Annotated in this window: 48 protein-coding genes (1 of these 48 running past the window's edge); 31 read left to right on the top strand and 17 right to left on the bottom strand. The window is 68.5% G+C overall.

The annotated features are described in order from the left end of the window. From VD964_RS19970 to VD964_RS19925, 10 genes are all read left to right on the top strand, one after another. Positions 1–1,900: the 3' portion of a glycosyltransferase gene (locus tag VD964_RS19970; protein WP_324870257.1), read on the top strand. The gene continues 392 nt to the left of window position 1, outside the view; 1,900 of the gene's 2,292 nt are visible here — the last part of the coding sequence; its start codon lies beyond the left edge, outside the window; it ends in the stop codon at positions 1,898–1,900. Then, complete coding sequence (locus tag VD964_RS19965) at positions 1,897–2,724, top strand: class I SAM-dependent methyltransferase (RefSeq protein WP_324870256.1); 828 nt, start codon at positions 1,897–1,899, stop codon at positions 2,722–2,724. Before VD964_RS19970 ends, VD964_RS19965 begins: the two co-directional genes overlap by 4 nt. Further along, positions 2,721–4,109 carry a glycosyltransferase family 4 protein gene (locus tag VD964_RS19960; protein WP_324870255.1) on the top strand — a complete coding sequence of 463 codons (1,389 nt, stop codon included), beginning with the start codon at positions 2,721–2,723 and terminating at the stop codon, positions 4,107–4,109. Before VD964_RS19965 ends, VD964_RS19960 begins: the two co-directional genes overlap by 4 nt. Further along, complete coding sequence (locus VD964_RS19955; protein ID WP_324870254.1) at positions 4,106–6,292, top strand: hypothetical protein; 2,187 nt, start codon at positions 4,106–4,108, stop codon at positions 6,290–6,292. The genes VD964_RS19960 and VD964_RS19955 overlap by 4 nt, the downstream gene beginning before the upstream one ends. A gap of 203 nt (positions 6,293–6,495) precedes the next feature. After that, on the top strand, positions 6,496–7,809 hold the full coding sequence (locus VD964_RS19950) for a glycosyltransferase family 4 protein (protein ID WP_324870253.1): 1,314 nt from the start codon (positions 6,496–6,498) through the stop codon (positions 7,807–7,809). Between the two features lie 196 nt (positions 7,810–8,005). Continuing rightward, positions 8,006–9,193, top strand: a complete 1,188-nt coding sequence (locus tag VD964_RS19945) for a polysaccharide pyruvyl transferase family protein (RefSeq protein ID WP_324870252.1) — start codon at positions 8,006–8,008, stop codon at positions 9,191–9,193. A gap of 184 nt (positions 9,194–9,377) precedes the next feature. Next, on the top strand, positions 9,378–10,163 hold the full coding sequence (locus VD964_RS19940) for a hypothetical protein (RefSeq protein WP_324870251.1): 786 nt from the start codon (positions 9,378–9,380) through the stop codon (positions 10,161–10,163). Between the two features lie 120 nt (positions 10,164–10,283). After that, positions 10,284–13,730 carry a DEAD/DEAH box helicase gene (locus tag VD964_RS19935; protein WP_324870250.1) on the top strand — a complete coding sequence of 1,149 codons (3,447 nt, stop codon included), beginning with the start codon at positions 10,284–10,286 and terminating at the stop codon, positions 13,728–13,730. Positions 13,731–13,823: 93 nt separating this feature from the next. Beyond that, positions 13,824–14,939, top strand: coding sequence for a bifunctional DNA-binding transcriptional regulator/O6-methylguanine-DNA methyltransferase Ada (gene ada / locus VD964_RS19930; protein WP_324870249.1), 1,116 nt, complete (start codon positions 13,824–13,826; stop codon positions 14,937–14,939). Next, positions 14,936–15,634 carry a 2OG-Fe(II) oxygenase gene (locus tag VD964_RS19925; RefSeq protein ID WP_324870248.1) on the top strand — a complete coding sequence of 233 codons (699 nt, stop codon included), beginning with the start codon at positions 14,936–14,938 and terminating at the stop codon, positions 15,632–15,634. The genes ada and VD964_RS19925 overlap by 4 nt, the downstream gene beginning before the upstream one ends. A 4-nt stretch (positions 15,635–15,638) precedes the next feature. On the opposite strand, the gene VD964_RS19920 is transcribed toward VD964_RS19925, so the two are convergent. Genes VD964_RS19920 through VD964_RS19905 form a run of 4 tightly spaced genes read right to left on the bottom strand, consistent with a single transcriptional unit; the run spans position 15,639 to position 19,418 of the window. Next, positions 15,639–16,442, bottom strand: coding sequence for an ABC transporter permease (locus VD964_RS19920; protein ID WP_324870247.1), 804 nt, complete (start codon positions 16,440–16,442; stop codon positions 15,639–15,641). Beyond that, positions 16,439–17,215, bottom strand: a complete 777-nt coding sequence (locus tag VD964_RS19915) for an ABC transporter ATP-binding protein (protein ID WP_324870246.1) — start codon at positions 17,213–17,215, stop codon at positions 16,439–16,441. The genes VD964_RS19920 and VD964_RS19915 overlap by 4 nt, the downstream gene beginning before the upstream one ends. A 20-nt stretch (positions 17,216–17,235) precedes the next feature. Then, positions 17,236–18,216 carry a YVTN family beta-propeller repeat protein gene (locus tag VD964_RS19910; protein WP_324870245.1) on the bottom strand — a complete coding sequence of 327 codons (981 nt, stop codon included), beginning with the start codon at positions 18,214–18,216 and terminating at the stop codon, positions 17,236–17,238. Then, positions 18,213–19,418 (bottom strand): ABC transporter substrate-binding protein, encoded by a 1,206-nt coding sequence (locus VD964_RS19905; RefSeq protein ID WP_324870244.1) that lies wholly within the window; start codon positions 19,416–19,418, stop codon positions 18,213–18,215. The genes VD964_RS19910 and VD964_RS19905 overlap by 4 nt, the downstream gene beginning before the upstream one ends. Before the next feature lie 220 nt (positions 19,419–19,638). Between VD964_RS19905 and VD964_RS19900 the strand changes: the two genes are divergently transcribed. The 11 genes from VD964_RS19900 (at position 19,639) to VD964_RS19850 (ending at position 29,388) form a co-directional block, all read left to right on the top strand. Beyond that, positions 19,639–20,493 (top strand): substrate-binding periplasmic protein, encoded by an 855-nt coding sequence (locus tag VD964_RS19900; protein WP_324870243.1) that lies wholly within the window; start codon positions 19,639–19,641, stop codon positions 20,491–20,493. Positions 20,494–20,632: 139 nt separating this feature from the next. Further along, positions 20,633–21,487 carry a quinoprotein dehydrogenase-associated SoxYZ-like carrier gene (locus tag VD964_RS19895; protein ID WP_324870242.1) on the top strand — a complete coding sequence of 285 codons (855 nt, stop codon included), beginning with the start codon at positions 20,633–20,635 and terminating at the stop codon, positions 21,485–21,487. After that, entirely contained in the window at positions 21,484–22,446 is a 963-nt protein-coding gene (locus tag VD964_RS19890) for a quinoprotein relay system zinc metallohydrolase 1 (protein ID WP_324870241.1), read from the top strand. Before VD964_RS19895 ends, VD964_RS19890 begins: the two co-directional genes overlap by 4 nt. Positions 22,447–22,655: 209 nt before the next feature. Beyond that, on the top strand, positions 22,656–24,410 hold the full coding sequence (locus VD964_RS19885; RefSeq protein ID WP_324870240.1) for a PQQ-dependent methanol/ethanol family dehydrogenase: 1,755 nt from the start codon (positions 22,656–22,658) through the stop codon (positions 24,408–24,410). Positions 24,411–24,614: 204 nt separating this feature from the next. Then, positions 24,615–25,043 (top strand): cytochrome c-550 PedF, encoded by a 429-nt coding sequence (gene pedF, locus VD964_RS19880; protein WP_324870239.1) that lies wholly within the window; start codon positions 24,615–24,617, stop codon positions 25,041–25,043. Between the two features lie 67 nt (positions 25,044–25,110). Further along, on the top strand, positions 25,111–25,590 hold the full coding sequence (locus VD964_RS19875) for a cache domain-containing protein (protein ID WP_324870238.1): 480 nt from the start codon (positions 25,111–25,113) through the stop codon (positions 25,588–25,590). Between the two features lie 136 nt (positions 25,591–25,726). Continuing rightward, the gene (locus VD964_RS19870; protein ID WP_324870237.1) at positions 25,727–26,722 is read left to right on the top strand and encodes an ABC transporter substrate-binding protein; all 996 of its coding nucleotides are present in this window, start codon (positions 25,727–25,729) and stop codon (positions 26,720–26,722) included. Between the two features lie 3 nt (positions 26,723–26,725). Next, a complete protein-coding gene (locus VD964_RS19865) occupies positions 26,726–27,481 on the top strand; it encodes an ABC transporter permease (RefSeq protein WP_324870236.1) in 756 nt (251 codons plus the stop codon). Positions 27,482–27,515: 34 nt separating this feature from the next. Further along, positions 27,516–28,193: an ABC transporter ATP-binding protein gene (locus VD964_RS19860; protein ID WP_324870235.1), complete on the top strand. Its 678-nt coding sequence runs from the start codon at positions 27,516–27,518 to the stop codon at positions 28,191–28,193. A gap of 163 nt (positions 28,194–28,356) precedes the next feature. Further along, positions 28,357–28,764, top strand: coding sequence for a DUF2946 family protein (locus VD964_RS19855; protein WP_324870293.1), 408 nt, complete (start codon positions 28,357–28,359; stop codon positions 28,762–28,764). 105 nt (positions 28,765–28,869) lie between these two features. Then, complete coding sequence (locus VD964_RS19850; RefSeq protein ID WP_324870234.1) at positions 28,870–29,388, top strand: copper chaperone PCu(A)C; 519 nt, start codon at positions 28,870–28,872, stop codon at positions 29,386–29,388. A 67-nt stretch (positions 29,389–29,455) separates the two neighbouring features. Here the strand turns inward: VD964_RS19850 and VD964_RS19845 are convergent, their stop codons facing one another. The 4 genes from VD964_RS19845 to VD964_RS19830 are packed head-to-tail and all read right to left on the bottom strand — an operon-like array spanning position 29,456 to position 34,020. Beyond that, the gene (locus VD964_RS19845) at positions 29,456–29,824 is read right to left on the bottom strand and encodes a response regulator (protein ID WP_324870233.1); all 369 of its coding nucleotides are present in this window, start codon (positions 29,822–29,824) and stop codon (positions 29,456–29,458) included. Further along, complete coding sequence (locus VD964_RS19840; RefSeq protein WP_324870232.1) at positions 29,821–31,311, bottom strand: sensor histidine kinase; 1,491 nt, start codon at positions 31,309–31,311, stop codon at positions 29,821–29,823. Before VD964_RS19840 ends, VD964_RS19845 begins: the two co-directional genes overlap by 4 nt. After that, on the bottom strand, positions 31,311–31,784 hold the full coding sequence (locus VD964_RS19835) for a response regulator (RefSeq protein WP_324870230.1): 474 nt from the start codon (positions 31,782–31,784) through the stop codon (positions 31,311–31,313). Before VD964_RS19835 ends, VD964_RS19840 begins: the two co-directional genes overlap by 1 nt. Positions 31,785–31,788: 4 nt before the next feature. Further along, on the bottom strand, positions 31,789–34,020 hold the full coding sequence (locus tag VD964_RS19830; protein ID WP_324870229.1) for an ATP-binding protein: 2,232 nt from the start codon (positions 34,018–34,020) through the stop codon (positions 31,789–31,791). A gap of 430 nt (positions 34,021–34,450) precedes the next feature. Here VD964_RS19830 and VD964_RS19825 point away from each other — a divergent pair, with 430 nt between their 5' ends. Next, positions 34,451–35,425, top strand: coding sequence for a nitronate monooxygenase family protein (locus tag VD964_RS19825; protein WP_324870228.1), 975 nt, complete (start codon positions 34,451–34,453; stop codon positions 35,423–35,425). Between the two features lie 4 nt (positions 35,426–35,429). Here VD964_RS19825 and VD964_RS19820 read toward each other — a convergent pair whose 3' ends face one another. Together VD964_RS19820 and VD964_RS19815 are read right to left on the bottom strand one after the other, a co-directional pair. After that, complete coding sequence (locus VD964_RS19820) at positions 35,430–35,606, bottom strand: hypothetical protein (protein ID WP_324870227.1); 177 nt, start codon at positions 35,604–35,606, stop codon at positions 35,430–35,432. A 73-nt stretch (positions 35,607–35,679) separates the two neighbouring features. Next, positions 35,680–36,540, bottom strand: coding sequence for a DMT family transporter (locus tag VD964_RS19815; protein ID WP_324870226.1), 861 nt, complete (start codon positions 36,538–36,540; stop codon positions 35,680–35,682). Positions 36,541–36,684: 144 nt separating this feature from the next. Between VD964_RS19815 and VD964_RS19810 the strand changes: the two genes are divergently transcribed. Continuing rightward, entirely contained in the window at positions 36,685–38,079 is a 1,395-nt protein-coding gene (locus tag VD964_RS19810; protein ID WP_324870225.1) for a PLP-dependent aminotransferase family protein, read from the top strand. Positions 38,080–38,092: 13 nt separating this feature from the next. Here the strand turns inward: VD964_RS19810 and VD964_RS19805 are convergent, their stop codons facing one another. The 5 genes from VD964_RS19805 to VD964_RS19785 all read right to left on the bottom strand — a co-directional run bounded on the left by VD964_RS19805 (position 38,093) and on the right by VD964_RS19785 (position 45,814). Continuing rightward, on the bottom strand, positions 38,093–39,784 hold the full coding sequence (locus VD964_RS19805; RefSeq protein WP_324870224.1) for an FAD-dependent oxidoreductase: 1,692 nt from the start codon (positions 39,782–39,784) through the stop codon (positions 38,093–38,095). A 216-nt stretch (positions 39,785–40,000) separates the two neighbouring features. Then, positions 40,001–43,600 (bottom strand): molybdopterin cofactor-binding domain-containing protein, encoded by a 3,600-nt coding sequence (locus VD964_RS19800; RefSeq protein ID WP_324870223.1) that lies wholly within the window; start codon positions 43,598–43,600, stop codon positions 40,001–40,003. Then, the gene (locus VD964_RS19795; RefSeq protein WP_414637215.1) at positions 43,509–44,081 is read right to left on the bottom strand and encodes a (2Fe-2S)-binding protein; all 573 of its coding nucleotides are present in this window, start codon (positions 44,079–44,081) and stop codon (positions 43,509–43,511) included. The genes VD964_RS19800 and VD964_RS19795 overlap by 92 nt, the downstream gene beginning before the upstream one ends. A gap of 81 nt (positions 44,082–44,162) precedes the next feature. Continuing rightward, on the bottom strand, positions 44,163–44,645 hold the full coding sequence (locus tag VD964_RS19790; protein WP_324870222.1) for a MarR family winged helix-turn-helix transcriptional regulator: 483 nt from the start codon (positions 44,643–44,645) through the stop codon (positions 44,163–44,165). Positions 44,646–44,764: 119 nt separating this feature from the next. After that, a complete protein-coding gene (locus tag VD964_RS19785; protein WP_149224250.1) occupies positions 44,765–45,814 on the bottom strand; it encodes a 2,5-dihydroxypyridine 5,6-dioxygenase in 1,050 nt (349 codons plus the stop codon). A gap of 468 nt (positions 45,815–46,282) precedes the next feature. Here VD964_RS19785 and VD964_RS19780 point away from each other — a divergent pair, with 468 nt between their 5' ends. The 6 genes from VD964_RS19780 (at position 46,283) to VD964_RS19755 (ending at position 53,194) form a co-directional block, all read left to right on the top strand. Then, positions 46,283–47,431 (top strand): FAD-dependent monooxygenase, encoded by a 1,149-nt coding sequence (locus VD964_RS19780; protein WP_324870221.1) that lies wholly within the window; start codon positions 46,283–46,285, stop codon positions 47,429–47,431. Further along, positions 47,428–48,267 (top strand): alpha/beta hydrolase, encoded by an 840-nt coding sequence (locus VD964_RS19775; RefSeq protein WP_324870220.1) that lies wholly within the window; start codon positions 47,428–47,430, stop codon positions 48,265–48,267. The genes VD964_RS19780 and VD964_RS19775 overlap by 4 nt, the downstream gene beginning before the upstream one ends. Before the next feature lie 69 nt (positions 48,268–48,336). Next, positions 48,337–49,038: an Asp/Glu racemase gene (locus tag VD964_RS19770; protein WP_324870292.1), complete on the top strand. Its 702-nt coding sequence runs from the start codon at positions 48,337–48,339 to the stop codon at positions 49,036–49,038. Positions 49,039–49,050: 12 nt separating this feature from the next. Next, positions 49,051–49,683 (top strand): N-carbamoylsarcosine amidohydrolase, encoded by a 633-nt coding sequence (locus VD964_RS19765; protein ID WP_324870219.1) that lies wholly within the window; start codon positions 49,051–49,053, stop codon positions 49,681–49,683. 314 nt (positions 49,684–49,997) lie between these two features. Beyond that, the gene (locus VD964_RS19760) at positions 49,998–51,335 is read left to right on the top strand and encodes an MFS transporter (RefSeq protein ID WP_324870218.1); all 1,338 of its coding nucleotides are present in this window, start codon (positions 49,998–50,000) and stop codon (positions 51,333–51,335) included. 176 nt (positions 51,336–51,511) lie between these two features. Further along, the gene (locus tag VD964_RS19755) at positions 51,512–53,194 is read left to right on the top strand and encodes a methyl-accepting chemotaxis protein (RefSeq protein ID WP_324870217.1); all 1,683 of its coding nucleotides are present in this window, start codon (positions 51,512–51,514) and stop codon (positions 53,192–53,194) included. A gap of 15 nt (positions 53,195–53,209) precedes the next feature. Here VD964_RS19755 and VD964_RS19750 read toward each other — a convergent pair whose 3' ends face one another. After that, a complete protein-coding gene (locus VD964_RS19750) occupies positions 53,210–54,148 on the bottom strand; it encodes a LysR family transcriptional regulator (protein ID WP_324870216.1) in 939 nt (312 codons plus the stop codon). Between the two features lie 98 nt (positions 54,149–54,246). On the opposite strand from VD964_RS19750, the gene VD964_RS19745 reads away from it, so the two are divergent. Then, on the top strand, positions 54,247–55,518 hold the full coding sequence (locus VD964_RS19745; protein WP_324870215.1) for an MFS transporter: 1,272 nt from the start codon (positions 54,247–54,249) through the stop codon (positions 55,516–55,518). A gap of 86 nt (positions 55,519–55,604) precedes the next feature. Here the strand turns inward: VD964_RS19745 and VD964_RS19740 are convergent, their stop codons facing one another. Continuing rightward, positions 55,605–56,531 carry a LysR substrate-binding domain-containing protein gene (locus VD964_RS19740; RefSeq protein ID WP_324870214.1) on the bottom strand — a complete coding sequence of 309 codons (927 nt, stop codon included), beginning with the start codon at positions 56,529–56,531 and terminating at the stop codon, positions 55,605–55,607. Positions 56,532–56,626: 95 nt separating this feature from the next. Between VD964_RS19740 and VD964_RS19735 the strand changes: the two genes are divergently transcribed. Further along, entirely contained in the window at positions 56,627–57,310 is a 684-nt protein-coding gene (locus tag VD964_RS19735) for an SDR family NAD(P)-dependent oxidoreductase (RefSeq protein ID WP_324870213.1), read from the top strand. Positions 57,311–57,503: the final 193 nt, after the last annotated feature.

Below are 57,503 nucleotides of genomic sequence, written 5' to 3'. Positions count from 1 at the left end.
TTTCGCCAGCTCCACCCCGGCGCTTCGTTGCGATGCCGCTTTCGCCGCGCTGTGCCGACGCTTGGTGCTCGACCGTGCGGCGGAGCCGGCGACGTTGGCAATCCGCGCGACGGCGGGTGGCGAGCTTCTGCTGTGCGCCGGTGCTCTGTCCGGCCGCTTCGGCGCCATCACCGGTCTGGTGGTCCTTTCCCCGAATGCGGTGGCACGGGCGCCGTTCGATGCCTGCATTGGCCCCGATCCCGCCGGCAGGGGGCGCATCGCCTTCGACCTGCTGATGGATCGCGAACTGTGCGCGCCGGGCAACCTGCTGGTGGTGCTGGGCGCCAACGGCGTCGCCTGCCGCCGCTTCCCGGAGGAGCCCGCCGGTCTGCCGACGCTGACCGACCGGCTGAACGCCCGCCCTGACACGCCGGCAACCCTCCGTCACTACCTGCTGTCCTGCCTCGCCAAGCGTGGCCGCAACGATGCGTCCGCCGCGTCGGCGGTCAGCGAGCTGCAGGCGCTGGCCCCGCTGCCGCGCCGGCAGGCCGCCGATGCCAAGCGGCCGATCGGCGCCTCGCTGGATCTCGCGGTTCCCACGGCCGACGGCGGGCTGTTCCTGGCCGGCTGGCTGCATGATCCGCATGGTCTGGCGGCGGAACTGGTGGTGCGCACCCCCTTCGGCGGCGAACGCCGGGTGGATCGCTTCACCAACCGCTTCCCGCGCGAGGATGTGGCGAAGCTCTACGGCAACACCGGTCTCGACCGCAGCGGCTTCGTCCTGCATCTGCCGGGCAATCCCGAACCGGCGGAAGCGCTTCAGGTGACGGCGGAGCTTCGGCTGGCGTCGGGCGGCGCGCTGCGCCTCGTCCCGCCGCCGCGTCCGCGCGCCGATGCCGACGCCCGCGCCGCCGTGCTGGGCAGCCTGCCGCCGCGCTTCGCCACGCCGGAGTTGCTGGAGACCGTCATCGGTCCGACCGTCGCCCCGCTGCATGCCGCCCATCTCGCCACCCGCGGCGAGCCGGAACTGGTCGTCTATGGCGAGCGCAAGGCCAAGCCCGCGGTGTCGGTCATCATCCCGCTCTACCGCACGCTGGAGTTCCTGCGCTTCCAGATCGCGTGCTTCGCCACCGATCCGGCGATGGCCGATGCCGAACTGGTCTTCGTGCTCGACAGCCCGGAGCAGCGCGACGAGGTGGTGCATCTGCTGCGCGGCTTCCACGGCCTCTACGGCCTGCCGATGCTGCTGCTGGTGCAGAGCGCCAATTACGGCTATTCCGCCGCCAACAATGCCGGCGTCGCTGTGGCCCGCGCCAACCGCCTGCTGCTGCTCAACTCCGACGTGGTCCCCGACCGCGCCGGTTGGCTGCCGCAGTTGGTCGCGGCGCTGGAGGAGCGTCCGGGCATCGGCGCGGTCGGCCCGAAGCTGTTGTTCGACGACGACAGCCTTCAGCATGCCGGCCTCTATTTCGACCGCGACCTGCAGGGCGCCTGGTACAACCACCATTACTTCAAGGGCCTGCCGCGCGACTTCGCCGCCGCCTGCCGTCCGCGCTCCGTTCCGGGCGTCACCGGCGCCTGCCTGCTGACCACGCGCGCCGCCTACACCGCCGCCGGCGGATTCTGCGAAGACTACATCATCGGCGACTTCGAGGATTCGGACCTCTGCCTGCGCATCCGCGATCAGGGTCTCGACATCCGCTATGCCCCGTCGGTCGAGCTGTACCATCTGGAACGCCGCTCCATCGGCCGGCACCAGGGCTACACCCGCGGAGTCGCTTCCGAATACAACCGCTGGCTCCATGGCCGCCGCTGGGCCGACCGCATGGCCGAGCTGATGGCGCGCGACTGGTACGCCGACGACGAGGCGCAGCCTTCCAAGGCAAACCGCGCCCGCAAGACAGCACGGGTGACCCGATGAATGCGATCGTGCCGACTCCGCAGCTTGCCGTCCTGCGCCGCCAGACCGATCCGCGGCTGGAATGGCTCTGTGCCCAGATCGCGCGCAACCGCTTCCTGCCGGTGCCGCCGCCCGAGCTGCATTTCATCGGCGATGGTGATTTCCGCGCCATCGGGGCGGAGTTCCTGCGCCATTTCGTCCGGCTGGGCGGACTGCGTCCCGACCACAAGGTGCTGGAGATCGGCTGCGGCGTCGGCCGCATGGCGTTGCCGCTGACCCAGTATCTGGATGGGTCCTACGACGGCATCGACATCGTGCTGGACGGCATCCGCTGGTGCGCGTCGACCATCACGCCGGCCTATCCGGAGTTCCGCTTCCACCATCTCGACGTCGCCAACGGCCTGTACAATCCCGATGGCCGGATCGAGGGGGAGACGGCGACGCTGCCCTTTAAGGCGGCGGCCTATGACTTCGTCATCCTGACCTCGGTCATCACCCACCTGCGCACGGCCGACACCGAGCGCTATGCGGCGGAGATCGCTCGGGTGCTGAAGCCGGGCGGGCGCTGCTTCCTCAGCCTGTTCCTGGCCGACGCCACCGCGCGCGCCGGCATTGCCAAGGGCACCGCCCGCCCGCCATTCCGAGACGTGCCGGGAGTCGAGCTGCTGGCCGATCCGGAGCATCCCAACGCCGCCGTCGCCTATGACGATGCGTTCCTGCTCGGCCGCTTCGCCGCCCATGGCTTGCGTCCCGCCCGCGCCGTGATGCGCGGCCATTGGAGCGGCCAGCGCGAGGCCGAGAATTTCCAGGATCTGCTGGTTCTGGAGAAGGGGGCTGTGCCATGAGCCGACGCCGTCTCCCTCTTCTCCCCGCCAATCAAGCCACCCGTCCCGCCGCGCGCCAGCCGTCCCGCCCGCTGGTGGCCGCCCGGCCGCCTCGGGTGCTGCTGATCGCGCACAACCATCCGAGCCTGCATCCCGGCGGCACCGAGATCTTCGCGCATGAGCTGTTCGGCGGCCTGAAGGCAGCGGGGGCGGAGTGCCTGTTCCTGGCCTGCACCAACGACACCCACCGCGCGCCGCGTCCCGGCACCGGATTCCAGACGCTGGGCCGCAGCGCCGACGAGGTGCTGCTGTGGGCCGGTCATTTCGACCATTTCCACCAGAGCCAGATCGACCTGCACGGGCTGGTCCCCGACCTGTCCAACCTGCTGCGCGCCTTCCGGCCGGACATCGTGCACGTGCATCACACGCTGCTGCTGGGCGTGGAGATGCTGTTCCTGATCCGCCGCGTCTGCCCGGATGCGAAGATCGTCTACACGCTGCACGACTATTACCCGATCTGCGCCAATGACGGGCAGATGGTTACCCCGCCGCGTGGCGAGGGTGGAGCACGCGCGCTCTGCAGCAAGGCGTCGCCGGATGCCTGCCACCGCTGCTTCCCAGACCGGCCGGCCGACCAGTTCCTGCTGCGCGAGAAGCACATCAAGGCGATGTTCGGGCTGGTCGACCGTTTCCTGGCGCCCAGCCGCTTCCTGCGCGACCGCTATGTCGCCTGGGGCCTGGACCCCAACCGGATCGAGGTGATGGCGAACAGCCGCCCCGCCGTGGATCCTGCCCCGGCCCGCGACCTCGCCCCCGGTGCGGCACGCGATGCCTTCGCCTATTTCGGCAACCTGAATCCGTTCAAGGGCGTCACCGTGGCGCTGGACGCTGTCGCCCGCATGGCGCGCCAGGGCCTGTCCCCTTCGCTTGCCGTCCATGGCGGCAGCCTGTATCAGGCGCCGGAGTTCCGCCAGCGGGTGGCAGACGGTTTCGACGCGACGCGCGGCCTCGCCACCGCCCACGGCCCCTACCGGCCGCAGGAGATGCCGGCGCTGATGGCCGCTGCCGACTGGGTGGTGATGCCGTCGATCTGGTGGGAGAACGCGCCCCTGGTGATCCAGGAAGCCTTCCAGCACCGCCGCCCGGTCATCGTCAGCGGCATCGGCGGCATGGCGGAGGCGGTGCGCGACGGCGTCGACGGCCTGCATGTCCGCCCCAACGACCCGGCCGACCTCGCCCGCGTCATGACCCGCGCCATGACCGAACCCGATCTGTGGGACCGGCTGTCGGCCAACATCCCCGCCGTCCGTCCGACGGAGGAGGCCGCGTCGCTCCACCTCGCCCTCTACGGCGAACTTCTGTCTCCGGCACCCGCCGCTCTCAACCAGGGGAACCGCATCCGATGAAGGACCGCAGCACCAAGGCCGACATCACCGCCGCCGTCCTGCTGGACGAGGACACGCTGATGCTGTTCGGGGCGATCGACCAGCCCCTGCCGGCCGACAGCGTGGTGATGCTGGACGGCATGCTCGACGGGCGTTTCCGTGGCGGCTGCTGGACCGATGGGGCGGGGGAGCGCTGGTTCCTGGGCGCCATCCGCGTCACCGGGCTCGCCCACATGCGCCCGTCGCGTATCGAGATCGAGGATGCGCAGGGCAAGCATCTGCTGCTGCCGCGCCTGTCCAACGTCCGCACCAACCCCGCCCATCTGGTCGCGGCATTGCGCGAAGTGCAGCCGCAGTCGCTCGACACCGCGCTGGATGTCGCCGTGACCCTGCTGTCCGGGTTGGAGACAGGCGAGGGCGAAGCCGACCGCCGCACCCGCCTGCTGGCCGGTCTGGCGCAGGAGGCCTCCCGTCCCGATGGCTTCGCCGAGGTGCTGGGCCGCTTCCGCGACGGTGCGCTGATGGTGCAGGGCTGGTCGCACGGCTTCCCGGCCGGCGCCGCCCATGTGCTGGTCGAGGCCGACGATCTGCGCGCCCATGCCAGCGCCGCCGCCCCCTTCCACCGTCCGGACCTGCCCGACGATGCCGCCGGCCTGCTGACGGTGCTGGAAGGGCCGGTGGCATCCCCCGACACCATTCGCCGCATCCATTTCCGTGCCGCCGATGGCTGGCGCCATCTGGCGATCTTCGAGCATCGGCAGCTTCTGGCCGACGGCGTCGCCTCCGCCCATGCCCGCGACATGCTGGGCCATCTGCAGGGCGATGCCGCCCGCCGCGGCGTCGCCGCCGCCATCGCCGCCCGCTACAACGGGGTGGAGACGGTGTCGCAGCTCCCGCTGCCGGTTCGCATGGGCCTGGACATGGCGGTGCGCGTGGCCGGCGCCGGGCTGTTCGTCTGCGGCTGGCTGCTCGACCCCACCGGCTCGGTGCGGGCGGTGACGGTCAAGGGCGGCGGAATGACGGCGCGGCTGGACCAGGATTGGTCGCGGCTGGGCCGCAAGGACGTTTCCGACGCCTTCGCCCACGACCCGCTGTTCGCCGGCCGCATGGTTCCGGGCAACGACGCCCACGGCTTCACCGCCTTCGCCCGCGAGCCGGCCGGCATCTCCGCCGACGCCGAGTTCCATCTGGAGCTGGCGCTCGCCGACGGCATCGCCTTCCTGCCGCTGCCCTGCCAGCCGCCGACCGGCGAGGCGTTGCGCCGCATGCTGGGGTCGGTCAATCCCGACAGCCCCTCCATCGACCGCGTCGTCGCCACCCACCTGGGGCCGATGCTGCGCAGCGCGGCGTCGGGCCGAGCGGCGCCGTCCTCCGTCCTGCACCCGATGGGCCGCGCGCTCAAGAGCCCGCGCGTGTCGGTGATCCTGCCGGTCTGCGACGGGCGCGAGGATGTCGACCTGAACCTTGCCCGCATGGCGAACGACCCGGACTTCGCCGATGCGGAGATCCTGGTGGTGGCCGGCGCCGGCACCCATGAGCGGCTGGCCGGCATGGTCCGGCAGGCCGCCGGCTTCTACCGTCTGGCCGTCGGCTTCGTCGCCGCACCCACGGCATCCGACCCGTTCGAGGCGGTGGCGGCATCCCTGCCGCATGCGAGGGCCGACCGCGTCCTGCTGCTGTCCCCCTCGGTTCTGCCGACCGAACGCGGCTGGCTGTCGGCGCTGGAACGGGCGATCCGCAAGCCGAATGCCGTGGGCTCCGCCGCGCTCGCGCCAGTGATGGCCAGCCCGACCCTGCTGTACGAGGACCACTCGATCCGCTTCGCCGGCATCGTCGCGGTCGAAGGGCCGGGCGGCACGGTCACCTACGAGCGCCGCTTCGCCGGCTATCCGCGCGACTGGCTGAAGGAGCAGGAGGCGTCGGCGGTGGATGCCGCATCGGCCGACTGCGCCCTGCTGCCGCGCGAGCTGCTGGTGCGGGCGATGGCCGACGGCGGCCGCTATCTGGCGCCGGAGCCGAAGGGGCTGGACCTGTGCCTGCGGGTGCGGGCGGCCGGCGGCTCCTGCCTGTGGCTGCCGAAGGTCCGGCTGGTGGCGGTCGACGAACAGTCCCGCCACGCCCGCGACCCCCGGCTGGAGCGTATGAGCGCGCTGGTCGACGAATGGAGCTTCGCCGAGCGCTGGAAGGCGTCGATCGCGGCTTAGTGCTTTGCCCACTCAACTCTTGCCCCCTCCCTGACCCTCCCCCGCTTCGCGGGAGAGGGGACTGCCGCCGCTCCGCGATAAGGCCACCCTGCCAAGCGTCCTACCCCCTCCACCGCTGATAAGCGGGGGAGGGATGGGGAGGGGGCAACAGCGGGCACCCTGCACAACCACTTCACCCCCCGCTTAGGACGAACGGTCACCCGATGAGCAAGACCAAGCGCGCGCTGATCATCAGCCATGGCCACCCCTCCTTCTCGCTGGGCGGGGGTGAGGTCGCCTCCTACAACCTGCACAACGGCCTGCATGACCTGCCAGGCTGGGAAAGCCATTATCTGGCCCGCGTGGCGCCGCCCATCGCCCAGCATCGCGGTTCCGCCCTGATGGCGCTCCGCCAGAAGGAGCGGGAGGTGCTGTACTACGCCAACGAGTACGACCATTTCCGCCTGTCCAACCGCAACCTGCCGGGCTTGGAGAAGGACTTCGTCCGCTATGTCCGCGACCTTCAGCCGGACGTGGTGAACTTCCACCATTTCCTGGGGCTGGGGATCGAGACGATCCAGGCGGTGCGTCAGGCGCTGCCGCGCGTGCCCATCGTGGTCACGCTGCACGAATACCTGTCGATCTGCCATCACCACGGCCAGATGGTGAAGACCAGCCGCAACACGCTGTGCTACCGCGCCAGCCCGGCCGACTGTGCCGGCTGCTTCCCGCACATCGGCGAGGCGGAGTTCTTCAAGCGCGAGCTGTTCCTGAAGACCTTCCTGGAGCAGGCGGACTTCTACGTCAGCCCGTCGAACTTCCTGATCGACCGCTATGTCGACTGGGGGCTGCCGCGCGAGAAGTTCCGGATGATCGAGAACGGCCTGACCATCGAAGGCATCGCCCCGCCGCGCCCGGTCACCCGCGCCGGCAAGCGCAACCGCTTCGCCTTCTTCGGCCAGCTGACCGAGTTCAAGGGCGCGCACCTGCTGGTGGAGGCGGTGTCGCGCATCTCCGAAAAGGCGTGGGGCGAGGACGGTGCGCTGATGATCTTCGGCGGCAACCTGGAACGCCAGCCGGAAGCCTACCAGAAGCGCTTCAACGACGCGGTGGAGAAGGCCGGCGACCGGGTGCGCTTCTACGGCAGCTACCGCTCGGCCGAACTGCCGGGCCTGATGAAGGACGTCGATTGGATGATCATCCCGTCGATCTGGTGGGAGAACTCCCCCGTCGTCATTCAGGAGGCCTTCCTGCACGGCCGTCCGATCATCGCCAGCAACATCGGCGGCATGGCGGAGAAGGTGACCCACGGCGTCGACGGCCTGCATTTCCGCAACGGCAGCGTCGAGGATCTGGTGGACCGCATGACCGAGGCGCTGACCTCGCCCGACCTGTGGGACCGCCTGCGCCTGCGCATCCGCCGCCCGATCGACCGCGCCGAATGCGCGCGCCAGCATGCGGAGGTGTTCGACGCGCTGCTGGCCGCCGGCGGTGCGGCGCCCTCCATTCCCGAACGGGCAGTGGCGCAGCGGTCCTGATAGGAAAGAATGGGATAGCCTGTGATATTTTCGAAGTCTCAGAATAATTCATTCCATCCTTCACAGAATAAATTGGTAATGTTGGAATGAAAGTTGCGGGGCCTTCCATTCAGGTCCTGTGCGCCGATTCGAATTCGCCCGGCGACGATCCGGGTACCATCCACCCTTATTGCCGCCCAACCCAGGGAGTGCCGCCGTGGCCAACATCCTCGTCATGATTCCGTCGGGCGAAGTCTATGATCATGACTGCGTGCGCTGGTACAGCTACCAGGACATTCAGCGCAGCATCGACCATTACCACAACATCGGCGACGCGTTCGTTTTCGACTCTTCGTTGAAGCTGCTGACCTACGACAAGCTCGACGTGCTGGAAATCCGCGAGTTCCGGCAGGAGGCCGTCGACCGGATCAACGCCGAGTATGATTACGTCTTCCTGCGCGGCAGCAACTACATCCACGATTCGATGGAATGGCCGGCGGCGACCCTGCAGGTTCTGGCAAAGCTGCGCATTCCCGTCATCGCCTTCGGCGTCGGCGCCCAGGCGCCGGCCACCGGCAAGCTGACGCTGAGCGAGGAAAGCAAGCGCATCTGGCGGATGATCGCCGACAAGTCGACGACGCTGGGCGTGCGCGGCACCTACACCGCCGAAGTGCTGTGGGACCTGGGCATCAAGAACACCCGCATCGTCGGCTGCCCGACCGCCTTCCGCAACCGCGATCCGGAACTGCGCATCGACCTGCCGGCTCTGGACAGCGTGCGCAAGGTCGGCATCACCATGCGCCGCGAGGTGTCCAAGCACTATTCGCCGGACGTGCGGAAGTATCTGGAGCGCCACCGCGACTTCGTGAAGGACATCTCCCGCCGCTTCGACACGGTCCTGATGATGCAGGGCGAGGTCGAGGAGAAGAAGCTGCTGTGGGGCACCGAGGAACAGAAGGCGGAGGCCTGGACGCACCTGCATGACAGCGCGTGGCTGAAGCAGTGGTATTTCGACGACGAGATGGATGCGCTGTACCGCGAGCGCCTGTGGTACTCGGATGTCGTCGCCGACTACGAGAACCTGGTGCGGTCGAAGGACCTCGTGCTGGGCTATCGTCTGCACGGCAACCTGATGGCCCTGTCGAACGCCACGCCGTCGGTTTACTTCAGCTATGACAGCCGTACGGCGGAGTTCGCGGAGACCTTCGCGATCCCCTGCTACAACGTCTATTCGGACAAGCCCTTCGTCCTCGAGGAATATTGGGACCAGAGCCTGTTCGAGAAGTTCAACCGCACCTACTACCAGCGCTATCGCGACATGCGGGAGTTCCTGGACGAAAACTACGTCCCCCACCGCATGCCGAGCCACACCCTGCGCCGCACCACCGACCGCAAGGCGGCGTGAGAACTCTGTTCATCCCCTCTCCCCCCCGGGGAGAGGGTTAGGGTGAGGGGGGATGCACCGCGTGGCTTCGACAGGTGGGAAGCTCCTTTACACCCTAGAATCTACCCTGTGCTCCCCCCCTCACCCCGACCCTCTCCCCGGGGGGAGAGGGGGATCTCCACTCCAACCAACCGGAACGGGTCCCATGTCCGCCACCGCCAAGATCGTCGAGCTTCACGACCCCGCACCCGCGGCCGAGGCGCCGCAGGGGGCTGCGATCGTCGGCCATATCGACGCCCTGCAGGGTGGCCGCGTCTTCGGCTGGGGCTGGGACGGCAACCATCCCGGCGACCGGCTGGAGGTGGAACTGCGGCTGGAGCGGGACGGCGGTCCGCCGGTGACGCTGGCGCGGGTGCTGGCAGACCGGCCGCGGCCCGATCTGGCCGGCGGCGGCATCGGCGACGGCGCGCATGCCTTCGAAGCCGAACTGACCCTGCCGGACGGGGCCGACCCGTCGCGGGTGGTCGCCGTCGTCCGCTCGCCGTCCACCGGCGAGACGGCGACCTTCGCGCAGCCCAACCCGGAAGACCAGCGGCTCGACCGTCTGCTGGGGCCGCATCTGCAGCGCATCGGCGAGCGGATCGACGCGCTTCGCCGCGACCAGCGCCAGCTTGCCGCCGCACAGCAGACCATCGGCCGACTTCTGCGCGATGCCGGTGAAGGAGTGACGGCTCTCCGCACCGACGCCACCCGTCTGGAGACCACGCAGGCGGAGCGGACGGAAGCAATGGCCGCCACCCTGCATGACCTGACGGAGCGTGTCGGCGGGCTGGAAGTGTTCCTGATGCGGATGGACCAGACCCTGCGCGGGCTGGATGGGGCCGCAGCCGAAAAGAGCAGCGGGGCGGGCTGGTCGCCGCTGCTGACGGTGCTGGGATCGACGGCCGGCGCCTTCATCGCCGTGCTGGTGGGCTGGTTGACGCTGCATTGACCGGGAAGGTTCCGCTAGACTGAAGGGTAGGCAACCGGAGGGGCTTGGCGGTGTTGACACCCTGCGGCCCTCCTGCCGCGCGGTGTCACCGACCGGAGCCCTCCACCATGTCTGCCCATCATGCTTGACGGAGTTCCCGTCGCCGACCCCTCTCCCGAGGCGCCGCCATTCCCTCCGCCGGGCCCGCCGCCGTCCGCGACAGGCCTGACCGTCCAAAGCGAGGGCGAACTCGCCGTCCGGCTGGCGGCGCTCGCCCGCCGTCCCGGCGGTGTCCTGCTGCTTGCGCGCAGCGATGGGCGTGCCGCCCGGCTGGCCCGCTTGGCCGGCGACATCGCGCCGGACCTCGACGTCGTCCTGCTTCCCATCGACGAAACCGCCGCCGGCGACCGTGCCGCGCCGTCGCGCGCCGTGCTGGGGCGCCGCGCCGCCGGGCTGATGCGGCTGGCCGATGAAGCGGCGCCGGCCGCCGGCCGGCTGGTGGTGGCCTCGGCCGACCTCGCCCTGCAACGGCTGCCGCCGCCGGAAGCGTGGACTGGCGCACGGTTCCATGTGACCCGTGGCATGGCTTATGACGAGGCGGCTTGGCGTGGTTGGCTCGCCAAGGCCGGCTATGTGCTGGACGAGCGGGTGGACGAACCCGGCGAGGCGGCGATCCGCGGTGCCGTGGTGGAGGTGTTCCCCGGCGACGGCGACCGGCCGATCCGCTGCGACATCGCCGACGGGGTGGTGCGCGAATTGCGGCTGTTCGATCCGGTCTCCCAGCGTTCCATCGCCTCCATCGACGAGGTCACGCTCGGCCCGGTCACCGACCTGATCGTCGGGCCGGAGATGCTCGACCGGTTGGCGGCCAACCTTGCAAAGCTCGGCTATGTCCTGCCGGAGGATCTGCGGCGGGATCTGGAGGAGGGCCGGCGGCCATACGCCTTCGATCTTCAGCTTCCCAACGTCTTCGACGACTGCCCGCTGTTGCTGGACCTGCTGCCGGACGCCCTGGTGGTTCTGGATGCCGGCGCGCGCGACCGGATCGAGGCGCGGGCCGATGATCTTGCCGATTCCGGTCCCGACCGCCGCATCCGCCGCGACGACGCCTGCATCCTGCCGGTTCCGGTGCTGGAACGTCGCCTGATCGATGCCGAGTCCCTCGACGACAGGCTCGCCGCCCGTACCGCGCTGCCGGTGGAGGTGACGGCCGGGCAGGCGGTGGAGGCGGTGCGGACCGAGCGCACGCTGCTGCGCCGGGGGGCGGCACTGGTCGAGGATGGCGGCGCCGTGCTGCTTGCCGCCCACCCCGGTGGCGGCGCGGACGAGGCGGACCGATTGGCGGAGCGGGCGGAGGCGGCGTTGGGGCGGCCGGTGTCCCGGCTGGACCGCTGGCCGGATCCGCCGCTCGCGCCGGGCGACTGCGCCGTGCTGGCGCTCAGGACCGGCAGTGGCTTCGTCTGTGACGGCATGAGCGTGCTGGTTGCGCCGCGCCGTGCCGGCGACGCAGGCAGGGAAACGCCGGTCCGTCCGCCGCTGGCGCCGTCGGAACTGGCGACCGGCGACTTCGTCGTCCATCTGGATTACGGCATCGGGCAACTGGTCGGGCTTGAGGCCATCGCGTCGGACGATGGCGCCGGCGGGGAGTCCACCGCCGATTTCCTGGTGCTGGACTATGCCCATGACGACCGGCTGCTGGTTCCGACAGCCGACTTCGACCGGCTGTGGCGCCACGGCTCGGCCGACACCGGGGCCCGGCTCGACAGCCTGAAGAACGCCAACTGGCTGGAGCGCCGTGCGGTATTGGAGGCGGAGATCGGCGAGACCGCCAAGGGCATCCTGCGCGAATCCCGCCGCCGCGCGCGGGAGACGGCGCCGGTCATCGACCCGCCGGCCGACCGCATGCGCCGCTTCGGCGCCCGGTTCGGCTTCGACCTGACGGAGGGGCAGAATCACGCCATCCGGTCCGTGCTCGACGCAATGGGCGGGGGCCACCCGATGGACCATCTGGTCTGCGCCGACGTCGGATATGGCAAGACGGAGGTGGCGTTGCGTGCGGCGGCGGCCGTCGTCTTTGCCGGCCATCAGGTGGCGGTGATGGCCCCGACCTCCGTCCTTGCCCGCCAGCATCTGGACGTGTTCCGCCGCCGCTTCGCCGGCTTCGGCCTGACGGTGGAGCCCTTGACCGGTTCCATGACCAAGGCGGAGAGCGAGCGGGTGCGGGCCGGTTTGGCCGACGGGTCGGTGGACATCGTCATCGGCACCCATGCCCTGCTGTCCAAGGATGTCCGCTTCCAGCGCCTGGGCCTGATGGTGGTGGACGAGGAGCAGCGTTTCGGCGCTGCGCAGAAGCAGGCTTTGAAGCGGCGGACCAAGGGCGTGCACAGCTTGGCGCTGAGCGCCACGCCGATCCCGCGCACGCTGCAGGGCGCATTGGCCGGCTTGCGCGGTCTCAGCATCATCGACACCCCGCCGGCCCGCCGCCGCCCGGTCCGTACCGCGGTGACCCCGCGCGATCCCACCACCGCCCGCGCCGCCCTGCTGCGTGAGCTCGGCCGCGGAGGGCAGGCCTTCTGCGTCACCCCGCGCATCGCCGACCTGGGCGAGTTGGAGGAGTGGATCCGGGAGCTTGTGCCGGCCGCGCGCATCGCGACCGCGCATGGCCGGCTGGGGGCGGCTGCGCTGGACGATGCGGTGATGGGCTTCGTCGACGGCGAGAGCGACATCCTGCTGTCGACGCCGATCATCGAATCCGGCATCGACATCCCGCGCGCCAACACGCTGCTGCTGTTCCGCCCCGACCTGTTCGGGCTGGGCCAGTTGCACCAGCTGCGCGGCCGGGTCGGGCGCGGAGCGGTCCAGGGCTACGCCTATCTGCTGACCGATCCCGACCACCCGCTGGAGGAGCGGGCGGCCCGCCGGCTGGGTTCGCTGGAAGTGATCGAGAGCATGGGCGGCGGCTTCGTGCTGAGCATGCTCGACCTCGACCAGCGCGGGGCGGGCGACCTGCTGGGCGAGGACCAGACCGGCCATTTGCGCGCGGTGGGGACGGAGCTGTACCAGCGCATCCTGGCCGACGCCCTGCGGTCGCTGCGCCGCCAGCCGGACGAGCGTTGGGACCCGGAGGTGACGGTCGCAGTGCCGCACTGCATCCCCGCCGCCTACATCCCGGAGGAGGAGCTGCGCATCGGCCTGCACCGCCGCATCGCCCGCACCCGCGAGGCCGGCGATCTGGACGCCCTGCGCGAGGAGATGGAGGACCGCTTCGGCCCGCTGCCCGACCCGGTGGAGCGTCTTCTGGCCATCGCATCCCTGCGCTGCCGATGCCGGGCGCTGGGCGTCGCCTCGCTCGGCTGCGGACCGGCCGGGGTGGCGGCGACCCTGCGCGGCGACCGCGCCGCGGCGCGGGCGGCGACACTGGCGAAGCGCTCCAAGGGCCTGCTGCGCGCCCAGGACGACCGCCTGACCGCCGCGCTGGAGGCTCCCGACGCCGACGGGCGGCTCGCCAATGCCGAACGGGTTCTGGACTGCATCGAGGCGATCGTCCGCAGGGCGCAGAAGAAAAGGAAGGAAAGCGCAATTCGATAGCAAGCGGCGGAGTGCGCGACACCGTCCGCCGGCCCACATTGCCCCCTCAACACGCCGTGATGCCTGTATGATTCGCGGAAGGGAGAGGGAGCCATGACCGTCGCACTAGATACCGCCGCACTCGATAACGCCGCACCCGATATTGCCGACACCGCATCCGACCGTTGGGACGCCTTGCGCCGCCGCGATCCCGCCGCCGATGGGCGGTTCGTCTATGCGGTCCGCAGCACCGGCGTCTATTGCCGTCCCAGCTGTGCCGCGCGCCCGGCCCGGCCGGAGAATGTCGTGTTCTACGACACCAACGCCGAGGCCGAGCGGGCAGGCTTCCGCCCCTGCAAGCGCTGCCGCCCGGACGGACCGAGCCAGGCCGAGCGGCGGGCCGATGCCGTCGCCCGCGCCTGCCGCCTGATCGAGGAGGCGGAGGAGGTCCCGCCGCTGGACGAGCTTGCCGCCGCGGCCGGACTGAGCCCGCACCACTTCCACCGCATCTTCCGGCAGGCGACCGGCGTCACCCCACGCGCTTATGCCGAGGCCCGCCGCGCCGCCCGCGTCGCCGGCACCCTGCAGGAGGCGGGCAGCGTGACCGAGGCGATCTATGAGGCCGGCTACGGCTCGTCGGGCCGTTTCTACGAGACGGCGGGGGCGCGGCTCGGCATGACGCCCACCGCCTATCGCCGCGGCGGGGTGGGGGAGGCGATCCGCTTCGCGGTCGGCGCCTGCTCGCTGGGCTCCATCCTGGTGGCGGCGACGGAGCGCGGGGTCTGCGCCATCCTGCTGGGCGACGATCCGGAGGCCTTGCTGCGCGACCTGCAGGACCGCTTCCCCAAGGCCGAGCTGATCGGCGGCGACGCAGGCTTCGAGGCGACCGTGGCGCAGGTGGTGGGGCTGGTGGAGGCGCCGGGAACCGGGCTGACCCTGCCGCTGGACATCGGCGGCACCGCCTTTCAGCAACGCGTCTGGCAGGCCCTGCGCGCCATTCCCGCCGGGCGGACCGCCAGCTATGCCGAGATCGCCAGGGCCATCGGCGAGCCGGCGGCGGTGCGGGCGGTGGCGCGGGCCTGCGGCGCCAACCCGCTGGCTGTCGCGATCCCCTGCCACCGGGTTGTGCGATCCGACGGCGGCCTGTCGGGTTACCGCTGGGGCGTGGAACGCAAGCGCGACCTGCTGGACAGGGAACGGGCGTCCGAGGGCGTGGAGACGGCCCAATGACGGAGGTGGATGATCTGGACTGGGACCGCATCGGGGCGGAACTCGATGCCGCCGGCCATGCCCTGACCGGACCGCTTCTGGATGCCCGGACCTGTGCGGCGCTGGCCGGCCTCTACCCTCAGGACGCGCCGTTCCGCAGCCGGGTGGTGATGGAGCGGCACGGCTTCGGCAAGGGGGAATACAAATACTTCACCCACCCGCTGCCGGATCCGATCGCCGCCCTGCGGGCGCCGCTCTACCGCCGGCTGGCGCCGGTCGCCAACCGCTGGGCGGAGGCGATGGGGCTCGACACCCGTTACCCGACGGAGCATGCGGAATTCCTGGAGCGCTGCCACGCCGCGGGACAGACGCGTCCGACGCCGCTTCTGCTGAAATACGGCCCCGGCGACTACAACTGCCTGCACCAGGACCTCTATGGCGAGACGGTGTTCCCGCTGCAGATCGCCATCCTGTTGTCGGAGCCCGGCAGCGGCTTCACCGGCGGCGAGTTCGTGCTGACCGAACAGCGCCCGCGCATGCAGTCGCGCGCCACCGTCGTGCCGCTGGGGCTGGGGGAGGGCGTGATCTTCGCGGTGGACCAGCGCCCGGTCCAGGGCACGCGCGGCCCCTACCGGGTTCGCCACCGCCACGGCGTCAGCCCGGTCAGGTCGGGCGAACGCTACACGCTGGCCATCATCTTCCACGACGCGGCGTGAACCGTCATCCCGCCGCCGACGGCGCCCGCGATCCCATGCCGCGGGCGGGGGAGTAGCCGCGCACCGCCAGTGCCGCGAACAGCAGGGTGGCGCCGGCGACCACGGCCAGCGCCAGCTGATCCACCTGCCCGTACAGCGCGAAGCGGATCAGCTCCACCCCATGGGTGAAGGGGTTCAGGCTGCACAGCCACCACAGCAGCGGCCCGGCCTCCTCCATGCGGTAGAGCGGATAGAGGGCGGAGGACAGGAAGAAGAGGGGGAAGACGACGAAGTTCATCACCCCGGCGAAATTCTCCAGCTGCCGGATGGTGGAGGCCAGCACCATGCCCAGCGCGCCCAGCATCAGCCCGTTCAGCAGCAGGGCCGGCAGCACGGTCAGCGGTGCCCAGGCCGGAAGGTCGATGCCGTAGAGCCGGACGATCAGCAGGAAGGCCGCCACCTGCAGCACCGACACCACCACCCCGCCCAGCAGCCGCGCCAGCAGCAGGAAGCCACGCGGCAGCGGGCTGGTCAGCAGGATGCGCATGCTGCCCATCTCGCGGTCGTAGACCATCGACAGCGAGCCCTGCATGCCGTTGAACAGCTGGATCATGCCGATCAGCCCCGGCACGATGTAGGTCTCGTACGGGATGTAGGTCTCGTAGGGCGGGATGATGGCGATGCCGAGCGCCGCCCGGAAACCCGCGGCGAAGACGAACAGCCAGACCAGCGGCCGGACCAGCGCGCCCAGGAAGCGTTCGCGCTGATGAACGAAGCGTAGGACCTCGCGCGCCACGATCCCCTGGAAGGCGATCCACCATCCGCTCATGCCGCGGCCTCCGCATTTGCACCCATATCGGCGACTGGTCTGGCGGCGGTCAGCCGGTCGAAGCTCTCGGCCACGGTGGCGCAGCCGGTCTCGGCATTCACCGCGGCAACCGGCCCGCTGGCCCGCACCCGGCCGCGGTGCAGCACCACGGCATGGTCGGTGGCCGGGTCGATCTCGTCGATCAGGTGGGTGGCCCACAGAACGGCGATGCCCTCTCCCTCGCACAGCGCATGGACATGGCGGATCAAGGTGCGGCGGGCGGGAATGTCCAGCCCGACCGTCGGTTCGTCCAGCAGCAGCAGGGACGGGCGGTGCAGCAGGGCGCGGGCGATCTCCACCCGCCGCCGATGCCCGCCGTTCAGGGCGCGGACCTTCTCGCCCTGCCGTTCGAACAGCGACAGGCGGGTCAGCTCCGTCTCGATCCGCCGGTCGGCCTCGCGCCGGCCGATGCCGTGCAGAGCCGCGAAATAGCGCAGGTTCTGCACAACCGTCAGGTCGAGGTCGAGCGTCGGCTGCTGGAACACCACCCCCAGCCGGGCCAGCGCCTCGCCGGGCGCTTGCGCCATGTCGTGGCCGTGGATGCGCACCCGGCCATGATTGGGCTGCAGAAGTCCGGTGGCGAGCGCGAACAGCGTGCTCTTGCCCGCCCCGTTGGGGCCGAGCAGGCAGGTGAAGGCGCCGGGCATCACGCGGAATCCGACATCCTCCAGAGCATTGCGCTCCCCGCCATAGCTGTGGCGCAGCCCCTCCACCTCCAGTGCCGGCACTGTCATCCTGCTGCTCCCTCCACCCTTCACCCCTTGACGACGACGCCCCAGGGATAGCGGCCGACCTTGATCGACTTCGTCACCTTCAGGCTGTCGACGTCGATCACCGACACGTCGCCGCTGACCCCGTTGGTGCTGTACAGCGTCTTCTGGTCGGGCGTCAGCGCCAGATGCCAGACGCGGCGGCCGACCAGCAGGTAATCCTTCACCTCGAAGGTCTTCGCGTCCACCACCGCGACGTGGTTGGCCGGTCCCAGCGCCACGAAGGCATAGCGGCCGTCCTCGGTCAGCTTGACGCCCACCGGCTGGATGCGGTCCTTGGCGACGCCCTTGATGTGGAAATCGACCACCTTCTTCACCTGCCGCGTGGCGGTATCGATGACGCTGACGGTCCCGCCGATCTCCGACGACACCCACAGCTGCGCGCCGTCCCTTGTGAACTCCGCATGGCGCGGGCGCGGTCCGACCAGGGTGTTGTCGACGACCTGCCGCTTCTCCACGTCGATCCAGTGGACCATGCTGGTGGTCTCGGACGTGTTGACGGCCCAGCGGCCATCGGGGCTGACGTCCATGCCTTCCGGCTCCACACCGACATCGACCTGGAAGGCCACCTTGCGCGCGGGCACGTCGACCACGGTGACGACGTTGCTGTCCTCGTTGGCGATGAACAGGTTCTTGCCGTCGGGGCTGAGCGCGAACTGCTCCGGATCGTCGCCGGAGGGCAGGTTATGCACGACCTTCTTGCTGGCGAGGTCGAGAACCTGCACCGCGTGGTCGTCGCTGGCGCAGATGAACAGCTGGGTGCCGTCCTTCGACAGGGTGATGCCGCGCGGTCGCTTGCCGACCTTGATGGTGTCGACCACCGCCAGCGTCTTGCCGTCGATCACCGACAGGCTGTTGTCCTTCTCGTTCGACACGTAGATCGTCTGGGCCGACGCGGCGGACGCCAGGAAGGTGGTCAGCAGGGAAGCCGTTAAAGGCAACCAAAGCAGGCGGGCGGATGTCATGGCGTCTTCTTCCCTCGCGTCTTGCAGAGCGTTTCAGGTTGGTCGTAGCCCAGGCTGTCCAGTTCGGTCCGCGGGTGCAGGAATCCCTCCTGCGGCGACACCGACACGACCGAGCGGTCGGCGGCGAGCAGCACCGGCTGGCGCAGCTGCCCGTCCCACGGACGGACGGTAAGCGGCGCGCCGCGGAAGGCGGACATGGTGAAGTCGGGCGATTGGATGAAGGCGATCAGCCGCTCCGGATCGGCGGTGCGGGCACGGGCGGCCGCCTCCCCCACCACGCGGACGGCAGTCCAGCCATTGTGGTCGCGGGCGGTCATCGGGCGCTTCGCCGCCGATTTGAAGCGGGATTGCAACTGTGCCGCCCCCCATTGTTCGTGGGTGCGGTGCCAGACCGTGGGAACCAGCCCCTGGGTGCCGGCCACCGGGCGTGGATCGGCGGTGCGGTAGGACAGGTAATCGCCGAACTCCCCGACCTCGTCGGCGACGATCAGCACGTCATAGGATTTGGCCTGGGTGAAGACGGGGATTTCCGCCTCCGCGGTGCGGTTCACGTCGCTGTCGGCGGTCCAGTCCTTCTCCGCCACGATCTGGGCGCCGACACGCTTGGCGGTGCGGCGGACGGCGTCGGCATAGAGCCTGTCCTCCGGCCGGCGGCCGGTGACGAGGAACCAGCGCGGCCAGCGCTTCTTCACCAGATATTGCCCAAGCGCATCGGCCAGCATCGCCCGGCTGGGCGCGACATGCAGCAGGTTGGGCGCACAGGCCGCGCCGCGCAGAGCATCGTCGGGCGCGTTCGCGTTCAAAAGCAGCAGGTTGCGCGCCTCCGGCAGCTTCGTCAGCGCTTCCACCGTCGCACCCGGCGCGTCGACGACGATGAAGCGCCCGCCGCGACCCGCCAGTTCGCGCAGGGCTGCCGCCGCGTCGCCGTCAGGCGGGACCTCCACGCTGTCCAGCACGAAGGACTGCTTGAGGAACTTGCCGGTCGTGTTGTTGTCGGCGATGGCGAGCGTGGCGCCGGCCAGCCCGTCGTCGGTCGCCGGCTCGTCCGGATTGGCGACGGAAGGCGGCGGTTCCGGCGTCTGCGACAGGAAGCCGATGCGGATCTCGCCCGCATCCTGCTGTGCGGCGACGGGCGTGCCGGCCAGCAATACGGCGCCGAATGCGGCCAGCGACAGGCTGTGGAACAGGCGGGTCTTCGTCATCGTATCCGTCGGAACGCAAACAGTTTGGAGTGCAGCCTATCCGGCGAATCCGGTCTCCGGAATGCGACTATGGGAGGATGGACAGCGATCCGAGGGGGCGGGATGTCCGCCGACTGGTCACGGCCACGCCCCGCCTTGTACGAAAGTCCAATTATTGGCGTTGCTGACCAATCGCTATCCTGGCTTCCAGCCGTTCAGAAAACCACTGCCGGAACCTCCGATGGCGCCCGTGACCCGCCGCTGCTTTCTCTCCGGGCTTGCCGCATCCGCGGCAGCGCTTCCGCGCGGTGCCTCCACCCGTCCGCTGGACGAGGTGATGGAGCGCGGCCGGCTGCGCGTCGCCGTCTATCGCGATTTCCGCCCCTTCTCCTTCCAGCAGGACGGAACCCTGGTCGGCATCGACGTGGATCTCGCCAGGGCGATTGCGGGAAAGCTGGGCGTGAAGGCCGACATCGTGGAGCAGATCGCCGGGGAGACCGTGTCCGACGACCTGCGCGTCGCGGTCTGGCGCGGCAGCCTGTTCGGCGGCGAGCTGGCCGACATCATGATGCACATCCCCTATGACAAGCAGTTCGGCCTGATGAACCCGGAGGCGGTGCTGTTCGGCCCCTATCATCACGAGGTGTTCGCGCTGGCCCGCAATCCGCAGCGGGTGCGCTCCGCCATGCTGGCGACCCTGCCGGAGGAGCCGATCGCGGTGGAGATCGACAGCATCCCCGATTTCTTCCTGCTGGGCCTGCAGGGCGGCCGGCTGCGCAGCCACATCATCCATTGCCCGACACCCGAGGCCGCCGTGGAGAAGCTGATCGCGGGCGAGGCCGCCGCGGTGCTGGCGCCGCTCAGCCAGGTGCAGGCGGCACTTGGCGCCCGGGCGGAGCAGTTCCCCATCACCACCGTGACCCTGCCGGGGATGATGACGTCGAGCTGGAACGTCGGCATGGCGACCAAGGAGAACTCCCGCGATCTCGTCTATGCCGTCGGCGACGCGGTGGCCGCCCTGACCGAGGACGGGACGATGGCGAGGATCTTCGCCAGCTACGGCGTCACCCACACCCCACCCCCGCTGGTGGAGTGAAGCTCCTAGAATCCCCTCTCCCCCCCGGGGAGAGGGTTAGGGTGAGGGGGAAACGTTGCGGAACTCTTGCAAAAATCCTAAAGCGCATCCCCCTCTCCCCGGGGGGGAGAGGGGGATGCTGCCGATTGGGAGGAGTTGCATGCGACACGCCTTGATCGGAATCTGCTTCAGCGCCGCGCTGCTGGTGTCAGCCACCCCGGCTTTCGCCGCGGCCTCTCCGTCCGATCCGCTGAACTCCGTCATGTGGGAGGCCCTGCGCGAGCAGTATTTCGCCGGCGCACCGGTGGTGTTCGATGACAAGGTGAAGGTCACGGCACCCGCCTCGGCAGAAGACACGCGCGCCGTGCCGTTGTCCGTCGACGCCACGGCCCTGGGGCAGGTGGTGGAGATGCTGGCGATCGCAGACCTCAACCCCTTCCCGCTGATCCTGCGCTATCACCCCGGCACCGCCGCGCCCTACATCGCCACCCGCATCAAGATCCAGCAGGCGACCGCCGTGCGCGGCGCGGCGCGGACAGCCGATGGCGTGTGGCATGTGTCTGGCGTCCTGGTCGATGCGGCGGGCGGCGGCTGCAGCGCCCCGCCGGTGTCCTACGCGCAGAAGGATTGGGCCGACCATGTCGGCGAGGTGCAGGCCCGGCTGTGGCCGGCGGATGCGGACGGGGTGGCGCGGCTGCGGCTGCGCATCCGGCATCCCAACGACACCGGCCTCGTCGACGGCATCCCCGCCTTCTTCGTCGAGACGCTGACGGTGCAGGCGCAGACCCCCGGCGGCCCGTCCGAACTGGCGCGGATCGACAGCCTGGAACCGGTGTCGGAAAACCCGGTCTATTCGCTGGATCTCCGCCCGCCGCCGGATGCCAAGGCGCTGGTGCTGCGCGGCCGCGACAACCAGGGCGGCGAGATCGACGCGATCATCCCGATGCCGCCGCCCGGCGCCCGCCCGGCGATGACGCTGCGCCCGGGCGACCCGCTGCGGAGTGTCGGGCAATGACGACGAAGCTCCTGCGCCGGCTGGCGCTGGCCGCCGCTCTCGCCGCCGGTCTCACCACGGCTCTCACTGCCGCCGCCCAGGCCGCCGGACCGCTGACCTACGACCTGAAGCCGACGCGCATCGCACCCGACACCTATGTGTTCGAGGGATCGACCAAGCATTTCACCCGCGCCAACGGCGGCAACATCCTGAATTCCGGCTTCATCGTCACCGTCGACGGGGTGATCGTCATCCAGACCGGCCCGTCCCGCCGCTATGGCGAGGAGATGCGCGCCGCCATCCGCAAGGTCACCGACAAGCCGATCCGCAAGGTCTTCATCAGCAACCTGCACCCCGATTACTGGCTGGGCTCCCAGGCCTTCGCCGACGTGCCGCTCGCGGCGCTGCCCGGCACCATCGCCGGCATCCAGGAGGAGGGGAGCGGCATCGCCGACAACATGTACCGGCTGGTCGGCGACTGGATGCGCGGGACCGAGGTGACGGTTCCGACCGAACCGGTCTATGGCTCCACCGTCAGGTTCGGCGACCACCGGCTGCGGCTGATCCCGCTCGCCGGCCACACCGCCGCCGATTTGATGATCCTGGACGAAACGACGGGCGTGCTGTTCGCCGGCGGCGTCGTCTTCTGCAACCGCACCCCCACCACGCCCCATGCCTCCATCGCCGACTGGCTGAAGGAGCTGGACGCGGTGGATGCGCTGGACATCCGGCTGCTGGTGCCCAACCACGGCCATATACGCCCCGACAAGACCTGCGTCGCCCAGACCCGCGACTGGCTGACCTGGCTGGACGGCACGTTGCGCCATGCGATAGAGTCGGGCATGGACATGGCGGAAGCGCTGGAACTGCCGATCCCGGAACGCTTCGCAGTGCTCGACGTGCTGCGCGAAGAGTATCGCCGCTCCGTCGCCCATCTCTGGCCGAAGATCGAGCAGGAGAGCCTTCCCAGAGTCAATTGACGCTTGCGCCTGCTACTATCCGACAATTTACCCGACCGATCATCCGTCTACACTGCCGATATCGTGAAGCGACGCGGCCCTTGCGGCCGCCAACATCCTGATAGCCGCCCCGATCCCGTCCCAGCACCGCCGGACCCGCCCGTCCTGCGGCAACGGCCGGACCTTGCCCGGGCGGTGCCGTCATCATCAGTATTGGGAGGCAACCGCACATGAAGCGTCTGGTTACAAGTCTCGCCCTGGCAGCCTCGCTGACCGCGTTCAGCGCCACCGGCGTTCTCGCCGCCGACGGCCCGTCCAATGACGACCTGCTGAAGAGCGCCACCAACACCGACGCGGTCCTGACCTATGGCATGGGTCCGCAGGCCCAGCGCTTCAGCCCGCTGACCGACCTGAACGCCGACACCGTCAAGAAGCTGGTCCCGGTCTGGTCCTTCTCCTTCGGCGGCGAAAAGCAGCGCGGGCAGGAAGCCCAGCCCATCGTCTATGACGGCACTATGTACGTCACCGGCTCCTATTCCCGCCTCTATGCGGTCGATGCCCGCACCGGCCAGAAGAAGTGGGAATACAACCATCGCCTGCCCGACGGCATCATGCCCTGCTGCGACGTGGTGAACCGCGGTGCGGCGATCTACAAGGACAAGATCTACTTCGCCACGCTGGACGCCCGCCTCGTCGCGCTGAACCGCGAGACCGGCAAGGTCGTGTGGAACAAGAAGCTGCAGGACTACAAGGAAGGCTATTCCAACACCGCCGCCCCGATGATCGTCGACGGCAAGATCATCACCGGCAATTCCGGCGGCGAGTTCGGCGTCATCGGCATGGTCGAGGCCCGCGATGCCGAGACGGGCGAGCTGGTCTGGCAGCGCCCGACCATCGAAGGCAACATGGGCATGCTGAACGGCAAGGAGTCGACGGTCACCGGCAAGGTGAACGCCAGCTGGCCGGGCGACATGTACAAGACCGGCGGCGGGGCCACCTGGCTGGGCGGCACCTACGATCCGGAGACCAAGAGCCTGTTCTTCGGCACCGGCAACCCGGCTCCGTGGAATTCGCATCTGCGCCCCGGCGACAATCTCTACACCTCCTCCACGCTCGCCATCAATCCGGACAACGGCGAGATCAAGTGGCACTACCAGACCACGCCGCATGACGGCTGGGACTTCGACGGCGTGAACGAGTTCGTGTCCTTCGACCTGAAGAAGGACGGCAAGGTGATCAAGGCCGGCGGCAAGGCCGACCGCAACGGCTTCTTCTACGTCATCGACCGCAACACCGGCAAACTGATCAACGCCACGCCCTTCGTCACCAAGATCACCTGGGCCAAGGGCATCGATATCGAGACCGGCCGTCCGATCTATGTCGACGAAAACCGTCCGGGCGCCCCGACCGAGGGCAGCGGCGATGCCAAGGGCAAGTCGGTTTTCGCGGCTCCCGCCTTCCTGGGCGCCAAGAACTGGATGCCGATGGCCTACAACCCGCAGACCGAGCTGTTCTACGTCCCGGCCAACGAGTGGGGCATGGACATCTGGAACGAGCCGATCACCTACAAGAAGGGTGCGGCCTATCTCGGCGCCGGCTTCACCATCAAGCCGCTGTATGACGATTACATCGGCGCTCTGCGCGCCGTCGATCCGAAGACCGGCAAGATCGTCTGGGAATACAAGAACCCGGCCCCGCTGTGGGGCGGCGTCCTGACCACCGCCGGCAACCTCGTCTTCACCGGCACGCCGGAAGGTTTCCTGAAGGCCTTCGACGCCAAGTCTGGCAAGGAGGTCTGGAAGTTCCAGACCGGCTCCGGCGTGGTCGGCAGCCCGGTCACCTGGAAGATGGATGGCGAGCAGTATGTCGCCGTCGTCTCCGGCTGGGGCGGTGCCGTGCCGCTGTGGGGCGGCGACGTCGCCAAGCTGGTGAAGGACATCAACCAGGGCGGCTCGCTCTGGGTCTTCAAGCTGCCCAAGGCCTGATCGGTTCACGACCGGCAGTGAGCCGAGCGGACCGGAGCAATCCGGCCCGCTCGGCTCGTTATTCAGTATCGGCCAGTCTAATTGTTCCCCTGTTCTGTTGTGTCCTACCATAGTCCAATTATTTGCCTGACCCACTGCTGATAACGTCGGCTCATGCGAAGCAGAAGCCGCAGGGCGGCGAGAAACAGAGGGAACGTCTTACTCATGAATGCACGGATTCTTCGAATTGCAGCCGCCGTTGGTCTGATCGGTGCCGTGGTTCTCCCCGGCCTTGTTTATGCCCATGGCGATGTCGTCCCACAGGCGGTCGACACCAGCGGGCTGGAGAAGCTGGGCGACAAGTGGCGCGACAGCAATCCCTACCGCAGCAACCAGCGCGCCATCGAGATCGGCTCCTCCGCCTTCAACCAGAATTGCGCGCGCTGCCATGGGCTGGGTGCGGTCTCCGGCGGCATCGCCCCCGACCTGCGCTATCTGGAGAAGGGCGATGCCGGCGACGAATGGTTCAAGGAGCGCGTGATCAACGGCTCGATCCGCAACGGCGTCACCTACATGCCGGCCTTCGGCGAAGCGCTGGGGCAGGAGGCGCTTTGGTCGATCCGCTCCTGGCTGGAAACCGTGCACGAGGAGTGATCCCCCGCCAGCGGTCACCAAGCGCCGGCTTTCCGATCCCGTTTTACTTCCCTGAAGGTGGTCATCCATGATTCGCAGAACCATTCGCAGAACCGCTTCCCTGGTTGCCGTCGCCGCGGCCCTTCTGGTCGCGCCGGCCGCCACGTCGTTCGCCGCCGACCGCGCCACCCCTGAACAGGCCAAGTCGCTGGTCGCTGACGCCGTCGCCTACCTGAAGGCCAAGGGGCCGGAGGAAGCCACCAAGGCCTTCCAGGACCCGAAGGGCAGCTTCCGCCGTGGCGAGCTGTATGTCTTCGTTTTCGACGCCAACGGCCGTTACGTGGCGTCCGGCGCCAACCCGCGCCTTGCCGGTTCCGAGGCCGCCGACCTGAAGGACGCCGAAGGCAAGCCCATCGTCCAGGCGATGATCACCGAGACCAAGGACAAGCCGAGCGCCGTCATCGACTATGTCTGGCTGAACCGCCAGACCAACAAGGTCGAGCACAAGCATTCCTACGTCACCCGCGACGGCAACTACATCGTCGGGGCGGGCACCTACGACCAGTGACGGTGCGGGGAGCGGGAAGGGGGGTGTCGGGGACCGGCACCTCCGCATACTCCGCCCCATCCTCCTATCGTTGAATATACGAACCATCTGCAATGCCCCTAGACTGAGGGTTCAACCAGACGCCGGGGATCGGACCATGTCGGCAGGCTGTACGAGACGGGCGACGCTGCTGGCCGCCGGCGCGCTGGTGGCCACCGCCGCGCTCCGGCCGGGCCTCGCCGCCGGGCGGCCGGTCGTCCGCGCCGGGGTGCTGAAGTTCGGCACGGTCAGCTGGGAACTCGACACCCTCCGCGCCAACCGCTTCGACGAGCAGGCCGGGATCGACCTGCGGCTGGTGGAACTGGCGGGCAGTGCGGCCACGCAGGTCGCGCTGCAGGCGGGCGGGGTGGAGATCATCGTCTCCGACTGGCTGTGGGTGTCGCGGATGCGCACGAAGGGGGAGGCGCTGTCCTTCATCCCCTATTCGACCGCCGTGGGCGCGCTGGTGGTGCCGGCCGGCTCCGCAATCGCCGGGATCGCCGACCTGCGCGGCAAGCGCATCGGCGTCGCCGGCAGCCCGTTGGATAAAAGCTGGCTCCTGCTGAAGGCGCTGGCCGGCGACCGGCATGGCCTTGCGCTCGACCGCGACGCCCAGCCCTTCTACGGTGCGCCGCCGCTGCTGAACAGCAAGATCGCCGATGGCGACCTGGACGCCGTGCTGACCTACTGGCCCTTCGCCGCCCGGCTGGAGGCGCGGGGCATGCGCGTGCTGGTCACGGTGTCGGACATGCTGACCGCATTGGGCCAGCCGGCGGACATCCCATCCATCGGCTATGTCTTCCGCGAGGAATGGGCGCGCGCCAACCCGGCCGCGCTGGACGGATTCCAGGCGGCCAGCGCCAAGGCGAAGGCGCTGCTGGCGCAATCCGATGCCGCCTGGGACCGGCTGGCCCCGCTGATGCAGGCAGAGGACGACGCCACCTTCCGCACCCTGCGCGACCGCTACCGCGAGGGCATCCCCCGCCGCTGGACCGCGGAGGAGCAAGCCGGCGCCGCACAGCTCTATGCGCTGCTGGCCCGGCTCGGCGGGCGTGAGTTGGTCGGCGATGCGGCGACAATCGCGCCCGGCACCTTCTGGACCGGCGGGGCATAGCCGGTGCGCCGCGCCCTGATGCCGCTGCTGTCCATCCTGCTGCTGCTGGCCTGCTGGCAGGCGGCGGCGATTCTGGTCGGCGGGCGCCTGCTGCCGGGACCGCTGCCGGTCGCCCAATCCCTGTTGCGCGAGGCGGAGAGCGGGGCGCTGTTCCACCATCTGGGTGCAACGCTGCTGCGGGTGCTGGGCGCCTTCGCGCTTGCCATGTCCATCGGCACCGGGCTGGGGGTTGCGATGGGCCGCTCCCTGTTCATCGACCGGCTGTTCGGGCCGTGGCTGGTCTTCTTCCTGAATTTGCCGGCGCTGGTGGTGATCGTGCTGGCCTATGTCTGGTTCGGCCTGACCGAGGCCGCGGCCATCGGTGCGGTGGCCGTCAACAAGATCCCCAACACGGTGGTCCTGGTGCGGGCCGGCGCACGCGCCATCGACGAAGGGCTGATCGACATGGCCCATGTCTATCGCATGTCGCCCGCCGACCGGCTGCGCCATGTGCTGCTGCCGCAACTCACCCCCACCATCGCCGCTGCTGCGCGGTCCGGCCTTGCGCTGATCTGGAAGATCGTGCTGGTGGTCGAACTGCTGGGTCGCAGCGACGGTGTCGGATTCCAGATCAACCTCCTTTTCCAGACGTTCGATGTCGCAGGAATCCTGGCTTACACCGTCGCGTTCGTGGCCGTGGTCCAGCTTTTGGAATACGGCGTCCTCCAACCGGCCGAGCGGCGCAGCCAGCGCTGGCGGCGCTTGCCCGCTGACGCTTGAAATCCGCTCCAAGCGCTTCGGCGCGGTGGAGGCCGTGCGCGGCCTCAGCCTGTCCGCCGCGGCGGGGGAGGTCGTGGCCCTGGTCGGCCCCAGCGGCTGCGGCAAGACGACGGCGCTCGGCATCGTCGCCGGGTTGGACCGCGCCTTCGAAGGGGAGGTCACCATCGGCGCGCGGCCCGACGGCGAACCGGCGCGGCTCGGTTACGTGTTCCAGGAACCGCGGCTGCTGCCCTGGCGCAGCGTGCGGCAGAATCTGGCCCTGGTCCTGCCCAGGGGGCAACGCAAGGGGCCGGCGGTCGGCGCCATGCTGGACGCGTTGGAGCTGACGCCCTTCGCCGACCGCTTCCCGACCCAGCTGTCGCTGGGCATGGCGCGGCGGGTGGCGCTGGCCCGCGCCTTCGTGGTCGAACCGGACCTGCTGCTGATGGACGAGCCCTTCGTTTCGTTGGACGAGCCGACGGCGCTCCGGCTGCGCGCACTGCTGGCGGAATTGCTGGACCAGCGGCCGACCACGGTCCTGCTGGTGACCCACAATCTGCGCGAGGCGCTGGCGCTCGCCGATCGGCTGCTGCTGCTGGCGCCCTCGCCGGGGCGGGTGGTGGCCGAGGTGCCGGTGTCCATCCCCCGCGCCGCCCGCGACGATGCCACCATCGAAGCGTTGCGCCGCGACCTGCTGTCCCGCCCGGAACCGGCCTTCCGCCTGCTGGCGTGAGTGCTGCCGATTTTTGATACATTTGCCCCTCGTCCGGTCGGAGCGGGTGCGTTATGGTGCTGTCGTGCCGGCTTGGTCCGGCGGTGTCGAAGGGCGGCGGAGCCGGATGGCGTTCGGTCGGTGGACAGTGCGACAGGTGCGGAGGCTTGGCCTGTTGGCCGGGATGGCCGCGCTGTTGCTTCAGGTCATCGCCTGGGGCTGGATGCCCGTCGCTTCCGCCGTCGCACGGACCGGAGAAACGTCGTCCCTGCAGATCTGTTCGGCCGGCGGCTTCGCGACAATCGACGTCGATTCTGCGGAATTCGGACCTGCGAACTACGGCATCGCCTTGATCGGCGTGGATCACGACGCCGGTGACGGCCACGGCGGCACGTCCGACCCGACACCCTTCGGCAGCGGCCATTGCCCGCTCTGCCCGCTGATCGCCGGGCTTGCCTTGCCTCCACCGCCCCTGACGGTCGAGCCGGCCATGGCCGTCGCCGGCGACACCCGCCTGCTGCCGGGCGAGCGCATCGCCGCTGGCTGGTTCCTATCGACGCTCCAGGCCCGCGGACCGCCGCTGAGCGCCTGATCTCCTCCACTGCCATTCAATTCGTTGCGCATCGCGTGCCCCGATCCCAGAGGGATCCGTGCCGGCCGCATGCCATGTCCACATCCTGTTCAGGAGCACAAGTCAATGAAGCGCATTCTCGGCATCGCCACCGCTCTCGCTCTGATCGGCGCCGGTGCCGCGCTGGCCCACAGCTACAAGGCCGGTCCGATCGACATCGGCCATCCCTGGGCCCGCGCCACCGCGCCGTCGGCGCCCAACGGCGGCGCCTATCTGTCGCTGACCAACACCGGCACGGCGGAAGACCGGCTGGTCGCCGCTTCCACCCCCGCCGCCGAAAAGGCGGAGCTGCACACCCATCTGAACGAAAACGGCGTGATGAAGATGCGCGAGGTGCCCTTCATCGCCGTCGCGCCCGGAGAATCGGTGAAGCTGGCGCCGGGTGGGCTGCACGTCATGCTGCTCGGCCTCAAGAAGCCGCTGGTGAAGGGCGAGCGGGTGCCGCTGACCCTGCGCTTCGAGAAGGCCGGCAGCGTCGAGGTCGAACTCGCCGTCGAGGCCGCCGGCCAGAGCGGTTCCGACCACGGCCATAACCACATGGGTGCGGCGGCCGGCGCCGCGCATGGCCAGCCCCAGAAGCAGTAACGGAAAAGCCCGCCGGCAGGTCATCCCCTGCCGGCGGGCCCCATGGAATGGCCCTGACGGGATCCGGTCAGCGCGGACGGTGACGGACCAGCGCGTCGGTGATGTCCACGTCGCGGAAGGGCTTGCCGATCACCGGACGCGTACGGTGGGCGTCGGGCAGCCCCTCCGCCCCATGGCCGGTGGTGAAGATGAAGGGGATACCGGCCGCAGCCAATCGGTCGGCCACCGCATCCACCCGCTCGCCGCGCAGGTTCACGTCGAGCAGGGCGATGTCGAAGCCGCCCGCCTCGATCATTCCCAGCGCCGCCGCCACCGAGCCGGCCGGGCCGAGGCAGGTGACGCCCTGGTCGAGCAGGGCATCCTCCAGGCTCATGGCGATCAGCGGCTCGTCTTCGACGATCAGCACGGTCAGGTCGGAAATGTTCGCGTCGGTCACTGCGGGCTCACTCGCGACGACAGGGGAATCACCAGCCGGCATCGCACGCCTGCGGGGTCGAAAGCAAGAGCAACATCGCCCTCCAACTCATGCGCAAGGCCGCGTTCGATCAGGCGCGACCCGAAGCCGCGGCGGGTCGGCGTCACCACCGGCGGCCCGCCGCTCTCGCGCCAGCGCAGCACCAGCGCGCCAGCGTGGCCGTCCTTGCCGGCGCGCACCGGCGGCTGGTCCGGCTTCGCGATCTCCCAATCCAGCTCCACCCGCCCGTTCTCCGCGGACAGGGCGCCATATTTGGCGGCATTGGTGGCAAGCTCGTGGAAGGCGAGGTGAAGGGACACCGCGACCCCGGTCGTCAGGTTGACCGGCGGCCCGCCGACCGTGACCCGGCCGGCATGGACATGGGGTTCCAGCGTCAGCGCGGCGATCTCGCTCAGCGAGGCGCCCTGCCATTGGCGGCGGGTCAACAGGTCGTGAGCCTGGGCCAGCGCGCGCAGACGGGATTGGAAGGCATCCGGGAACGCTTCCACCGACGGGGCGGCGCGCAAGGTCTGCTTGGCGATGGACTGCACCATCGCCAGCGTGTTCTTCACCCGGTGGTTCAGCTCTTCCAGCAGCAGAAGCTGCCGTTCCTCCGCCTTCTTGCGGTCGGTGATGTTCAGCGATACGCCGGCCAGTCCGGTCGGCGTGCCGTCCCGGTCGTAAACGGCGCGGCCGCGCACCTGAACCCAATGGACGCTGCCGTCGGGCCAGATGGTGCGGTACTCCATATCCAGCGGGGAGCCGCTGTTCACCGCCTGCTGGACCATCGCCTGCTGATAGTCGCGGTCCTCCGGATGGACATGCGCCAGCAGTTGGTCATAGCTGGTGAGCTTATCCGGATCTGACAGGCCCAGGTTGGCGGCGCAGATTGAGGACACGCGCAGCCGGTTGTCCGCCAGCGTCAATTCCCACGAGCCGAGCCGCCCGGCCTCAAGCGCGAAGCGCAGCCGCGCCTCGCTCTCCGCCAAGGCTTGGCGCTTGTCGGCCAGTTCGTTGCGGTCGCGCGCCTCCACCAGGGCGCGGCGCACCACGACCTGCAGCCGCTCCATCCGCAGCTTGACCACGTAATCGGTGGCGCCCTTCTTCAGCGCCTCGATGGCGTTCTCTTCGCCGAGCATGCCGGACACGAAGATGAAGGGCACTCGCGGCAGCCGCTCGCGGGCGATGGCCAGCGCCGACATGCCGTCGAAATCGGGCAGATCGAAGTCCGACAGGATCAGGTCGTACGGGCCGCCATTTGCGACCGCGTCGATGAAGGATTGCCGGGTGTCGACGCGCTGGATGTCGAAATCATGGTCGTCGATCATCAACAGGTGCTCGCGCACCAGATCGGCGTCCATGCCGTTGTCCTCCAGCAGCAGGACGCGGCAGGGAATCAGCAGTCCCCGACCGGCGGGCGTACCGTCCGATGCTAGGGTCCCTGCGGACGGGTCGAGCAGTCTGGTCATCAGGTGCCGCGCGGACGTCGGGGATGGCAGCCGGGCGGCGGCTCGTTCAGGATCGCCCAGAAGCTGCCAATGTCGCGGATGGCGTCGAAGAACTCCTTGAAGCCGACCGGCTTGACGACGAAGGCGTTCACCCCCAGCCGGTAGCTGCGGACCAAATCCTGCTCCTCCTTGGAGGAGGTCAGCATGACCACGGGGATGGCGCGGGTGCTGTCGTTGGCCTTGATCCGCTGCAGCACCTCGATCCCGTCCACCTTCGGCAGCTTGATGTCGAGGATGATGACGGCCGGATATTTCGGGTCGGTCGGCTTGGACACCGCCTGACCATCCTCGTGGAACAGGTAGGACAGCGCTTCCGCCCCGTCGCGGGCAACGACGATGTCGTTGGCGAGTTGGGCCTCCTCGAAGGCCTCCAGCGTCAGCTCCAGGTCCTTCGGGTTGTCCTCGACCAGCAGGATCGGTTTCAGCTTGGCCATCGGGCTACCTCGATTCGGCGGTTGCGGACCGCGGCAGAGAGAAATGGAAGGTTGCACCTTGGTCAAGCTTGCCTTCCGCCCACACCCGGCCGCCGTGGCGTTCCACGATGCGGCGGACATTGGCGAGGCCGATGCCGATGCCCTCGAACTCTTCCTCGCGGTGCAGGCGTTGGAAAACGCCGAAGAGTTTACCGGCATAGGCCATATCGAATCCACGGCCATTATCGCGCACATGGAACTCATGCGCCTCGGGCGTGCTGCGGCAGCCGATTTCGATCTCCGGTTCGGCGCGGTCGCGGGAATATTTGATGGCGTTGGACAGCAAATTCTGCACCACCAGCCGCAGCATGGTCGGATCGCCGGTGACGCTGGGCAGCGGATGCACGGTCCAATGGACGTTGCGCCCCCGCAGGTCGGGCTCCAGCAGGTTGCGGACCTCCTCCACCAGCCGGGCTACGTCGACCTCCACCCGCGCCAGCGTGGCGCGGCCGAGCTGCGAGAAGTGCAGAAGCCCGTCGACCAGCGTGCCTGCCGAACTCGCCGCCTCAATGATGCTGTCCAGATAGTGGCGCTCCCGATCGCTCAGCTTGTCGGCGGCGCGGGAGCGCAGAAGCTCGGCATAGCTGGAGACGTGGCGGAAGGGGGCCCGCAGGTCGTGCGAGACGGAGTAGGAGAAGGCGGCAAGCTCGCCGTTGCTGCGGCGAAGCTCCTCGTTCAGCGCGGCCATTTCCTCGGCCTTGCGCAGCACGATGCTGACGATGGCGTTGCGGAAGTCTCCGGCGGCTTCGATCTCGCCATGGCTCCAAGGCAGGGACTGGCCGCGCACCGTCTCCTTCCAGGTCTCGAAGGAGTTGCGCGGCGATAGCCTGCCGCTGTCGTCGACGGGCTTGTTGGGATCGCCGGCCCATTCGATGGAGCGCACGATCTCCGGCCGGAACCAGAGGACGTAGCTGGGATGCAGCTGCGAGATGGAGATCGCCAGCAGCCCGCTGGCGCTGGCGTCCATCCCGGCGGCGGCCTGCATCTCCACGGGCAACTGGTGGCTGGCGAACAGATCCTTGATGCCCTGACCGGCCAGTTCCGCGCCGATGGCCTCCACCACCGCCTGCGGCGGGGTGTGGCCGATCAGGCGGCAATCGCCGTCGAACAGGATGGCGGCGCCGTCGGCATTCACCAGCGACAGCAGATCCTCGCCATCCTCCGCCAGCCCGTCGATGAAGTGGTCCGCCGCGGCCATGTGGGCGAGCAGCCGGGCCTGGATGCTCTTGGAACGGATGCGGTGATCGGCATCCTCCGCCCGCTCCAGCGCGATCATCTGGCTGGACAGCACCTGTCCCAGCAGGTCGCAGGCGGTGCGGATGGCGAAGGACACCTGCCGCGGTTCGGCATGATGGCAGGAAATCAGGCCCCACAGCCGTTCCCCGTCCATGACGGAGATCGACATCGAAGCCGGCGTGCCCATGTTGCGCATGTATTCCAGATGCACGGGCGACACGCTGCGCAGAACGGAGAAGCTGAGGTCGAGAGGCTCCGGTTCCCTCTCCGCCGCCTCATCAACCGCCAGGATGCGAACCGGGCGATAGCGGGCATCGGCGATCAGCCGCAGGCGGTTCAGCGCGTAGAGGCGGCGCGCCTGCTCCGGAATGTCGGAGGCGGGAAAGCGCAGGCCGCGGTAGGAAGGCAGGCGGCCGTTGCCGTCCTCGGCGATGACGGTGCCGTTCCACTGTTCGTCGAACCGATAGATCAGCACGCGGTCGAAACCGGTCAGCGACCGCACCTCCTCCGCCGTGCAGGTCAGCAGCGTCTCGAAATCATGGGACGCCTGCATCCGCCGGATGCCTTCGCGCATCTGCGGGTAGAGCGCCTCGAGCGTGCCGACGCCGGTGGCTTCAAGGTCCTCCAGCTCCAGGATCACCAGCCCGCCGGACCGGTGGGCGATGGCCTGATGGTCGCTGCCGCCGCGCAGGTGCAGGATGTCGAGCTGTACCGGTTCGGCAGGGGCGGCGCGCAGCCGGCGGACGAGCGACGCCATGCCGTCGGCGTCGATCAGCCGGTCGATCGGCTGACCGAAAGCCTCGTCGAGCGGGCGGTTGAGCACCGCGCCGGCTTCCGCACTCGCCCGGACAAGGCGCAGGCCGTTGGGTTCCAACGCCAGGAGATGGCCGTGCGGCTGGATGCTGCCGGGAATGTGAATCGGTTCGCGCGCGCAGGCGTCGAGGTCAAAGCTGCCCGCCATGGTCTGGGGCCACGGTTCCGGTCCGGTTGCAGGCGTCACGATCGTCCTTTGCTCGTCTCGGTCACAGTCCGGCAGGCCCGCTTGACTCAGGCCCTTGTCACCAGAGTCTGCCGGATTCCCGTCGAGAGTTCGACGGCAGTCTGAACAGTCCACGATGCAAAACCCGGCTCCTGCCCGACGCGTCGCGTTGCAGCGACCGGCACGGCAGGATATTCATCAGACCCTATACTTTCATTATCATAGGGCAAGTTTTCAGCCGGTTCACAGAATTTTGTCTGATTTGCGCTTTGATCATAGAACTAAGATCATATGCTGTTTCGTCTTATGGGTCAGCTTATAAGTACGGATACTCCGGTTGCGCCGCATGGCAGGCCGGGAGCGATGATCGGGCGGCAACGATAAAGGTCGGAAACGGGGAGGAAGTGACGGCATGAAGACCGAGGTGACGCGCCTGCTGGGCATCGATTATCCGATCGTTCAGGGCGGGATGCAGTGGGTCGGGCTGGCGGAACTGGCATCGGCGGTGTCGAATGCCGGCGGGCTCGGCATCCTGACGGCGCTGACCCAGCCGACGCCGGAGGATCTGGCGCGGGAGATCCAGCGCTGCCGCGGCATGACCGACAGGCCCTTCGGCGTGAACCTGACGATGCTGCCGGCGGTGACGCCGCCGCCTTACGAGCGCTATCTGGACGTCATCATCGACAGCGGCATCACCATCGTAGAGACCGCCGGCAACAGCCCGCGCGCCTTCGTCGAGCGCATGAAGGCGCACGGCATCCGCATCCTGCACAAATGCACCAGCGTCCGCCATGCGCTGAGCGCCGAGCGGGCGGGGGTGGACGTCATCAGCATCGACGGCTTCGAATGCGCCGGCCATCCGGGGGAGGACGACATTCCCGGTCTGGTGCTGATTCCGGCGGCGGTCCGGGCTCTGAAAATCCCGGTCATCGCCTCCGGCGGCATCGCGGACGGCCGCGGCATGGCGGCGGCGCTGGCGCTGGGCGCTGAGGGCGTCAATATGGGCACGCGCTTCCTCTGCACGCGGGAGGCGCCGGTGCATGACGCCGTCAAGCAGGCGCTGGTCGCGGCCGGCGAGCGCGACACCAACCTGATCCTGCGCAGCCTGCGCAACACCGCCCGCGTCTTCAAGAATGCGGTGTCGGACGAGGTGGTTGCGTTGGAACGCCGTCCCGGCGGCGCCGGATTCGAGGAGGTCCGTCCCCTCGTTGCCGGCCAGCGCGGCCGGGCGGCTTTGGAGTCCGGCGACGTCCAGGCCGGAGTGGTGTCCGCCGGCATGGTCATCGGCCTGATCGACGACATCCCGACCTGCGACGAGTTGATCCGCCGCATGGTCGCGGAGTGCCGGACCCACCTGCGCCGGGCTCTGGCGATGGCGGAGGAGTAGGCGGTCAGAAGATCAGCTTCAGGATGCCGGTGACGACCAGCAGGCCGATGATGAAGATGATCAGGATGGCCCAGCCGAGGATCTTGAGCATGGTATCGGTTCCTGTATGGCTTCGTGCATTGCCTGGCGCCTCCGCCCTCCGGTGGCGCCACGCCCATGCTTGGATCAACCCGCCAGCCACGCTTCGGTTCCCGCGGGAGGCGTGTGCCGACGGTCGATGACCCGCCGCAATAGGTGACCGGGCTGCTTGCCGCTCACGCGAACTTCCTGGCGCCTGCGACGCACAGGACCACCAGTCCGGTCACCGCGATCATGGTCCAGGCGACCGGCTCGTGCAGCAGCAACCCCGCCAGCGCGAGGCCGAGGAGGGGCTGAAGCAACTGCAATTGCCCCACACCGGCGATGCCGCCGAGCGCCAGACCGCGATACCAGAAGACGAACCCCACCAGCATGCTGAAGACCGAGACGTACCCCAGCCCGATCCAGGCCGGCGCGGCGACGCCGCTCCAATCTTCCGGCATCGTCAGGAGCGCGGCCACCGCCATGGCCGGCAATGCCAGCACGAGCGCCCAGGAAATGACCTGCCAGCCGCCCAGCCGCCGGGACAGGACCGCGCCCTCGGCATAGCCGAGCCCGCAGAGCAGAATCGCCGCGACCATCAGCAGGCCGCCTGCAAGCGACGCGACGCCACCCTGGGCCAGGGCGAAACCGGCGACGGCGAAGCCCCCGAGGGTCGAGAACAGCCAGAAGGCGGGTTTCGGCCGTTCCCTCGACCGCAACACGCCGAACAAGGCGGTGGCGAGCGGCAGCAGCCCGATGAATACGATCGACTGCGCCGAGGTGATCCGTTGAAGCGCCAGCGCCGTCAGCAGGGGAAAGCCGACTACGACCCCGAGCGCCACGATGGCCAGCGGGCGCAGGTCGCTACGGGCGGGCCGCGTCTGCCGCAGGATCGACAGCAGGGCGGCCGCCAGCAGGGCGGCGATCACCGCCCGTGCCGAGGTCAGGAACAGCGGCGGAAATCCGGCGACCGCGACGCGTGTCGCCGGCAGCGAACCGCTGAAGATGACCACGCCGAGCATCCCGCTGCCCCATCCTGCCGAAACCCACCGCATCCTGCCCCCGATCCACTCCGTTCGCAGCGATGCTAGCGTCATGCACCCTGGCGAAGACAGCGACAGTCCCATACAATTCCACCGAACTGTATTGGCTACGGAAGCCATACACATGGGGGCGGCGCCTAAGGCGGAGGTTGCACGATGAACAGCCGGAGCGGCACTCGGACTGGCGAGGTGATGGATGCGATCCGCCGCAGGATGGCGAGCCGCACGCTGTCGCCGGGTGAGAAGCTGCCTTCGATCCGCGGCTTCGCCGCCACCATGGGCGTGTCGCCATCGACGGTGGTGGAGGCCTACGACCGGCTTGCTGCCGAAGGCATGATCCGCTCCCGCCCCGGCTCGGGATTCTACGTGTCCGGCGCCCTGCCGCCGCTCGCCCTGGCCGAGGTCGAACCCCGGCTCGACCGGACCATCGACCCGTTCTGGGTGTCGCGCCAGTCGCTCGATGCGGCGGCAGGGGTCCCGAAGCCGGGATGCGGCTGGCTGCCGGCCGACTGGATGCCGAACGCCGCGATCCGCCGGGCGATCCGCCGTCTCGCGACTGCCGACGATGCCGTGCTGGCGGACTATGGCGGCACGCGCGGATCGCTATCCCTGCGCCGTCTGCTCGCCCGCCAATTCGCGGACGAAGGGATATCGGCGGGCGCCGATCAAATCCTTCTGACCGGCTCCGGAACCCAGGCCATCGACCTGATCTGCCGGTTTCTGTTGCGCCCCGGTGACGCGGTGCTCGTCGACGACCCCTGCTACTTCAATTTCCAGGCGCTGCTTCGCGCCCATCAGGCCCGGATCGTCGGTGTTCCCTATACGAGGAATGGACCCGATGTGGCCCTGTTCACCGAAGCCCTGACGGCGCATCGGCCAAGACTCTACATCACCAACTCGGCGCTCCACAACCCGACCGGCGCGACGATGTCGCCGCAAACCGCACACAAGCTGCTCGGCGCCGCCGCCGCTCACGATCTCACCATCGTCGAGGACAACATCTTCGCCGGGTTCGAGCATGAGCCGTCGCCGCGGCTGGCCGTCCTCGACGGGCTGGCCCAGGTCATCCGCATCGGCAGCTTTTCCAAGACGCTGTCCGCGTCGATCCGCTGCGGCTACATCGCGGCCCGGCAGGATTGGGTGGAGGCGCTGGTCGATCTGCAGGTTGCGACGAGTTTCGGCGGCCCCAGTCCCGTCGCCGCCGAACTCGTCCTGGCGACCTTGAGCGACGGCAGCTATCGCAAGCATCTCGACGCCCTACGCCGACGGCTGTCGCGGAGCCGCCGCGAGGTTGCGGCTAAATTGGACGCGCTTGGCCTGCATCCATGGCTGATGCCGCGCGGCGGATTCTATCTGTGGTGCAGCCTGCCCGACGGCCGGAACGCCGCCGATGTCGCCCGTGCGGCCTTGCGCGAAAACGTGGTTCTCGCGCCCGGAGACGTCTTCAGCGTGACCCGCTCGGCTTCGGCGTTCCTGCGCTTCAATGTCGCCCAGATGGAGGACCCGCGGGTGTTCGACGTGCTGACGCGTGCGATGGCGGCAGGAGACTAGCCACGCGGATAGTCTATCGCTTCTGCGCCTCGGCTTCCGACATCCGCGACAGGACGCCGTGGATCTGCGCGACGACGGCGGCGCCTTCCCCCACCGCGGCGGCGACCCGCTTGGTCGAGCCGGCCCGGACATCGCCGATGGCGAACAGGCCGGGGCAACTCGTCTCCAGCGGAAGGGGCCGGGCCCCATTGACCGGCGTAGCGTCACCGGTCAGAACGAACCCTTTCGCATCCAGGGCGACGCGCCCCTCCAGCCATGCGGTGTTCGGGTCCGCTCCGATGAACAGAAACAGATGGCGCGCGGCCAACTGGCGACCCACGCCGGTCGCCCGGTGCCGAAGCGTGACGGCGGAGAGCCCGGCCGAGGCATCGCCCTCCAGCTTGACGATTTCGCTGCCGGTATGCAGCTCCACATTCGGCAGGTCCATGATCCGGTCGATCAGATAGCGCGACATAGACGCTTCAAGCCCGCCGCCCCGTATGACGAGATGGAGCGTCTCGACGAATGGCGCGAGGAAGACCACCGCCTGCCCGGCGGAGTTTCCTCCCCCCATCAGGACAACCTCCTGCCCGCGGCACAGCTTCGCTTCGACGGGGGACGCCCAATAGGACACGCCCGCGCCCTTGAATACCTCCAGATCCGGAATGTCCGGCCGCCGGTATCGTGCCCCCGAGGCGATCACCACCGTCCGGGCCTGCATGACGGTCTCCTGTTCGCCGGTTCCGCCACCGACATGGATGCGGAACGGACCGCCTTCGGCAGGCTCGATCACGCCCACCTGAACCGGGATGGCGATCTCGGCGCCGAACTTCTGCGCCTGATTGAAGGCCCTGCCGGCAAGCGCCTGACCTGAGATGCCGGTCGGAAAGCCCAAATAGTTCTCGATGCGAGCGGAGGCTCCCGCCTGCCCACCGATGGCCCGGCCGTCGAGCACCAGGACGGACAAGCCCTCAGAAGCGGCATAGACCGCGCCGGCCAGTCCGGCGGGTCCCGCCCCGACCACGGCCACATCATACACCCGTTTTGGATCGAGGACCGGCGTCAGGCCCAGCGCGGCACCGGCCTGGGCATTGCTCGGCCGGCGCAGGATCATGCCATCGGGGCAGATCATCAGCGGCATGTCTTCGTCGGCGATCCCCGCCCGGTCCAGCAGGTCGCGCGCCTCGGCATCCTGCCCGGGATCGAGGACGGAGCAGGGATGCCCGTTGCGGAGCAGGAAGTTCTGAAGCTCGACCGTTTCGGGGGCGTCGTGACGCCCGACCAGCACCGAACCGGCATCGGCCGTCTCCAACAGACCGACCCGCCGCAGGATCAGGGCGCGCAGAACGATTTCGCCGATATCCGCCGACCCGACCAGCAGCGCACGCAGATGGGCGGTATCGCAGGGGAAGGCTTCGCACCCGTCCGGACCGGCCGTCCCCATGGCCAGCGACGGACGGCCGCCGAGCTGGCTGATTTCCCCGGTGAACTGGCCGGGTTCGATCGTCGCGATCACGCCCTGGTGCCCAAGCCCGTTGCGATGCATCACCTCGATGTCGCCCCGCAGGACGAACCATGCCGGCGGGTGGCGGTCGCCGACATTGAACACCGCTTCACCGGGGCTGAAGCGTCTCGGGCTGGAGCCGGCGAATCGGCGGACGGTTTCGAGCTGTCCGGCATTCAGCGTCGGCAGCATCTGGTGTTTGCGGGTATCGATCAGGCTCATGGCATCCTCGCGGCCGATCCGGAGACAGGCCGCACCGCGACAGCGCCACTGCGCCACAAAGCCGGCCATGGACAGACTCTATGGCGCGCCGAGCGTCCCGCATACTATACGGGGGTTTGGGTACAGCACGCCGAACCGCCATCTCGGCGGATGCCGCAGGATCATGGGCGCCTGGACTTTGCGCCAGCACGGTATGCGACATCGCATGCGCCCGCGTCAGTGCGTTCCCGGATTGGCCCGCGCCTTCGCCACCACGGTCGCAATGTCCGTCCAGGCCGGCTTGTCCGGAGCGAAGCGGCCGCGCAGATACGCCATCAGATCGGCAACCTGTTTGTCGGACAGGCTGTCGCGGAAGGCCGGCATATAGCCGAGGTCGCGGGTCGCCGGGTTCTGGATGCCGTGCAGAATGACGCGGGCCAGATTGTCGGGGCTGTCGCTGTGGACGTTGCTGTTCACCGCCATAGACGGGCTGACGCCGAACAGCGTCGGTCCGTTGCCGTCGCTGTGGCAGGCTTGGCAGGCACCATTGAAGATGCGCTCTCCATTCGCGGAACTCACGGGTGCCGGGGTGAGCGCCGGCGTTTCCACCGCATCGCCGCCCACATCGCTGCCGAGCGAGGCGAGATAGACCGCCATCGCCCGCACATCCGCTTCGGGGACGGTGGACAGCTCATGCACCACCGCGGCCATCGGGCCGGCGGCGACGCCGTGGCGCTGGGAGAAGCCGGTACGCAGGTAGGTGAACAGGTCATCCTCCGTCCAGGGCTTCGGCGCCTTGGACAGCGCGGTCAGGGCCGGCGCTTCCCAGCCATCGACGGTGCCGCCGGCCAGGAAGGCCTCGCCCAGCTTCTCCGCCCCCAAGGCATTGCGAGGGCTGTGGCAGGCGGCGCAGTGGCCGAGCCCGTTGACCAGATAGTTGCCGCGGTTCCATTCCGCAGTCTTCTGCGGGTCCGGCTTGTAGGTCTCGCGGTTGAGGAACAGGGTGTTCCACCCCGCCATCATCGGGCGCAGGTTGAAGGGGAAACGCATGGTGTTGGCCGGCGTCCCGCTGCGCACCGGCGGCTGCGTCATCATGTAGGCGTAGAGCGCCTGCATGTCGTCGTCGGTCATGTTGCGGAAGGCGGTGTAGGGGAAGGCCGGGTAGAGATGCCGGCCATCGCGGCTGATCCCCTCGCGCATCGCCCGGTCGAAGGCGGCGAAGGACCAGCGCCCGATGCCGCTGTCCGGATCCGGTGTGATGTTGGTGCTGTAGACGGTGCCGAACGGCGTCTCGAACGGCCGGCCGCCGGCATTGGTCGCACCATTCTCTACCGTGTGGCAGACCGCGCAGTCGCCGAGCGCCGCCAGCTGCCGCCCGCGTTCGATGGTGGCGGTCGACCACAGCCCGGCCGACGGCGGCGACACCGGGGCGATTTCGGCGCGGAAGGGCAGGGCGCTGCTCGCCATGCCGATCATCACCCCGCATAAACCGGTCAGCGATGCGCCGAGCCACGCCTTCCAGCCGCGCTTGCGCGGCTTCATCGCTTCCGGCGGGGAGGGCGGGACCGGTTCGGACGGGCCATTCAGCGCCTCGCGCACCCGCTCGGCCGTGATCGGCAACTCGCGGAAGCGGATGCCGGTGGCGTCGAAGATGGCGTTGGCGATGGCCGCCGCGCTGGGGACGGAGGCGGATTCGCCCGATCCCAGCGGCGGCTCGTTCTCGCGCGGCATCATCACCACGTCGATGTCCGGCACCTCCGGGAAGGTCATGATCGGGTAGCCGCCCCACTCCTTGGCGGCGACCACCGACTCCTCGAATTCCACCTGTTCCTTCAGCACGCGGCTGGTCGACTGGATGACGTTGCCGTGGATTTGGTGGCGCACGCCGTCGGGGTTGATCATCTGCCCGGCATCATGGCCGACCACCACGCGGGTCACCGCGATCTCGCCCGTCTTGCGGTCCACCGCCACGTCCGCCACCCAGGCGGCCCAGGCGGCGCCGAAGCCGGGGAACTTGCTGTGGATGTAGCGGGCATAGGCGAAGCCGCGGCCACGCAGAACATCGCCCTCGGGCGGGGTCTGCTGCGGTACCGTGCGAGGCTGCCAGCCGGCGCGGCCGGCGACGGCGCGGATCAGGTCGGCGGCGCGTTCGTCCTCGCGCAGGTGGCGCAGGCGGAATTCCACCGGATCGACCCCGGCGGCGAAGGCCAGCTCGTCGATGTAGCTGTCATGGGCAAAGCTGTTGGGCATCGCCGACACCCCGCGCATCCAGGAAGCGCGGACGATGGGGGCCATGTCGTTGATGACCACCCGCATGTTCTCGTAATCATAGGGCGGGATGGAGGTGCGGTCGCCCATCTCGAACACGGCGGCCACCGGATCGACACGCCCGGTCAGCAGCAGCGCCAGAGTCGGCGCGCCGTTCGATGGGTAGCTGGTGGCGAAATCGTAGGCGACGATGCCGCCGTCGGCGCTGATGCCGCCATCGATCTCCATCAATTGCGCGGTGCCCTTCGGCTCCCACAGATGCTCCTGCTCGCGGGTCAGCTGGACGCGCACCGGACGGTCGACCGCCTGCGACAGCAGAAGCGCATCCGCCGCCACGTCGTCGGCGCAGTTGCGGCCATAGCAGCCGGCCGCCTCCATCCGCACCACGTCGATCCGCTCCTCCGGCCATTCCAGCAGCCAGGCGAGGTCGGCGCGCAGCAGATGCGGGTTCTGGGTGCCGGACCAGACGGTGGCGCGGTCCGCATTGCAGTCAGCCACCGCGCAGGACGGACCAATGGAGCCGTGCATCTGGTAGGGCCAGACATAAGTGCGCGTCATCCGCTGGTCGGCGGTGGCGAGCGCGGCATCGACGTCGCCCTTGTCCAGCACCTTGCGCGGCGTGCTGGGATTCTCGCGCAGCGCCTGGGCGAGGTTCGACAGGTCAGGCAGCTTGCGGGTCCAGGGCCTCCAGGTGATCTTCAGTTCGCGCGCGGCCTTGATCGCTTGCTCCTCCCGCTCCGCCACCACGCCGACGAAGTCGCGCAGCACCACCACCTTGATGACGCCGGGGATGTGGGCGATGGAGCTTTCGTCAATGCTCTCCAGGCTGTTGCCGACGAACTCGCCGCTGTCGATGCCGGCATAGGGCGGGCGGACCACCCGGCCATGCAGCATCCCCGGCAGGCGCAGGTCGTGCACATACGAGAATTCGCCGGTCGCCTTGGCCGGGATGTCGACGCGCGGTGCGCCCTTGCCGACCAGCTTGTACTGCTCGCGTGCCTTCAGCGGGGCCTTGCCGCTGATGCGCAGTTCCACCCGCTCGCCCCGCACCAGCTCCCCGTAGGAGATGCGGCGGTTGCCGTCTCCTGCGATCACCACGCCCTCATCCACGCGCAATTCACCCACCGGCACGCCGAACAGGGCGGCGGCGCGCTCCAGCAGATAACGGCGCGCCTCCGCCGCGGCGTTGCGCAAGGGGACCGCCGAAATCTGGATGGTGGCACTGGCGATGGTGGCGCCCTGGTTGGGCGCACGGCCGGTGTCGCCCAGCACCATGCGCAGCTGATCCATCCGCAGATCCAGTTCTTCCGCGACGATCTGGGTCAGCGCCGTCTGGATGCCGGTGCCGAGATCGACATGGCCGTTGAAGGCGAAGACCTGCCCGTCGTCGCGCACCGCCAGGAACAGCGCCATTTCCGGCGGCTTCGACGTCGCGGTGCCACCCTTGGCGACCGGGCCGGAGGGCGGCTGGATCTCGTCAACGATCAGCAGGACGCCGGTCGCCGCCATCAGCTCCGCACGCGTCGGCGTCGGCTGGGACTGCAATTCGGGCGTTGGGTTGATCGTCATGATGTGCTCCGGGGGAGGAGAGAAGCCGCGCAGCCCGCATAACGGCGCGCAGGATTTCGACATGGGTGCCGCAGCGGCACAGGTTGCCGGACAGGGCGCGGCGCACCTCGTCCATCGTCGGGTTCCGGTTGCGGTCGAGCAGCGCCTTGGCGGTCATGATCATGCCGTTCATGCAATAGCCGCACTGGGCGGCCTGCTCGTCGATGAACGCCTGCTGGACCGGGTGCGGGGCGGTGCTGCTGCCCAGCCCCTCCAGTGTCACCACCTCGCGCCCCTCCGCCCCCGCCAGCGGGATGACGCAGGAGCGCGCGGCGACGCCGTCGAGGATGACGGTGCAGGCCCCGCATTCGCCGAGCCCGCAGCCGTATTTCGGCCCGTTCAGGGCCAGATCGTTGCGGAGGATGTAGAGCAGCGGCGTATCGGCCATCGCCGTCACCGAGACGGCGCGGCCATTCACCCGCAGCGCGATGGTCTTTTCCATAAAGCGTCCGTCCGGTACGATAGGTCCCGCATCCCCGCGGCATTCGCGAGGGGAATGGCCTGTCGGCCATCCTGCGGTGGGTTACTCCTCCCCGTCCTGCGTGATCATCTTCTGCAGGACATGGGTGACCGCCAGCCGTTCCGCCGGGTTCAGCTGTCCCATGGTCAACTCGCTGATCCGCTTGGCGCAGGGGACCATGTCCTCCAGCAGCTGCCGCCCCTCGTCTGTCAGGCAGTTGATGACCTTGCGCCGGTCCTGCGCGTCGGAGGTCTGGCTGATCAGCCCGCGCGCCTTCAGCCGGTCGACGATGCCGCGGATCGTCGCCTGATCGATGGCGGTGGACTTCACCAGCTCGATCAGCGAACTCGGCCCGTTGTCGCGGATGGCGCAGAGCGTGACGAACTGCACCGAGGTCAGCTGAGGGTCGCAGGCGTTGCGCTGGAAGATGGCGAGGTGCCGCTGATAGGCCCGCCGCAGCAGATGGCCGATCTGGTCGGAAAAGACGTAATCCGCCTCTCCGGGGCCAGCTTTGTGACCGTCTTCGGGCAGCAGGTCTTGGGACATCGGGGACAACATGCGGTGGACCGGGTGTGTGGCGAACGATAGCAGCGGCGGCGGGGGCAGGGAAGGGCGGCGGGCTTTCGGGCTCGCCCCGCCCTTCATGCCGCCGTTCAAGCCGGAGATCATGCCCTGGAGGCTTCCGGCGCCACCACGTCGCCGGCCAGCACCACCGGTTCGCCGTCCAGCAGGATGTCGCAGCCGCGCAAGGGGATGTCCATGTGGCAGGGGGTCTTGCGGCTGCCGCCGACCTCGGTGTTCGGGCCGGTGGAGAACAGGAAGTTGCCGTAGAAGGCCCGGGCGTCCATGCACATGCCGTCGTTCTTGTCGTGCAGGCCCATCGCCGTCCATTGCGCCCGCGGCTGCAGGCCCCAGCCGATGTGGGAGATGCCGTAGACCTCCGGATCCTTGAAATAGGCCATGTAGTCGCGCAGGTATTCCGCCTCGAACCCGCCATGGATGCGGCGGATGAAGCCTTCCTCGATCTCCAGCGTCACCTTCTCGCGCACATAGGTCTTGAAGGGCAGCAGGATGTCGCCGACGTCGAGCACCAGTGTGCCTTCCGCGCTGCCTTCGTCCGGCCAGGAGAACAGGAAGCCGCTCGGCCAATGGTCCCAGCGGCCGGGCTCGTCGGCGAAGCCGTATTCGGTCACCGTCGGATATTGGCCGAGAGTCGCGCGGAAATCGCTGCCGGCCTTGGAGGTCACGGCGATGGAGCGGGCGCGCTTCAGCCTTTCCGCCGCGGCGTTGACGCGAATCTTGTCCTCTTCCGTCGGCATGATGCGGGCCAGCACCTCCGGCGGTTCGACCGCCAGCAGGATGCGGGTGCCGGTCTTCAGGATCTGCTCCTGCTCCGGCGAATGCAGAAGCATCATGGTGTCGACGATCAGGTCGGCCGCCTCCAGCGCGCGCTGGGCGGCGAGGTTGCCGGTCAGCGGCGTGTCGCCGCAATAGGCGGTCATGTCCATGCCCATGGCGCGCGGGTGGTTGAAGGCCGGCAGTTCGACCCCGTACACGTTCGCCCCCAGGCGCTGGGCCGCGTCCATCGCGGCACGCACGATGCGCGGGTTGGAATAGTCGCTCTTAAGCACAGCGACGCTTTGGGTCTTGTCCACCTTGGACAGGGTCAGAACCCGTTCGAACATCTGCGTCAGTTCGCGATCGCTCACCGGCATGTCATCTCTCCCAACCTTGGTGGCCGCAGCCGCTGAAAACGCGATCCGGGCCGTGTTTCCGGGTGGACATCCGCTGTCATCGCAGCGGGCTGACCAGGATATATAGAGCGTATAAGCTTAATTCGACCATGAACAGTGTGGGGGTAAGCCCTTCGCTGTTGCTGTGTCGATATGAGTGCTAAATAGGCAACCGTGACTTAAAATGAGGCTAAGCAAGGCTAAATCGTGGTCACTCCGCGCCGCAAACGGCCCTGACGGCCCGGCAAAGCCTGAGTAGCGTTGTATGACGAATTGTGTTGCGTGGCAAGTTGAAACAGCGTACACACTTCATATCGAGTTCAATGCAACGGTCGACGGCCGGAGCCGGGGCGAGAAGCCCCCGGACACTCCTCCCGCACCCTTGCATCCGGTCGCGAGCCCTTCGGCGGCGCCGACCGAACACCCCCACGTCAGCAAAGGGCCATACCCATGGGAAAGACTCAGAGAATCGCCATTGTCGGAGCCGGCCTGGGCGGAGCCGCCGCCGCCGGGCTTCTGCAGCAGGCCGGGTTCCAGGTGGATGTCTACGAACAGGCACCTGAATTCTCCCGGCTGGGCGCGGGGATTCATGTCGGTCCCAACGTGATGAAGGTGTTCCGCCGGCTCGGCATCGAAAAGCCGCTGGAGGCGATGGGCTCCAAGCCGGACTTCTGGTTCAGCCGCGACGGCTTCACCGGCGATTACCTGTCGCGCATCCCGCTGGGTGATTTCGCCAAGCGCGAATACGGCGCCGCCTACGTCACCGTCCACCGCGGCGACATGCATCTGCTGCAGATGGACACGCTTGCCCCCGGCTCCGTCCATTTCGACAAGCGGCTGGAGACGATCACCGACAGCGGCGACGACGTGCATCTGACCTTCGCCGACGGGACCGAGGCGTGTGCCGACATCGTCATCGGTGCCGACGGCATCAACTCCCGCATCCGCGAGGCCCTGCTGGGCGTCGAAGCGCCGAACTACAGCGGCTGGGTCGCGCACCGCGCGCTGATCCGCGGCGACCAGCTGGCCAAATACGACCTGACCTTCGAGGATTGCATCAAGTGGTGGACCGAGGACCGTCACATGATGGTCTATTTCACCACCGGGAAGCGCGACGAATACTACTACGTCACCGGCGTGCCGCACCCGGCCTGGGACTTCCAGGAGGCCTTCGTCGACAGCAGCCGCGAGGAGATGTTCGAGGCCTTCCAGGGCTATCACCCGACCGTCCAGGCGCTGATCGAGTGCACGGAAGAGGTCACCAAATGGCCGCTGCGCAACCGCAACCCGCTGCCGCTGTGGAGCCGCGGCCGGCTGGTCCTGCTGGGCGATGCCTGCCACCCGATGAAGCCGCACATGGCCCAGGGCGCCGGCATGGCGATCGAGGACGCGGCGATGCTGACGCGCTGCCTGAGCGAGACCGGCCTGACCGACTACCGCACCGCCTTCGCGCTGTACGAGGCCAACCGCAAGGACCGCGCAACGCGGGTGCAGGCGGTGTCCAACGCCAACACCTTCCTGCGCACGCAGGAGGATCCCGCCTGGGTCTTCGGCTACGACGTCTATGAGCAGCCGCTGCGCGAAGGCATCACGGCATGACCGCCTCGACCTTCCTCTACGGCGCCAATGTCCAGGCCAACGGCATCCGCCAGCATTACCTGCGTTACGGCGGCGAGCGACATGCCGGCCGCCCGGCCATCGTGCTGATCCCGGGCATCACCAGCCCGGCCGTCACCTGGGGTTTCGTCGCCGAGCGCTTCGGGCAGCAGTTCGACACCTATGTGCTGGACGTGCGCGGGCGCGGTCTGTCGGAAAGCGGGCCGCATCTGGATTACGGCATCGATGCCTGCGCCGACGACGTGAACGCCTTCGTCGCTGCGCTGGGCCTGACCGATTACGTCCTTGTCGGCCATTCCATGGGCGCCCGCTTCGCCATCCGCGCTTCGGTGCGCAGCGATGCGAAGGGGCTGCGCCAACTGGTGCTGATCGATCCGCCGGTCTCCGGCCCCGGCCGCCGGCCCTATCCCAGCGGCCTGCCCTGGTACGTCGATTCGATCCGCCAGTCTTTGAAGGGCATGGATGCCGACGCCATGCGCGCCTTCTGCCCGACCTGGACGGAGGATCAGCTTCGTCTGCGCGCGGAATGGCTGCACACCTGCTACGAGCCGGCCATCGTCCGGACCTATGAGGGCTTCCACCAGGACGACATCCATGCCGACCTGCCGAAGCTGCCGGTCCCGTCCCTGCTGATCGTCGCCGGCCGCGGCGGCGTGATCCAGCCGGAGGACGAGGAGGAGATCGCCCGCCTCCAGCCCGCCATCCGCATCGCCCGCGTCCCCAATGCCGGGCACATGATCCCCTGGGATGACCTCGACGGCTTCCTCGCCGCCTTCGGCGACAGCCTCGGCACCCAAATCCCCGGCCCGCTCGCCTGATTGATAGGAACCACCCGCATGTCTTCGCTGTACCGCATCGGCCAGATCGTCCCCAGCTCCAACGTCACCATGGAAACGGAAATTCCGGCCATGCTGACCGCGCGTCAGGCGATCCGCCCGGAACGCTTCACCTTCCATTCCGCCCGCATGCGGATGAAGACGGTCAGGAAGGAAGAACTGGCGGCGATGGACGCCGAATCCGACCGCTGCGCCGTCGAGCTGTCGGACGCCCGTGTCGATGTGCTGGGCTATGCCTGCCTCGTCGCCATCATGTCGATGGGTCTCGGCTACCACCGCGATTCCGAGGCGCGGCTTGCCCGCAAGACGCTGGAGAACAACGCGCCGGCCCCGGTGGTCACCAGCGCCGGCGCCCTGGTCGACGGGCTGAAGGTGATGGGCGCCAAGCGCATCGCCATCGTCGCCCCCTACATGCGCCCGCTGACCGAACTGGTGGTGGATTACATCCGCGCCGAAGGCTTCGAGGTGCAGGACTGGCGCGCGCTGGAGATCCCCGACAACCTCGACGTCGCCCGCCACGACCCCAACAACCTGCCGGACATCGTGCGCGGCATGAACCTGGATGGCGTGGACGTGGTCGTCCTGTCCGCCTGCGTGCAGATGCCGTCGCTGCCGGTGGTGCCGCGGGTGGAGGCGGAAACCGGCAAGCCGGTGCTGACCGCCGCCATCGCCACGACCTACGCCATGCTGAAGGCGCTGAAGCTGGAGCCGGTCGTGCCCGGCGCCGGCGCCCTGCTGTCCGGTGCTTACTGAGGAGTGAGGCGCATGACCGACGGGCAGAGCGCATCCGACAATTACAAGGGCGTCTGGGGCAACCGGATCGGCTTCGGCGAGCGGCCGGCCCTGCTGGTGATCGACTTCATGCAGGGCTACACCACCGAAGGCGCGCCGCTCTACGCCCCCGGCGTGGTGAGCGCGGTGGCGGAGACGGTGGAATTGCTGGACGCCGCCCGCCGCACCGGCATTCCGGTCGTCCACACCAACATCCGCTACCATCCCGGCCATTTCGCCGATGGCGGCATGTGGGTGCGCAAGGCCCCGGTGATGAAGGACATGGTGGAGGGCAACCCGCTCGCCGCCTTCTGCCCGGAGGTCATGCCGAGGCCCGACGAGGTGGTGATCTCCAAGCAGTATGCCAGCTCCTTCTTCGGCACCAGCCTCGCGCCGATGCTTCACGCGATGGGGGTGGACACGGTGGTGCTGACCGGCTGCTCCACCAGCGGCTGCATCCGCGCCACCGCCGTCGATGCGGTCCAGCACGGCTTCCGCACCATCGTGGTGCGCGAGTGCGTCGGCGACCGCCACGACGGTCCTCATGAGGCCAACCTGTTCGACATCGACAGCAAATACGGCGATGTGGTGAACAAGCAGGAGGCGCTTGCACAGTTCAATCGATGAAGGGCGGGGATATCCCCTCTCCCCCCGGGGAGAGGGTTAGGGTGAGGGGGTCGCACCGCGTGACTTCCCGAAAATCCATGCCATGCATCCCCCTCACCCCGACCCTCTCCCCGCTTTCGGCGGACCAAAGGTCCGCCTGTCGCGTCAGCGCAAACGAAGTTTGCGCGTGAGCGGGGGGAGGGGGGGATGAGCAGTTCAGGACCAATAAAAAACAAAACTGGGGCCAACACCCGGCGCCGCACCCGAGACAGGCGGCGCCGGCATGAAAAAACAGGACGGGTTCACAACGCGATCAGCGTAAGGAGACAGACGACATGTCCTATGCCCAGACGACAACAGCGAATGCCGCACCCAATGCAGCTTTGGGCGCGGCGCAGTCCGTCGATGCGGACCAACTCTACAAGAAGATCACCTGGCGCCTCATTCCCTTCCTCTGCTTCTGCTATCTGGCGGCCTATCTCGACCGCATCAACATAGGCTTCGCCAAGCTGCAGATGATGGGCGACCTGCAGTTCAGCGAGGCCGCCTATGGTCTGGGCGCCGGCCTGTTCTTCGTCGGCTACATCCTGTTCGAGGTGCCGAGCAATCTCGTGCTGACCAAGGTCGGCGCGCGGCTGTGGATCGCCCGCATCATGATCACCTGGGGCCTGCTGTCGGCCGCGACCATGCTGGTCACCACGCCGACGCAGTTCTACATCGTCCGTTTCCTTCTGGGCGCCGCCGAGGCCGGCTTCCTGCCCGGCGTGCTTTATTACCTGACGCTATGGTTCCCGACTTACCGCCGCGGCCGCATCATGGCGCTGTTCGTCATCGGCCTGCCGCTGTCCAGCGTGATCGGCGGCCCGCTGTCGGGCTGGATCATGAGCCATTTTGACAATGTCCAGGGCCTGCGCGGCTGGCAGTGGCTGTTCCTGCTGGAAGCGCTGCCCAGCGTGCTCCTGGGCTTCCTGACCTTCGTGGCGCTGCCCAACTCCTACAAGGATGCCAAGTGGCTGTCCGGGGATGAGAAGGCCCGGCTGGCCGCCGACCTGCACGGCGACGATGCCGATGCCAAGCATGCCGGTCACAGCTTCAAGGAAGGGCTGCTGAACCTGAAGGTCTGGATGCTGGGCGGCATCGACTTCGCCATTCTGCTGACCGCCTACGCCATCGGCTTCTGGCTGCCCACCTTCATCCGCAAGACCGGCGTGATCGATCCGTTCCACATCGGCCTGCTGACGATGATCCCCAACATCGTCGCGGTGGTCGGCATCCTGCTGATCGGCGCCAGTTCCGACCGGATGCGCGAGCGCCGCTGGCACATCATCATCCCCTTCCTGGCCGCCTCGGCCGCCATGGCGACCAGCACCTTCTTCGCCGACAACCTCGTCGCCACCGTGGCGCTGTTCACCGTCGCGTCGGTCGGCGTTCTGGGGCCGCTTCCCGCCTATTTCAGCCTGCCGGCCACCTTCCTGAAGGGCACTGCGGCGGCCACCGGCTTCGCCATGGCGATCTCGCTCGCCAGCATCGCCGGTCTGGTCAGCAACTCGCTGATCGGCATCGTCATCGACCTGACCGGCAGCAGCAGCGCCGCCTTGTGGTTCTTCTCCGGCTGCCTCCTGCTCGGCGCCCTGCTGGTCTACGCCCTCCCGCCCAAGGTGGTGAATCGCTGACCGGTTTTGTGCAGCGTGTAAACCATCTGTGAAAGATCACGCGATATGAGTGTGTAAGCGGTCCGGCCGGTGCTGCCCCTGCGGGTGCGGCGCCGGTTCGGCCGTTCCGGCGGGTCCGGCCACGGCGCGGCCGAGACCCATGCCGCAAAAAGCCAGTCGCCGGGGACAACAGAGACATGATTTCCGCATTGCGTGGCATCCGGGGGCGCCTGCTGCTGCTGCCCCTGATCACCGTCCTGGCGCTGGTCGGCGCCGGGGCCATGACCGCAAGGTCGCTCGGCACCGTGATGATGGAGGAGCGCCAAGCCCGCGCCCGCGTCGCGGTTGAGATGGTCACCTCCATCATCGAGCGGTTCGAACAGCGGGCCGCGTCCGGCGAGCTGCCGGTCGCCGACGCGCAGAAGCTGGCGCTCGACATCGCGCGGTCGGCCCGCTACGACGGTACGGAATATGCGCTGATCCTCGACCGCAAGGGCAACATCCTGGCCCACCTGAACCCGCAGGTCGAAGGCAAGGCCATGTGGGACAGCACCGACAAGACCGGCCGGCTGTTCGTGCGCGACGAGATCGCGGCGGCCGAATCCGGCGGCGGCTATTCCTCCTTCTTCTTTCCCAAGCCGGGATCGAGCGATCCAGTGGAGAAGTCGGCCTATTCCAAGCTGACCAAGGGCTGGGGCTGGGTCGTCAGCTCCGGCGTCTATCTCGACACCGTGGCCGCTGCGCGCCTGCAGACCATGCTGAACATCGCCGCCGTGATCGCAACGTTGGCCGCGATCAGTCTCGGCCTCGCCGTCTGGATCGGCCGGCGCATCACCACGCCCATCCTGCAGCTGACCAAGGCCACCAACCGCATTTCCACCGGCGATCTGTCGGTCGCCATCGGCCACCAGGACCGTGGGGACGAGGTCGGCACGCTCGCCCGCGCGCTGGAGGAGTTCAAGCGCAACGGCCTGGAGGTGCGCCGCCTGCAGGCCGAGGCCGAGGCACAGAAGGAGCGCACCGACGCCGAACGCCGCGCCGCCCTGCTCGACATGGCCGCCCGGTTCGAGGCGCGCGTGATGGGCGTGGTGGGCGCCGTCGCCGCGGCGTCCCATCAGATGGAAAGCACCGCCACCGGCATGGCCGGTGCCGCCGAGCGGTCGGGCACCCAGGCGCATGCGGTGTCGCAGGCCTCCGAGCAGGCCAGCAGCAACGTCAACACCGTCGCCGCCGCGACGGAGGAGCTGTTCGCCTCCATCGCCGAGATCGGCCGTCAGGTGACGATGTCCACCTCCGTCGCCGGCCGCGCGGTGGACGAGGCGGCGAAGATCGACGGCATGATCCAGAGCCTGGCTTCGGCCGCCCAGGAGATCGGGCAGGTGGTGGAACTGATCAACGCCATCGCCGGCCAGACCAACCTGCTGGCGCTGAACGCCACCATCGAAGCGGCGCGCGCAGGCGAGCACGGCAAGGGCTTCGCCGTCGTGGCGAGCGAGGTGAAGGCGCTGGCCAACCAGACCGCCCGCGCCACCGACGACATCCAGGCCAAGGTGCTGGAAATCCAGCAGTTCACCGGCAGCACGGTGACGGCGGTGCAGGGCATCGGCGCCACCATCACCTCGGTCAGCGACATCGCAACAGCCATCGCCTCGGCGGTGGAACAGCAGAGCGCCGCCACCAAGGACATCGGCGCCAACATCCAGCAGGCCGCCCGCCATACGGCGGAGGTCAACAGCAACATCGCCGGCGTCGCCCAGACCGTCGGGCAGACCGGCGCAGCCGCGTCGGGCGTGCTGGAAGCCGCCAGTGGTCTGGTGCGCGAGACCGTCAAGCTGCGCAGCGAGGTCGAGGACTTCCTCTCCACCGTCCGCGCCGCTTGAGCATGGGGTGTGCCGTCACGGTGCCTGGATCGTCCGGAAGGCGAGGGGCACCGCGACGCGCATCGCCTCGATGAAGCGTCGGAGGCGGATCGGCTGGTGCCGGGCCGGCGGATAGACCAGATGCACCGGCAGCGCCGCCGCCCGCCAGTCCGGCGCCAAATGGACCAGCCGGCCGGCCGTCAGATCCTCCACCAGCGCCCATTGCGATCCGATGGCCGCTCCCAGCCCGCGAAGCGCCGCGTTACGGATCGCCTGCAACCCGTCGGTGGACAGGCGTGGGCGGATCGGGAAGGTCACCGCTTCGCCGCTTTCGGCATGGGTCAGCGTGACCTCGTCGCGATAAAAGGTGCGCAGTGCCAGCCAGGGCAAATCCGCCAGTTCCGACGCATGAACAGGAACCGGCCGGCCGTCGAGCAGGGCAGGGGAGGCGACGGCGATCCGCGGCACCTCCGCCAACCGCAGCGCGATGACGGACGGATCGCCGACCTCGCCGACACGGATGGCGCAGTCGATGCCTTCGCCGATGAAATCCGGCATGCGGTCGTGCAGCAGCCATTCCACCGTCATCCGCGGGTAGCGTTGCAGATAGTCGGCCACCGGCCCGATCAGCTGTTGCTGTCCGAACGCATGCGGCGCCACCACCCGCAGATGGCCGGACGGCTGGTCGTCCGCCCCCCGCACGTCGCTTTCCAGCATCTGCCAGCCGGCGAGCAGGTCCTTTGCCCGCTCGTAACAGCGCGCTCCGTCGTCGGTCAGCGCCATCCGGTGGGTGGAGCGCTGCAGCAGCCGGACGCCCAGCATCCGCTCCAGCTGTTGCAGGCGGCGGCTGACCGTCGGCTGGGTGCTGCCGAGCTGTGCCGCCGCAGCCGACAGGCTGCCCGCCTCCACGATGCGGACGAAGGTTTCCAGCAGGGCGATGCGGTCGCTGCCGGCCAACGGAAGGTCTGTGTTCATACGCTCAACGTATAGCAAATCTACACCTGATCCGGCTACCGTCCCAGTTATCCCGCGGCCATAGTCCCTCTCGTTCAGTTTCTTGAGAGGGTCTCACGATGACGACCATTCAAACCGTGCATAGCACCGCAGCCACGATGCCGGCGTCCTCCGATGCCGGGCTGAGCCGGCCGCTGGTATTCCTGCTGGCCGCCGGTGCCGGGCTGAGCCGGCCGCTGGTATTCCTGCTGGCCGCCGGTGCCGGTCTGGCGGCGGCATCGCTCTATTACAGCCAGCCCATGCTGGGCATCCTCGGACCCGACATCCAGGCCGATGGCAGGTCGGTCGGCTGGGTGCCGACGCTGACCCAACTCGGCTATGCCGCCGGCATCCTGTTGCTGGCGCCGCTGGGCGACCGTTTCGACCGGCGCCGGATCATCCTGGCCAAGGCGGCGGTGCTGGTCGCGGCATTGCTGGCGGCGGGCTTCGCACCGTCCATCGCCGGCCTTCTGGCGGCGAGCCTGGTCCTCGGCCTGTCGGCGACGCTGGCGCAGGACATCGTGCCCGCCGCCGCGACGCTGGCCCCGGCGGAACATCGCGGCCGGGTGGTCGGCACGGTGATGACCGGCCTTCTGTTGGGCATCCTGCTGTCGCGGGTGGTCAGCGGCCTGATCGCCGAGCATTTCGGCTGGCGCGCCGTGTTCGTGGCGGCGGCCGGCAGCATTGCGCTGCTGGGTGTGGCGCTGTGGCGCGGCCTGCCGCGCTTCGCACCGACGACCAGCCTTGGATACGGGGAACTGCTGGCATCGTTGACCGTCCTGTGGGGCCGTCATCGGGCGTTGCGCCGTGCAGCAATCGCCCAAGCTCTGCTGTCGGTGGGCTTCAGCGCCTTTTGGTCGACGCTGGCGGTCATGCTGCATGGTGCGCCGTTCCATCTGGGCGCCGCCGCGGCGGGCGCCTTCGGTCTGGCCGGTGCGGCGGGAGCGCTGGTGGCGCCGGTCGCCGGTCGGATCGCCGATAGCCGCGGGCCGGAACTGATGACCCGGCTGGGTGCCGGTCTGGCCGCGCTGTCCTTTGCCGCCATGTTCCTGTCGCCGCTGGTCCCGGAGGGTGGCCGCCTGTGGCTGCTGGTTGCGAGCGCCGTCGGCTTCGACCTTGGCGTCCAGGCGTCGCTGATAGCCCATCAGACCATCGTCTACGGCATCGACCCGGCCGCCCGCAGCCGCCTGAACGCGGTGCTGATGGTGGGCATGTTCATCGGCATGGCGGCCGGCGCGACGCTGGGCAGCCAAGCGCTGGCATACTGGGGCTGGAACGGCGTCATCGCGGTGGCGACCATCGCGTCCATCGGCGCACTGATCCTCCGGCTCTTCACCCGGCCGGAGCGGTAACCCGGCCCCGTCACCAAGGTTCAGGCGTGACGGCTCTCAAGCCCCGGGATCATGCGGCGTTGCATGATCCCGGGGCATTTCATTGTTCAAAGCTCCCTTGCTTCCCGGCTCAGGCGATCGGTGCCGGTCGCCTTGATGGCGATGAGCTGGTCGATGTTCTCCAGGAAGATCCGCAGGATGGGGGAGGGGTTGTCCGCCCGATACCCCGCAGCGATCTCGATCACCGGCGCGTTGCCCGCGAGCGGCCGGCTCACCAGCGACCGCGGCAGCAGGGTCTCGACATAGGCGGGCAGCAGCGTGATGCCGCCGGTAGATGCCACGAGCGAGATTCCCGTGGCAATGCCGTCAAGCTTATGGGCCGGCGACACCACGACGCCGCGGTCCCGCAGATAGCGTTCCACGATGCCGCGCAGCACATGCGGTGTGTCGGTGTAGCCGATGAAAGACGCCGGATCGATGTCGCGCACGTCGATCGCGGAGCAGGCGGCCAGCGGATGATCCCTCGGCAGGATGACCACAATCGCCTCGTGCGCGATGACCTTGTAGGACACATCCGGCTGCGGTTCGAGCCGGCAGAAGCCGAGATCGATCTCCCCCCGCTGGATGGCTTCGCCGATATCGGGCGAGAAGTCGCTCGACACCCGGAAATCGATATCCTTCAGGTGGCCGCGGAGCATCTGGGTGACGTGCGACAGCCACTCCACCTCCTGGCCGGTCAGAAAGCCGACCGAGAAGCTGGGCTTGGGCTGCCGGACGGCCCGCCGTACCGCGGCAACGGCATCGGCCGCCGCCTGCAACGACAGCCGGGCGTGCTCCAGGAAGGCGCGACCGGCCGGCGTGAGTTCGACGCCGCGGGAACTCCGCAGGAAAAGCTGGGCACCGACCTCCAACTCAAGATCGCGCAACTGGCGGCTCAGCGACGGCTGCGCGGTGTGCAGGCGCCGTTCGGCGGCGACCGTGAGGCTGCCCTCCTCGGCCACGGCGACGAAGTACCGGAGATGACGGAGTTCCATCGGATGCCATGCCTCTGAGGTATGGACGCTACATATACGAAGTCGTTCTCACGCGGAAAGCCGGCCGTTATCAAGGCGCTGCAGACACGAACTCTTTGCCGCCTGGGCATGTGATCCTCACCTACCGCAGCCAGGCTGCGGAGGCACAGGCCGTCGTGTCCGAAATCCAGGCGCTTGGCCGTCGGGCAGCCGCGCTGCAACTCGACACCGCCGATATTTCCGGCTTCCCCGCCTTCGTAGAGCGTGTCCGCTCTACCCTTGGAACCTGGGACCGCGACCGCTTCGACCATCTGGTCAACAACGCCGGCCACGGGGAAATGGCCGGTTTCGCCGAAACGACCGAAGCGCAGTTCGACCTGATCTTCAACGTCCATGTGAAGGGCGTCTTCTTCCTGACCCAGGCCTTGTTGCCGCTGCTGGCTGACGGCGGCCGGATCGTGAATTTCTCCTCGGGCCTGACCCGTGTGTCCTTTCCCGGATTCTCGGCCTATTCGGCGGCCAAGGGTGCAGTGGAAATCCTCACCCACTATCTGGCGAAGGAACTCGGCGCCCGCGGCATCACCGCAAATGCGATCGCGCCCGGAGCCATCGAGACCGACTTCCTCGGCGGCGCGGTGCGCGACACTCCGGCCTACAACGAGGCCTTCGCCACCATGACGGCGCTTGGCCGCGTCGGTGTGCCGGACGACATCGGCCCGGCCGTGGCGAGCCTGCTCGGTCCCGACAACCGCTGGGTCACTGCCCAGCGCATCGAGGTCTCGGGCGGCCAGAACATCTGAGCCAGGGGCAGAGAACAGCTTTTTCCATAATTTCCCTTATGCGCCTTTTCTATGTAGGCGCAAAGCTAAAATGTCAGTCCAGCGCAACATAGAAGTGTCAGTCTTCCATCCCGTTTTCGACGGCTGGGAGGCTGGCGATGGGCTGGATCACGATGAGCGAACGAGACTTGCAACGGGTCGAGGTTCTCGGCGA

This window comes from Azospirillum sp. (assembly GCF_035628975.1).
Classification (GTDB): Bacteria; Pseudomonadota; Alphaproteobacteria; order Azospirillales; family Azospirillaceae; genus Azospirillum.
Note: the sequence above shows the minus strand (reverse complement) of the source record. Positions and strands in the feature narration are given on the sequence as shown.

Excerpts from the sequence above, each read along its gene's own strand:
- VD964_RS19870 (WP_324870237.1), top strand. The coding sequence starts at position 25,727 with ATGTCGGCAGGCTGTACGAGACGGGCGACGCTGCTGGCCGCCGGCGCG.
- VD964_RS19785 (WP_149224250.1), bottom strand. The coding sequence starts at position 45,814 with ATGCCGGTGAGCGATCGCGAACTGACGCAGATGTTCGAACGGGTTCTG.
- VD964_RS19935 (WP_324870250.1), top strand. The coding sequence starts at position 10,284 with ATGCTTGACGGAGTTCCCGTCGCCGACCCCTCTCCCGAGGCGCCGCCA.
- VD964_RS19815 (WP_324870226.1), bottom strand. The coding sequence starts at position 36,540 with ATGCGGTGGGTTTCGGCAGGATGGGGCAGCGGGATGCTCGGCGTGGTC.
- VD964_RS19950 (WP_324870253.1), top strand. The coding sequence starts at position 6,496 with ATGAGCAAGACCAAGCGCGCGCTGATCATCAGCCATGGCCACCCCTCC.
- VD964_RS19905 (WP_324870244.1), bottom strand. The coding sequence starts at position 19,418 with ATGACGAAGACCCGCCTGTTCCACAGCCTGTCGCTGGCCGCATTCGGC.
- VD964_RS19965 (WP_324870256.1), top strand. The coding sequence starts at position 1,897 with ATGAATGCGATCGTGCCGACTCCGCAGCTTGCCGTCCTGCGCCGCCAG.
- VD964_RS19920 (WP_324870247.1), bottom strand. The coding sequence starts at position 16,442 with ATGAGCGGATGGTGGATCGCCTTCCAGGGGATCGTGGCGCGCGAGGTC.
- VD964_RS19745 (WP_324870215.1), top strand. The coding sequence starts at position 54,247 with ATGACGACCATTCAAACCGTGCATAGCACCGCAGCCACGATGCCGGCG.
- VD964_RS19765 (WP_324870219.1), top strand. The coding sequence starts at position 49,051 with ATGACCGACGGGCAGAGCGCATCCGACAATTACAAGGGCGTCTGGGGC.
- VD964_RS19825 (WP_324870228.1), top strand. The coding sequence starts at position 34,451 with ATGAAGACCGAGGTGACGCGCCTGCTGGGCATCGATTATCCGATCGTT.
- VD964_RS19795 (WP_414637215.1), bottom strand. The coding sequence starts at position 44,081 with ATGGAAAAGACCATCGCGCTGCGGGTGAATGGCCGCGCCGTCTCGGTG.
- VD964_RS19875 (WP_324870238.1), top strand. The coding sequence starts at position 25,111 with ATGATTCGCAGAACCATTCGCAGAACCGCTTCCCTGGTTGCCGTCGCC.
- VD964_RS19855 (WP_324870293.1), top strand. The coding sequence starts at position 28,357 with ATGGCCGCGCTGTTGCTTCAGGTCATCGCCTGGGGCTGGATGCCCGTC.
- VD964_RS19925 (WP_324870248.1), top strand. The coding sequence starts at position 14,936 with ATGACGGAGGTGGATGATCTGGACTGGGACCGCATCGGGGCGGAACTC.
- VD964_RS19850 (WP_324870234.1), top strand. The coding sequence starts at position 28,870 with ATGAAGCGCATTCTCGGCATCGCCACCGCTCTCGCTCTGATCGGCGCC.
- VD964_RS19800 (WP_324870223.1), bottom strand. The coding sequence starts at position 43,600 with ATGACGATCAACCCAACGCCCGAATTGCAGTCCCAGCCGACGCCGACG.
- VD964_RS19895 (WP_324870242.1), top strand. The coding sequence starts at position 20,633 with ATGCGACACGCCTTGATCGGAATCTGCTTCAGCGCCGCGCTGCTGGTG.
- VD964_RS19790 (WP_324870222.1), bottom strand. The coding sequence starts at position 44,645 with ATGTCCCAAGACCTGCTGCCCGAAGACGGTCACAAAGCTGGCCCCGGA.
- VD964_RS19940 (WP_324870251.1), top strand. The coding sequence starts at position 9,378 with ATGTCCGCCACCGCCAAGATCGTCGAGCTTCACGACCCCGCACCCGCG.
- VD964_RS19770 (WP_324870292.1), top strand. The coding sequence starts at position 48,337 with ATGGAAACGGAAATTCCGGCCATGCTGACCGCGCGTCAGGCGATCCGC.
- VD964_RS19910 (WP_324870245.1), bottom strand. The coding sequence starts at position 18,216 with ATGACATCCGCCCGCCTGCTTTGGTTGCCTTTAACGGCTTCCCTGCTG.
- VD964_RS19810 (WP_324870225.1), top strand. The coding sequence starts at position 36,685 with ATGAACAGCCGGAGCGGCACTCGGACTGGCGAGGTGATGGATGCGATC.
- VD964_RS19840 (WP_324870232.1), bottom strand. The coding sequence starts at position 31,311 with ATGACCAGACTGCTCGACCCGTCCGCAGGGACCCTAGCATCGGACGGT.
- VD964_RS19740 (WP_324870214.1), bottom strand. The coding sequence starts at position 56,531 with ATGGAACTCCGTCATCTCCGGTACTTCGTCGCCGTGGCCGAGGAGGGC.
- VD964_RS19750 (WP_324870216.1), bottom strand. The coding sequence starts at position 54,148 with ATGAACACAGACCTTCCGTTGGCCGGCAGCGACCGCATCGCCCTGCTG.
- VD964_RS19955 (WP_324870254.1), top strand. The coding sequence starts at position 4,106 with ATGAAGGACCGCAGCACCAAGGCCGACATCACCGCCGCCGTCCTGCTG.
- VD964_RS19885 (WP_324870240.1), top strand. The coding sequence starts at position 22,656 with ATGAAGCGTCTGGTTACAAGTCTCGCCCTGGCAGCCTCGCTGACCGCG.
- VD964_RS19900 (WP_324870243.1), top strand. The coding sequence starts at position 19,639 with ATGGCGCCCGTGACCCGCCGCTGCTTTCTCTCCGGGCTTGCCGCATCC.
- VD964_RS19960 (WP_324870255.1), top strand. The coding sequence starts at position 2,721 with ATGAGCCGACGCCGTCTCCCTCTTCTCCCCGCCAATCAAGCCACCCGT.
- pedF (WP_324870239.1), top strand. The coding sequence starts at position 24,615 with ATGAATGCACGGATTCTTCGAATTGCAGCCGCCGTTGGTCTGATCGGT.
- VD964_RS19890 (WP_324870241.1), top strand. The coding sequence starts at position 21,484 with ATGACGACGAAGCTCCTGCGCCGGCTGGCGCTGGCCGCCGCTCTCGCC.
- VD964_RS19760 (WP_324870218.1), top strand. The coding sequence starts at position 49,998 with ATGTCCTATGCCCAGACGACAACAGCGAATGCCGCACCCAATGCAGCT.
- VD964_RS19780 (WP_324870221.1), top strand. The coding sequence starts at position 46,283 with ATGGGAAAGACTCAGAGAATCGCCATTGTCGGAGCCGGCCTGGGCGGA.
- VD964_RS19835 (WP_324870230.1), bottom strand. The coding sequence starts at position 31,784 with ATGGCCAAGCTGAAACCGATCCTGCTGGTCGAGGACAACCCGAAGGAC.
- VD964_RS19775 (WP_324870220.1), top strand. The coding sequence starts at position 47,428 with ATGACCGCCTCGACCTTCCTCTACGGCGCCAATGTCCAGGCCAACGGC.
- VD964_RS19830 (WP_324870229.1), bottom strand. The coding sequence starts at position 34,020 with ATGGCGGGCAGCTTTGACCTCGACGCCTGCGCGCGCGAACCGATTCAC.
- ada (WP_324870249.1), top strand. The coding sequence starts at position 13,824 with ATGACCGTCGCACTAGATACCGCCGCACTCGATAACGCCGCACCCGAT.
- VD964_RS19805 (WP_324870224.1), bottom strand. The coding sequence starts at position 39,784 with ATGAGCCTGATCGATACCCGCAAACACCAGATGCTGCCGACGCTGAAT.
- VD964_RS19755 (WP_324870217.1), top strand. The coding sequence starts at position 51,512 with ATGATTTCCGCATTGCGTGGCATCCGGGGGCGCCTGCTGCTGCTGCCC.
- VD964_RS19915 (WP_324870246.1), bottom strand. The coding sequence starts at position 17,215 with ATGACAGTGCCGGCACTGGAGGTGGAGGGGCTGCGCCACAGCTATGGC.